Annotated in this window: 56 protein-coding genes and 1 pseudogene (1 of these 57 running past the window's edge); 12 read left to right on the top strand and 45 right to left on the bottom strand. The window is 45.3% G+C overall.

What is annotated here, in order from left to right; genetic code table 11:
* From AC50X8_RS09560 to lipA, 7 genes are all read right to left on the bottom strand, one after another.
* Nucleotides 1–2,636 carry the 5' portion of an IucA/IucC family protein gene (locus AC50X8_RS09560; RefSeq protein ID WP_494879487.1) on the bottom strand. Its footprint begins 517 nt before the window's first position, so only the first 2,636 of its 3,153 coding nucleotides appear in the window; its start codon is at nt 2,634–2,636; its stop codon lies beyond the left edge, outside the window.
* Nucleotides 2,637–2,640: 4 nt separating this feature from the next.
* Nucleotides 2,641–3,678, bottom strand: coding sequence for a 2,3-diaminopropionate biosynthesis protein SbnB (sbnB, locus tag AC50X8_RS09565; RefSeq protein ID WP_494879489.1), 1,038 nt, complete (start codon nt 3,676–3,678; stop codon nt 2,641–2,643).
* Entirely contained in the window at nt 3,675–4,670 is a 996-nt protein-coding gene (gene sbnA / locus AC50X8_RS09570; protein ID WP_494863204.1) for a 2,3-diaminopropionate biosynthesis protein SbnA, read from the bottom strand. Before sbnA ends, sbnB begins: the two co-directional genes overlap by 4 nt.
* A gap of 5 nt (nt 4,671–4,675) precedes the next feature.
* Nucleotides 4,676–6,517 carry an IucA/IucC family protein gene (locus AC50X8_RS09575; protein WP_494879492.1) on the bottom strand — a complete coding sequence of 614 codons (1,842 nt, stop codon included), beginning with the start codon at nt 6,515–6,517 and terminating at the stop codon, nt 4,676–4,678.
* Nucleotides 6,514–8,358 carry an IucA/IucC family protein gene (locus AC50X8_RS09580; protein WP_494879496.1) on the bottom strand — a complete coding sequence of 615 codons (1,845 nt, stop codon included), beginning with the start codon at nt 8,356–8,358 and terminating at the stop codon, nt 6,514–6,516. The genes AC50X8_RS09575 and AC50X8_RS09580 overlap by 4 nt, the downstream gene beginning before the upstream one ends.
* Nucleotides 8,359–8,648: 290 nt before the next feature.
* Nucleotides 8,649–9,431: a YutD family protein gene (locus AC50X8_RS09585; protein WP_494879501.1), complete on the bottom strand. Its 783-nt coding sequence runs from the start codon at nt 9,429–9,431 to the stop codon at nt 8,649–8,651.
* 36 nt (nt 9,432–9,467) lie between these two features.
* Nucleotides 9,468–10,376, bottom strand: a complete 909-nt coding sequence (gene lipA, locus AC50X8_RS09590) for a lipoyl synthase (RefSeq protein ID WP_056041212.1) — start codon at nt 10,374–10,376, stop codon at nt 9,468–9,470.
* Nucleotides 10,377–10,637: 261 nt separating this feature from the next.
* Between lipA and AC50X8_RS09595 the strand changes: the two genes are divergently transcribed.
* The 3 genes from AC50X8_RS09595 to AC50X8_RS09605 all read left to right on the top strand — a co-directional run bounded on the left by AC50X8_RS09595 (nt 10,638) and on the right by AC50X8_RS09605 (nt 13,349).
* The gene (locus AC50X8_RS09595; RefSeq protein WP_494879504.1) at nt 10,638–11,714 is read left to right on the top strand and encodes a M23 family metallopeptidase; all 1,077 of its coding nucleotides are present in this window, start codon (nt 10,638–10,640) and stop codon (nt 11,712–11,714) included.
* Nucleotides 11,715–11,887: 173 nt separating this feature from the next.
* Entirely contained in the window at nt 11,888–12,826 is a 939-nt protein-coding gene (locus AC50X8_RS09600; protein WP_063892662.1) for a helix-turn-helix transcriptional regulator, read from the top strand.
* Nucleotides 12,827–12,860: 34 nt separating this feature from the next.
* On the top strand, nt 12,861–13,349 hold the full coding sequence (locus tag AC50X8_RS09605; protein ID WP_494879507.1) for a DinB family protein: 489 nt from the start codon (nt 12,861–12,863) through the stop codon (nt 13,347–13,349).
* Between the two features lie 104 nt (nt 13,350–13,453).
* Here AC50X8_RS09605 and yunB read toward each other — a convergent pair whose 3' ends face one another.
* Nucleotides 13,454–14,698, bottom strand: a complete 1,245-nt coding sequence (gene yunB / locus AC50X8_RS09610) for a sporulation protein YunB (protein ID WP_494879509.1) — start codon at nt 14,696–14,698, stop codon at nt 13,454–13,456.
* Between the two features lie 158 nt (nt 14,699–14,856).
* On the opposite strand from yunB, the gene AC50X8_RS09615 reads away from it, so the two are divergent.
* The 4 genes from AC50X8_RS09615 to AC50X8_RS09630 all read left to right on the top strand — a co-directional run bounded on the left by AC50X8_RS09615 (nt 14,857) and on the right by AC50X8_RS09630 (nt 16,385).
* The gene (locus tag AC50X8_RS09615; protein WP_494879511.1) at nt 14,857–15,060 is read left to right on the top strand and encodes a hypothetical protein; all 204 of its coding nucleotides are present in this window, start codon (nt 14,857–14,859) and stop codon (nt 15,058–15,060) included.
* A 49-nt stretch (nt 15,061–15,109) separates the two neighbouring features.
* Complete coding sequence (locus AC50X8_RS09620) at nt 15,110–15,595, top strand: hypothetical protein (RefSeq protein ID WP_056041204.1); 486 nt, start codon at nt 15,110–15,112, stop codon at nt 15,593–15,595.
* Between the two features lie 165 nt (nt 15,596–15,760).
* Complete coding sequence (locus tag AC50X8_RS09625; RefSeq protein WP_494879512.1) at nt 15,761–16,180, top strand: hypothetical protein; 420 nt, start codon at nt 15,761–15,763, stop codon at nt 16,178–16,180.
* A 16-nt stretch (nt 16,181–16,196) separates the two neighbouring features.
* On the top strand, nt 16,197–16,385 hold the full coding sequence (locus AC50X8_RS09630; RefSeq protein ID WP_056041200.1) for a hypothetical protein: 189 nt from the start codon (nt 16,197–16,199) through the stop codon (nt 16,383–16,385).
* Between the two features lie 52 nt (nt 16,386–16,437).
* Here the strand turns inward: AC50X8_RS09630 and AC50X8_RS09635 are convergent, their stop codons facing one another.
* The 3 genes from AC50X8_RS09635 to AC50X8_RS09645 all read right to left on the bottom strand — a co-directional run bounded on the left by AC50X8_RS09635 (nt 16,438) and on the right by AC50X8_RS09645 (nt 21,352).
* Nucleotides 16,438–18,363, bottom strand: a complete 1,926-nt coding sequence (locus tag AC50X8_RS09635; protein ID WP_494879514.1) for an LTA synthase family protein — start codon at nt 18,361–18,363, stop codon at nt 16,438–16,440.
* A gap of 187 nt (nt 18,364–18,550) precedes the next feature.
* A complete protein-coding gene (locus AC50X8_RS09640; RefSeq protein ID WP_494879516.1) occupies nt 18,551–20,641 on the bottom strand; it encodes a YhgE/Pip family protein in 2,091 nt (696 codons plus the stop codon).
* 126 nt (nt 20,642–20,767) lie between these two features.
* Nucleotides 20,768–21,352 (bottom strand): TetR/AcrR family transcriptional regulator, encoded by a 585-nt coding sequence (locus tag AC50X8_RS09645; protein ID WP_056041194.1) that lies wholly within the window; start codon nt 21,350–21,352, stop codon nt 20,768–20,770.
* 363 nt (nt 21,353–21,715) lie between these two features.
* Here AC50X8_RS09645 and AC50X8_RS09650 point away from each other — a divergent pair, with 363 nt between their 5' ends.
* The gene (locus AC50X8_RS09650) at nt 21,716–22,135 is read left to right on the top strand and encodes a DUF4395 domain-containing protein (RefSeq protein WP_099521645.1); all 420 of its coding nucleotides are present in this window, start codon (nt 21,716–21,718) and stop codon (nt 22,133–22,135) included.
* Nucleotides 22,136–22,222: 87 nt separating this feature from the next.
* Here the strand turns inward: AC50X8_RS09650 and AC50X8_RS09655 are convergent, their stop codons facing one another.
* Together AC50X8_RS09655 and AC50X8_RS09660 are read right to left on the bottom strand one after the other, a co-directional pair.
* Nucleotides 22,223–27,337, bottom strand: coding sequence for an alpha-L-arabinofuranosidase family protein (locus tag AC50X8_RS09655; RefSeq protein ID WP_494879518.1), 5,115 nt, complete (start codon nt 27,335–27,337; stop codon nt 22,223–22,225).
* 280 nt (nt 27,338–27,617) lie between these two features.
* Nucleotides 27,618–28,763 (bottom strand): WD40/YVTN/BNR-like repeat-containing protein, encoded by a 1,146-nt coding sequence (locus tag AC50X8_RS09660; protein WP_494879519.1) that lies wholly within the window; start codon nt 28,761–28,763, stop codon nt 27,618–27,620.
* Nucleotides 28,764–29,041: 278 nt separating this feature from the next.
* Between AC50X8_RS09660 and AC50X8_RS09665 the strand changes: the two genes are divergently transcribed.
* Nucleotides 29,042–31,042 (top strand): acyltransferase family protein, encoded by a 2,001-nt coding sequence (locus AC50X8_RS09665; protein WP_494879520.1) that lies wholly within the window; start codon nt 29,042–29,044, stop codon nt 31,040–31,042.
* Nucleotides 31,043–31,158: 116 nt separating this feature from the next.
* Here AC50X8_RS09665 and AC50X8_RS09670 read toward each other — a convergent pair whose 3' ends face one another.
* The 3 genes from AC50X8_RS09670 to AC50X8_RS09680 all read right to left on the bottom strand — a co-directional run bounded on the left by AC50X8_RS09670 (nt 31,159) and on the right by AC50X8_RS09680 (nt 36,467).
* Entirely contained in the window at nt 31,159–32,649 is a 1,491-nt protein-coding gene (locus tag AC50X8_RS09670; protein WP_494879522.1) for an RtcB family protein, read from the bottom strand.
* Between the two features lie 139 nt (nt 32,650–32,788).
* Nucleotides 32,789–34,759, bottom strand: coding sequence for a hypothetical protein (locus AC50X8_RS09675; protein ID WP_494879523.1), 1,971 nt, complete (start codon nt 34,757–34,759; stop codon nt 32,789–32,791).
* A complete protein-coding gene (locus tag AC50X8_RS09680) occupies nt 34,734–36,467 on the bottom strand; it encodes a WD40 repeat domain-containing protein (RefSeq protein ID WP_494879525.1) in 1,734 nt (577 codons plus the stop codon). Before AC50X8_RS09680 ends, AC50X8_RS09675 begins: the two co-directional genes overlap by 26 nt.
* A gap of 237 nt (nt 36,468–36,704) precedes the next feature.
* On the opposite strand from AC50X8_RS09680, the gene AC50X8_RS09685 reads away from it, so the two are divergent.
* Nucleotides 36,705–37,733 carry a DUF3829 domain-containing protein gene (locus AC50X8_RS09685; protein WP_494879526.1) on the top strand — a complete coding sequence of 343 codons (1,029 nt, stop codon included), beginning with the start codon at nt 36,705–36,707 and terminating at the stop codon, nt 37,731–37,733.
* A gap of 91 nt (nt 37,734–37,824) precedes the next feature.
* A pseudogene (locus AC50X8_RS09690) lies at nt 37,825–38,046 on the top strand (transposase); the annotation flags it as partial.
* 166 nt (nt 38,047–38,212) lie between these two features.
* Here AC50X8_RS09690 and AC50X8_RS09695 read toward each other — a convergent pair.
* From AC50X8_RS09695 to AC50X8_RS09775, 17 genes are all read right to left on the bottom strand, one after another.
* Entirely contained in the window at nt 38,213–39,430 is a 1,218-nt protein-coding gene (locus AC50X8_RS09695; protein WP_494879527.1) for a glycoside hydrolase family 5 protein, read from the bottom strand.
* A gap of 433 nt (nt 39,431–39,863) precedes the next feature.
* Nucleotides 39,864–40,253 carry a hypothetical protein gene (locus AC50X8_RS09700; RefSeq protein ID WP_056041181.1) on the bottom strand — a complete coding sequence of 130 codons (390 nt, stop codon included), beginning with the start codon at nt 40,251–40,253 and terminating at the stop codon, nt 39,864–39,866.
* Nucleotides 40,254–40,631: 378 nt separating this feature from the next.
* Entirely contained in the window at nt 40,632–41,078 is a 447-nt protein-coding gene (locus AC50X8_RS09705; protein WP_494879529.1) for an oxidoreductase, read from the bottom strand.
* Between the two features lie 31 nt (nt 41,079–41,109).
* Nucleotides 41,110–41,565, bottom strand: a complete 456-nt coding sequence (locus tag AC50X8_RS09710) for an SRPBCC family protein (protein WP_494879530.1) — start codon at nt 41,563–41,565, stop codon at nt 41,110–41,112.
* A 31-nt stretch (nt 41,566–41,596) separates the two neighbouring features.
* Nucleotides 41,597–42,028, bottom strand: coding sequence for a DUF1801 domain-containing protein (locus AC50X8_RS09715; protein ID WP_494879532.1), 432 nt, complete (start codon nt 42,026–42,028; stop codon nt 41,597–41,599).
* 10 nt (nt 42,029–42,038) lie between these two features.
* Nucleotides 42,039–42,419, bottom strand: coding sequence for a VOC family protein (locus tag AC50X8_RS09720; RefSeq protein WP_494879533.1), 381 nt, complete (start codon nt 42,417–42,419; stop codon nt 42,039–42,041).
* 85 nt (nt 42,420–42,504) lie between these two features.
* A complete protein-coding gene (locus tag AC50X8_RS09725; RefSeq protein WP_494879535.1) occupies nt 42,505–42,870 on the bottom strand; it encodes a mycothiol transferase in 366 nt (121 codons plus the stop codon).
* A 54-nt stretch (nt 42,871–42,924) separates the two neighbouring features.
* Nucleotides 42,925–43,671 (bottom strand): sulfite exporter TauE/SafE family protein, encoded by a 747-nt coding sequence (locus AC50X8_RS09730; RefSeq protein WP_494879537.1) that lies wholly within the window; start codon nt 43,669–43,671, stop codon nt 42,925–42,927.
* 66 nt (nt 43,672–43,737) lie between these two features.
* Nucleotides 43,738–44,106 carry a hypothetical protein gene (locus AC50X8_RS09735; protein WP_494879539.1) on the bottom strand — a complete coding sequence of 123 codons (369 nt, stop codon included), beginning with the start codon at nt 44,104–44,106 and terminating at the stop codon, nt 43,738–43,740.
* Nucleotides 44,107–44,281: 175 nt separating this feature from the next.
* Nucleotides 44,282–44,659, bottom strand: coding sequence for a hypothetical protein (locus tag AC50X8_RS09740; protein WP_494879540.1), 378 nt, complete (start codon nt 44,657–44,659; stop codon nt 44,282–44,284).
* Nucleotides 44,660–44,701: 42 nt separating this feature from the next.
* Nucleotides 44,702–45,166 (bottom strand): hypothetical protein, encoded by a 465-nt coding sequence (locus AC50X8_RS09745; protein WP_494879542.1) that lies wholly within the window; start codon nt 45,164–45,166, stop codon nt 44,702–44,704.
* Between the two features lie 95 nt (nt 45,167–45,261).
* Nucleotides 45,262–45,597, bottom strand: coding sequence for a hypothetical protein (locus AC50X8_RS09750; protein WP_056041162.1), 336 nt, complete (start codon nt 45,595–45,597; stop codon nt 45,262–45,264).
* Nucleotides 45,598–45,760: 163 nt separating this feature from the next.
* A complete protein-coding gene (locus AC50X8_RS09755) occupies nt 45,761–46,255 on the bottom strand; it encodes an NUDIX domain-containing protein (protein WP_494863263.1) in 495 nt (164 codons plus the stop codon).
* A gap of 242 nt (nt 46,256–46,497) precedes the next feature.
* Nucleotides 46,498–46,908, bottom strand: coding sequence for a hypothetical protein (locus AC50X8_RS09760; RefSeq protein WP_494879544.1), 411 nt, complete (start codon nt 46,906–46,908; stop codon nt 46,498–46,500).
* A 537-nt stretch (nt 46,909–47,445) separates the two neighbouring features.
* Nucleotides 47,446–48,087: an ABC-2 transporter permease gene (locus tag AC50X8_RS09765; protein ID WP_046232804.1), complete on the bottom strand. Its 642-nt coding sequence runs from the start codon at nt 48,085–48,087 to the stop codon at nt 47,446–47,448.
* Nucleotides 48,088–48,951: an ABC transporter ATP-binding protein gene (locus AC50X8_RS09770; protein WP_494879546.1), complete on the bottom strand. Its 864-nt coding sequence runs from the start codon at nt 48,949–48,951 to the stop codon at nt 48,088–48,090. It lies immediately after the preceding gene.
* 3 nt (nt 48,952–48,954) lie between these two features.
* Nucleotides 48,955–49,329, bottom strand: a complete 375-nt coding sequence (locus AC50X8_RS09775) for a GntR family transcriptional regulator (protein WP_056041156.1) — start codon at nt 49,327–49,329, stop codon at nt 48,955–48,957.
* 251 nt (nt 49,330–49,580) lie between these two features.
* Between AC50X8_RS09775 and AC50X8_RS09780 the strand changes: the two genes are divergently transcribed.
* Nucleotides 49,581–49,736: a TetR family transcriptional regulator C-terminal domain-containing protein gene (locus tag AC50X8_RS09780; protein WP_494879547.1), complete on the top strand. Its 156-nt coding sequence runs from the start codon at nt 49,581–49,583 to the stop codon at nt 49,734–49,736.
* Here the strand turns inward: AC50X8_RS09780 and AC50X8_RS09785 are convergent.
* The 12 genes from AC50X8_RS09785 to AC50X8_RS09840 form a co-directional block, all read right to left on the bottom strand.
* Entirely contained in the window at nt 49,716–50,132 is a 417-nt protein-coding gene (locus tag AC50X8_RS09785) for a GNAT family N-acetyltransferase (RefSeq protein ID WP_494879549.1), read from the bottom strand. The genes AC50X8_RS09780 and AC50X8_RS09785 overlap by 21 nt on opposite strands.
* 234 nt (nt 50,133–50,366) lie before the next feature.
* Complete coding sequence (locus AC50X8_RS09790) at nt 50,367–50,798, bottom strand: hypothetical protein (protein WP_494879551.1); 432 nt, start codon at nt 50,796–50,798, stop codon at nt 50,367–50,369.
* 226 nt (nt 50,799–51,024) lie between these two features.
* Nucleotides 51,025–51,381, bottom strand: a complete 357-nt coding sequence (locus AC50X8_RS09795) for an SdpI family protein (RefSeq protein WP_494863278.1) — start codon at nt 51,379–51,381, stop codon at nt 51,025–51,027.
* A gap of 11 nt (nt 51,382–51,392) precedes the next feature.
* Complete coding sequence (locus AC50X8_RS09800; protein ID WP_494879552.1) at nt 51,393–51,956, bottom strand: GNAT family N-acetyltransferase; 564 nt, start codon at nt 51,954–51,956, stop codon at nt 51,393–51,395.
* Nucleotides 51,957–52,051: 95 nt separating this feature from the next.
* The gene (locus AC50X8_RS09805) at nt 52,052–52,396 is read right to left on the bottom strand and encodes a hypothetical protein (protein WP_494879554.1); all 345 of its coding nucleotides are present in this window, start codon (nt 52,394–52,396) and stop codon (nt 52,052–52,054) included.
* 94 nt (nt 52,397–52,490) lie between these two features.
* Entirely contained in the window at nt 52,491–53,231 is a 741-nt protein-coding gene (locus tag AC50X8_RS09810) for an ATP-grasp domain-containing protein (RefSeq protein WP_494879556.1), read from the bottom strand.
* 22 nt (nt 53,232–53,253) lie between these two features.
* On the bottom strand, nt 53,254–53,661 hold the full coding sequence (locus tag AC50X8_RS09815) for a DJ-1/PfpI family protein (RefSeq protein ID WP_494879557.1): 408 nt from the start codon (nt 53,659–53,661) through the stop codon (nt 53,254–53,256).
* A 443-nt stretch (nt 53,662–54,104) separates the two neighbouring features.
* Complete coding sequence (locus tag AC50X8_RS09820) at nt 54,105–54,449, bottom strand: hypothetical protein (RefSeq protein ID WP_494863284.1); 345 nt, start codon at nt 54,447–54,449, stop codon at nt 54,105–54,107.
* 149 nt (nt 54,450–54,598) lie between these two features.
* Nucleotides 54,599–55,639: a YfiT family bacillithiol transferase gene (locus AC50X8_RS09825; RefSeq protein ID WP_494879558.1), complete on the bottom strand. Its 1,041-nt coding sequence runs from the start codon at nt 55,637–55,639 to the stop codon at nt 54,599–54,601.
* 108 nt (nt 55,640–55,747) lie between these two features.
* The gene (locus tag AC50X8_RS09830; RefSeq protein WP_494879560.1) at nt 55,748–56,293 is read right to left on the bottom strand and encodes an O-acetyl-ADP-ribose deacetylase; all 546 of its coding nucleotides are present in this window, start codon (nt 56,291–56,293) and stop codon (nt 55,748–55,750) included.
* Between the two features lie 100 nt (nt 56,294–56,393).
* Nucleotides 56,394–56,849, bottom strand: coding sequence for a hypothetical protein (locus AC50X8_RS09835; protein ID WP_494879561.1), 456 nt, complete (start codon nt 56,847–56,849; stop codon nt 56,394–56,396).
* A gap of 128 nt (nt 56,850–56,977) precedes the next feature.
* Entirely contained in the window at nt 56,978–57,610 is a 633-nt protein-coding gene (locus AC50X8_RS09840; protein ID WP_494863292.1) for a hypothetical protein, read from the bottom strand.
* Between the last annotated feature and the right edge of the window lie 61 nt (nt 57,611–57,671).

Below are 57,671 nucleotides of genomic sequence, written 5' to 3' on the forward strand. Positions count from 1 at the left end.
AGGTAAGCGATGTTCAGATGAAATTGCCGCGTCCACTCCGCAGCGCGGCGGCAATAAAAGGCGAGCAGCTCCAAATGCCGATCGACGCTCAAATTATTCGATAGCGAATGGAAATGAAAACCGTCGATTTTGATATGGCTTAACGTGCGCGACAGCTCCAGCAGTTCGGGAATTTGCTGCTCGTCATTGCCGAACTGCGATTTCCGTCCCGCCATTACGAGCTTTGCATCCGGCAAAGGAATGCTCACATTTACGCGCAGCAGCACCGGCATGATTTCCCCGCGCCTAGCGGCAAGCTCATTCAATCGCAGCAGCTCATGCCTGCTTTCCACATGAATATGGCGAACCTTTCGCTCCATAGCCTCCATCAGCGCTTCATCGGTTTTGACGGGACCTCCATAAATAACTGGAATGCTAGCATCCACCTCGCGCGCTTTGCGGATTTCGCCTGCGGAAGCTGTCTCAAACCCATGAACATAAGGAGCAAGCGCTCCTATAATAGGCGCCTCGGAGTTTGCCTTCAGCGCATAAAACAGCTGGCAGAAGTCCGGCAGGCTGGCGGTCAGGCGGCTAATATGCGAGCGAAGCTCCGCCAAATTGTACAAATATGCGCAATAGGGCTGATCGGCATGCTCCTGCTTATCCGACATTACCCGCTTCAGCACGGTGGCAGCAATAGGCCCGTCCCTGCGCTCCGCCACCGCATAAAGCGGATTCGGCACCGTGACATAGGACGGATTTTCGCCGCGCTGGCTGAACCAGCTGGACAAATTCGCTTTGGCTGGCAGCTGGGGCGTTTGAAATAAATCGGTCATATACGGTTCAGCCTCACTGAGCCGTGAAGAACGGCGAAGCGTATGATGAACGGTTTGCCACAGCGCCAATTCCTCCACATCCAGCGAATAAGCAATAGCATGAATGAGATGGCCGAAATGGTTGACCAGCACATAATATTTAAATCGATCCCATGCCTGCTTGTCTGCATAAAGCGCCGGATGGCCCTGCGGCAGTGTAAAGGTAGTCTTACCAATTGAGCTGTGCCCACGTGCTGCGTAACTGGACTTCCTCCCGTAAGCTGGCTGTCCATGCCGCTCTTCGCTAAGGCTAGTCCCTTCCAAATCCCGGACGTAAAAACGTGCCGGCCAGCCCCTCTCCAATGCCACAAGCGAGTTTTGCACATGTGCTTCCATGCTGACTCCATGCTCTGCAAATAGCCAAATCAGCGGCACCAGTGATATTTCTACATACTGCTCCAGCCATTTCTGGGCAAAGGAAAGATCAGGTGCCGCCTGCCGAGACTCTGCAGCAAGCTGGATGAAGGCACCTATTGGCGCAGACTTCGGTTCTGCTCCCTCCTCAAGCAGCGCGGCGACTACTAGCGGGCTAGCCGCTTCTTCAGGCTCATCCCCCGACGTCATATAAGCCGGATTGCGGCGGAACACGACGCCGAAGCTCGCGGCCAGTTCCGCCGCTTCTGTTGCGCTTATAGCAGACTCTAGTGATTCAGATGGCACATCCTCCAGCAAATTGATCGTCTGATAGCCTTCTTCAAGGATAATATGGAACGTTTCTCCAAACGGGCTGCTTTGCTCCAGCTGCGCGAGAATTCGGCTTGCCTCAATCGTTCTTACCAACTGCTCTGTTGGATTATTTCTCACAAAATGAGTAATTCGCACTTGCAGCGGCAGCTTGATCATATAAGGGCTTTGCACATCCCAAACCGTGCGCACAGATGAGGTTGGTACCACTTCATTCCCCAGCGGGCCCAAATGCACAAGCCCGCCTTGCTCCATAAGCCGCTCGACCACAGGCAAGCGGAGCAAATACGCCGCCTGCCAAGGATGAACAGGCAGAAGAACGTAATGCTGCCGAGCAGCAGGCAGCAGCTTCAGCGCGGCAAGGCGCACCTTCTCAGGGGTAACCGAATCGCCTTTCTCGCCCAATGCTTGATCTCCAATCCACTGCTGCTGCACGAGCTCCGGCTCAGCGGCAAAATAATGCAGCGTAAACGCAGCGCCAAGCTCGGGCGCGTAGCGGACTTTATCGTCCGCCGTAAAACCCTGCGAGCTTTTCGGAGCAGGATGGAACGGATGGCCCTGCAGCATCGACTGCTCTGCCAGCCGAATTCGCCCGCTGCCATACGTCCTCGCAAGCTGGCTCCCGCCACTGCCTGACTGCTCTAGGAAATGGCTCATATTGCTCAACGAGCTGGAGATTTGCGCCAGAAACGCCTCTTCTTTGCTTGCATCTCGGCTTCCGCTCGCAAGCGAGAGCTCGGCTACCATAATGGCCGCTAGCCCAGTTGCACCATCCAGCCTGCTAAACGGGGCATGACGGGCAGCTCTTCCTGTTCCCTCCACCAGCCACAGCGAGTCGCCATATTTATGATGGCCCATCGCCGATAGCCAGCGAATAGAGCCAACAATTGCGGAACGGGAATGGGGCAGCTCCAGCATAAATGCCCCAAGCCCACCTTCACGAGCGATCGCCGCATGAAGCTCCATCGGCAGCTGCTGTTCCTCATGAAGAAGCGGGCGAAAATGTCCCGCTTCCCGCATATATGCATTGAGCAGCCGCTCCACATGCGCTTGCTCCGCTATTGAAGGCGGAGCCGCGATTGTTTTCCGCTCACTCATGGCATCACCCTGCAGATGGCGCGGCCTGCTCAGCGCCAAACAATTCCAGCTCGCTGCCAATGCCCGCCTCTCTCGCCTTCCGATAAATTTCTGCGGCGCTGGCAATGTCCTCAATGGCCATGCCCATTGGATTCAGCACGATAATTTCCTCATCATTCTCGCGCCCCGGCTTCCGGCCAGTGACCAGCTCGCCCAGCTCGCCATACAGCTGCTCGCGTGAGTAATTGCCCTCCGTGACGAGCTGATGAATAATTTTTTTCTCCCGGTTTGCCTGCTGCCAATCGTCAACGACGATTTTGTCCGCACGGAGAAAAACATCCTTTTGCAAATCCATTATCGAAATATTGCTGACGAAAGCGCCTTTTTGCAGCCATTCGAATGGAATGTACGGCTGGTCGGCTACGGTGCAGGTGACGATCACTTCGCCGCTGCGAACAGCCTCTTCCGCACTTCCCATAACTGTAATGTTCACATGGTTGAAGCGCTCGCGAAGGCGTTCGGCGAAACGCTCCGCCGCCGCTGCATTCAAATCATAAAGCTGCAGCGTCTTTATAGCTGGAAACTGCTCAAGCATCGCCTGCATCTGCATACCGGCAATCGCGCCACAGCCGATGCAGCTTAAAGCAGCAAAATGCTTTTTCGCCAAATAACGGGCGCCAATAACGGTAACGGCTGCGGTACGCATGCCGCTAATCAAGCTCGCCTCCAGTATTGCTACCGGATAATTGCTCTGTGGATCGTTCAGCACAATGACGCCGCTGGCCCGCTCAGCGCCAAGCCGTGATGGATTGTCATGCTTGCTTCCGATCCATTTAATGCCGGATACCGGCTCGTTTCCGCCCAAATGTGCTGGCATAGCGATAATCCGGTCGGCAATATGCCCGCTCTGTTCATTGACGCGCAAATAGGGTTTTAGCGGCTGTACAAAATCCCCCTCCGCATGCAGCGCAAGTGCCCGGCTGACCGCCTGCACATACAGCTCTGACGAATCGCCTCCCGCCCGGCGAATATCCTCGCGGTTCAAATACAGCATTTTATTCATACTAGTGCTCCTCCTGTTTGTTCAAGCATACTGACCCAATCGTCGTTATAAATCGTATCCATGTAACGGTCCCCGCGATCGGGGAATACGGTAACAATCGTCGAGGACGGAGAAATAGACGGCAGCAGCTTGCCTAACGCGGCTATGATCGACCCCGTAGAGCCCCCGGCAAAAATCCCCTCTTGTCCAAGCAGCTGCTGGCATCCGGCTACCGATTCCAAATCGCGCACATAGATGACCTCATCGATTTCCTCCCTGCTGAGCAGCTCCGGCACGCGGCTTGCGCCAATGCCAGGAATTTCTCTCGAGCCCGGCTGGCCGCCGAAAATAACGGAGCCTGCCGCATCCACTGCGATTACTTTCATTTGAGGATTCGTCTCGCGCAGCCGCCGGGCAAAGCCCAAAATACTGCCGGTCGTGCTGACCGCACAAACCAAATAGTCAATTTTTTCATCGATTTGCTCTAAAATTTCGCTCGCCGCAGTAGAATAGTAGGCTTTCCAGTTCCACTCATTGGCATATTGATTGATCCAGTAGGAATCTTGAATTTGGCCCAGCAGCTCATTGACCCGCTGAATCCGCGTTTTGAGATAGCCGCCCTGTTCATCCTTGACGGTAACCATATCAATGTTGGCGCCTAAGCTTTTAATAATTTGCAAATTCGTTTTTGAAATTTTCGGATCGACAACACAGGTCAGCTTCAGCCCCTTGATCTTCGCAACCATCGCCAGCCCGATACCGAGATTGCCGGAAGTGCTTTCGATTAAATGCGTATTCGGCCCGATTAAGCCGCTCTCGAAGCCCTGCTCAATCATATACAGCGCGGATCGATCCTTCATGCTGCCGCCCGGATTCATCATCTCCAGCTTGGCGAACAGCCGGACGCTTGAGTCTGGAAAAATTCTTTTTAGCCGGACGAGCGGTGTTCCGCCCACACAATCTACTACGGAGGTCACTCCTGCCTCTTGCCTGCGCACCGTATTCACATTCATCTTGTTCACACTCCTGTTTCTCTCATTTGGTATAGCGGATTGGCAACAGCATGATTGCGGATCACATGCTCGCCGAACAGCCTGCGCCTCGTTAACTGCCCGACTTCTATCGTTTCAGCAAATAGATCATAGCGCTCTGCCTTATGCAGACCGAATGCGCTCAAATAGCTATGGATCGGCGCCGCAGCGGCTTGCCAAAACTCTGTCTCCTCTAGCCCGTAATGCTCCTCCAGAACGAGACAAAGGTCAGCCAGCATAATTTGCAAAAAAGAATCCATCAGAAAATTCCGAATCTTTTGAACATTATTCGTTTCCATTGGCGATGTGCTGTAGCTGTTAGGATGCAGCGGATCGGAGTCCAGTAAATGCTCGGGTCTCGATTCCTTCTCCCCATCGCGGGTATGGAACCGCACTCCGCCGGGCAAATCCCGAAGCGCAATTCTTGAAGGCACGCCTTGCTTGTGAATGAGCACCAAATTTTGACCATGCGATTCCATTGCAATGCCGTGCTCGAACAGCAGATGAATGAGCGGCAGCATGCTGGTTGTAAGCAGCTTGTCCAGCCAGCTTCGAAGTCCTTCGCGCTGCACCCAGCTGTCGATAAACGGCTTGCCATCTGCGCCAATATGGCATAAAACGGTGAACGGAGCTGCTTCCTCTCCCTCCTCCAAGTGGACATACACACTCTCGCGCCATATTGCGCCGAGCGTGCCATAGCCGGCAGCCCGCACAGGGCCTGGCAATAAATTGTAGCGGAAGGAGACGCCCGCATGCTCCTTAAGCAGCACAAGCTTAAGCTCATCGCGCAAATAGCGGTCACTAGCCACAATGCTTTCAAGCCAATCCGATAAAATCGGGGCATTCGTTACATGATGCGTTCCGAGAAGGCGTACAGCGGATGTGTTGACGATGCTGATCGCGGTTTTGACATTATTTTTGAGCCGGTTATTGCGATTGGACAACGAGCGGATCGACTGCTGCGGAGAATAATGATCCCCTTCTTCGCCGAGCACAACCATACGTCCGCTGGCCATGAAGCGGAAATATAGTGGAGCGATTTTCTCCCGCCACTGCCAGGGGTGAACCGGGACGAACGTAAATTCCGCCGCCGCAAGCCCTCGCTGCTCCAGCTTTTGTACGAACCGGGCAACGGTCTCCTCGCCAAGCTCGCCAGCAATATGCTCTGACCATGAACGATCCTTGGATACGGCGAAAATCAGATCCTCCTTATGGACCGCCAGCCATACTAGCTGGAAGCGTCCATGAAATTCCGGTCCATACCGCGCATTATCCTCCAATTGAAAGCCGATTCGCGATTTGAAGCACGGATGATACGGATGCGCCTCGATGACGTCGCCTTCCAAATCCGCCAGCTCCCGGCTCCCGCTAACCGGATGCAGCAGGCGGTGACTGCGGGCCGCAGCTTCCTTGACCAGAGTCTGTTCGATCTCCTGCGTGAAGCGCTCTAGGTATCGCGGCGGCTCCACCATCGCAGAAACGATTTCCTGCAAAAATAATGCAATATCCTCGGCCTCCTGCCCGAGTCCATCCTGATGCTCCGCTGCCTGTCTATACAGCAGCTGGTTGGTTAAGCGAAGCTTGCCAAAGCTCAGCTTGCGCCGGAATGCACAGCGATAATAGACGGGACGCCCTTCGGCATCCGTTCCCGTGATCGTTATTTCTTCCGCTCCATCAGCAGCGATGCGGCTGTCGTAAGCAATCATCTGCTCATACAGCAGCGCCTCCAGCAGTTGGCGAAATACGCGCCGCCGCGCTGGCGGATAAGCCTCCGAATGGACAATCTCCTCTATTCCCGCCTCGGGCTGCGTCAGCTCAAGTGCCTTCATTTCTTGTTCTCCTCCTCTATGAAGTCCGATTGATCACGCCCAGCTTCGCGGTTAGCTTTACGGTTACTGTCACTGTCACGGTAGCCAGCTAATGCATTCGCAATCCAGTGGTCCCGCTCTCCGCCATCTCCTCGCAGCCTGCGGGCGGCAAGCAGCCCGACGAAGACGCGATTTTCAAACAGATTATAGGCCCCAAACTGCTCTGCAAGCTGCGGAAAATCCCGTTCATACTCGCCGATCGCATCCGCAACCGCCTGCCAAAAATGCTGCTCCGCGAATGAATAATGCTTGTTCAAAAACAACGCAAGCTCCGCCAAATTCACAAAAAACAAAGCGTTATGCACAACGTCCCGAACCTCATGCTTCACATCCGTTTCCGGCAAGGCCGCGGAGTCCGCATTTTCTCCGTTATAAAACAATACGCCGCCGGAAAAGTCCTTTACGGCTAGCCGCGACGGTACGCCGCTGCGATGCAGCAGCACAAGATTTTGCGCGTGCGCTTCAACTGCGGCTCCATGTGCAAACAACAGATGGAGCAGCGGACGCAAAACAACGTCGAGCAATTGACGGAGCCATACCTCTACTCCTGACGCTTGCACCCATGGCGCGATAAAGGGCTGCCCGTCTCGCCTAACATGGCATAGCGCCGTGAATGGTACCGCCTGCTCACCTTGATCTACATAGAGATGGACGCTGTCCCGCCATAAGGCGCAAAGGGTTCCTTCTGCCCGCCCGCGCACTGATTCTGGGAGCCGTTCATAACGGTAAGAAATGCCGAGCCGCTCCTGCAATAAAATGAGCCGCAGCGTTTCGCTCAAATAACGATCCCCCGCCACCATAGCCGCAAGACGGTTCGAGGATCTCGGACCGTTCCTTGCATGCCGCGGACTAATCGTCCGCATTGATGAAGTATTGCGGATGCTTAGCGGCAATTTAATCGACAGCCCTTTAAGCTCTGTGCGGTTAGCTAAAGTACGAATGGATTGTTGGGGCGAGTAGAGGTGGCGGCTTTCGCCTAATACGACGATTTTCCCTAAAGCGATCTCTTGGAAAAATAGTCCAGAGAGCACCTCCCGCCACTGCCATGGATGTACAGGCATATATACATAATCCTTCGGTTTGCTGCCTTTCTGCTCCAGACGCTGCTCCCACTCCGTGAGCAATTCCACGCCAGCGTCCGCACGGATAAGCTCTCGTCCATCTATCCCTTCGGATGCCGTCACTTCCACATCCTCACGCCAGACAGCGAGCCAGAGCAGCCGAAATTGCGGATGAAATTCCGGACTGTATGCCTCATTATCAGCCATCGTAAAGCCGATTCTCGACTTGAAGCATGGATGGTACGGGTGCCCTTCCAGCACATCTCCCTCTAGCTCGTCGTAGCTGCGGCTGCCGCCCCGTTTATTGCTCTCCTCCTCGCTTATCCACTGCAAAGCAGCCGCTTCCTTCAGCAGTGTCTGCTCAAGTTCAGCGGCAAAGGCGCTGATCTGGCTAGGTGCCTCAGCAAGTGAGCGAGCCATTTCCTCCAGAAAGAGGGCAATATCTTGCGCCTCTTCCTGCCTTCCATCCTGAAGGCGAGTTATGATGCTGTTCGTCAGCTTTATTTTTCCAAAACTTAGCATTTTTCTGCCTTGGCAGCTATAATGGACCGGCCGCTCTTGATCATCGCGACCGAAAATAAGTATTTCCAGCTGGCCATCCCGCTGCTCTGTGCATGTGAAAGCGGGTAGCCTTTCAAATACGAGCGCTTCAATCAGTTGGGTGAACACCCGCCTTCTCGCCCTCTGAAAAGCCTGTGAGCTTGCCAGTTCGCCTATTGCTGCCTTATTCGCGTAAGCCATTCCCGTTTGAAGCACCTCCTGGAATTTTTAATTGATTTTCATTATCAATGATATCGGCAACGACTGTGACCGTCCATGTAGCATTTTGTCCGATTTTACCAATTGCTGTTGAACCAAGGTGAAACGGCTGTCGCCGTTCTTTGGCGGCGCAGCGCGTTTCAGTCCGAGAAATATAAGTCCTATTTATAAGCTACAACTTATAAATTCTTATATTTGCAAAAAAAAAGCAGGAACCTGGATGAGCTCCAGCATTCCTGCTTTATTAAACTTAAGCCTGTACCCGAGCCTGCTTATTCTGCGGTTGGCTCGGAATGATTTGTTTTCGGCGGGCGGTTTTTACCGCGATATGGCGATTTCTGGCGCTGCGGCTGAGCCGGCGACCCTTCATTGCTTTCAGCGGAAGCGGCAATTTCCTTGCTTGCCGCAAGACCTCTCGGCGGCTTCTTGCCGCCGCTGCGATCAGCACGTTCTCCGCCCCCGCCACTGCCACCATTCGGCCGGTAGCTGCGGCGCTCACGCTGCTTGCCTCCGCTGCGCTGCGAAGAATCCTCGCTGCGATTGGCAGAGCTGCCGCGTGAATGATGACTCTGGCCTTGCTGGCTTGGCTTCTGGCCCTGATTCAGAGGGCGTGCTTCACCAGGAGACTTGGCTGCCGCAGCAGCAGACTGCACAACATGGCCGTCTTCCTCCTGCCCCACCGTCTGAAAAGCCTCCTCCAGCGCCGTGAACAGCTTGTCGTTGAGATCAGCCGTCAGCGCATCCTCCTCGTCCACTTCCTCAAGCTCGGGAGACTGCTTCACGCTTCCGGTCTTCTCCAGCACAAAGTAAGGGCAGCCGAAGTTGCAATATTCATTAATGTAATCCGATGCATAAGAGAACATCGTATCACGAGTTGACTTCATATGGTTGTCTTTAAAAAAACCTTTCAAGCGCAGCTGGCTATAGCCCCAGTCGCCCACGATATAATCATACCGCTCCAGCACCTCGCTGTAGCGGGCACGAAAGGCCTCTTGATTCCAGCCATTTCTGTTCTCATGAACAAGCTCATAAATTTTACCACCGATTTGAATCAAGACGACTTCCCACCTCTCGAAGCTTCAGTTCAAGCTTTATACGTTGCTCAGCTCGCGCTCCTCAGCGGCGACAGCGGAATCCGTCTGCTCATGCGCATGATAAGAGCTGCGAACGAGCGGGCCAGACTCGACATGCCGGAATCCGCGCTTCAATCCTTCTTCCTTCAAAGCGGCGAATTCATCTGGATGCACGTAGCGAACTAACGGCAGATGGTTTGGCGTTGGCTGCAAATATTGACCTAACGTCAAAATATTGCAATCCACAGCACGCAAATCATCCATCGTTTTCAAAATCTCTTCAAATGTTTCGCCAAGGCCTAGCATAATGCTCGACTTCGTCGGAATTTTCGGATTCATCGCCTTCGCGCGTTTGAGAAGCTCCAGTGAACGGGCATATTTGGCCCGGGCACGCACGCGGTCAGAAAGGCGCTCTACCGTTTCAATATTATGGTTCAAAATATCCGGCTTTGCATCCATGACCACTTGAAGCGCAGCTTCATTGCCAAGGAAGTCCGGAATGAGCACCTCGACGCGGCAAAACATAACGCGCTCGCGGATGGCTTGAATCGTTCCGGCAAAAATGGATGCGCCGCCGTCCTTCAAATCATCACGCGCTACGGATGTTACGACGCAGTGGCGCAGCCCCATCTGCTCAGCTGCTTCAGCAACGCGTTCCGGCTCCTGTGTATCAAGCTCCGTCGGCATACCTGTCTTCACCGCGCAGAAGCGGCAAGCCCTCGTACAAATGTCACCTAATATCATAAAGGTTGCTGTACGATTCGCCCAGCATTCATAAATATTTGGACAACGCGCTTCCTCGCATACCGTATGCAGCGTCTTGGTGCGCATCATGTCTTTTATTTCGGCGTAATTGCCGTCAGTCGTTAATTTAATGCGAAGCCAATCGGGCTTCGGCAGTTTTTCTGTTTGTTTGGTTGGTTTCATCCGGCATCCCTGCTTTCACTCCATTTAACAAGGTCGTATCTTCAAACGCTCTAATGGTCCCGTCTCAAGATAAGCCCTGGCCGTATCACTTTCGCTATTATAGCATGTTTCTTCCCTATGTAGCACGTTATCGCACATTAGATTCATTCGAATTTCAGATAAAAGCCATACAGATTTACGATGGATGACGAGTGTGCATGCTTCGCATAAAAACCAATGATTTGCAAAACCTAACCATCAAGCCATACAGCTACAGAAAGGATGGACAGCTTGAAACAGACCGTGCGATTTGCAGCAGCACTCACACTATCCGCCTGCCTATTAACCGGGCACTCCGGGCAAGTCCTTGCGGCGTCCCGACCTGCAGAGCATCAGGATGAAAGCCTTTTGCCAGTCCATTCCGCGCAGACCACGCCAAAAGCTGCCGAAGTGTTCGCTACCCGGCAAACGTTGTACGACAAATTAAGCTTGATGACGGGCATATCCTGGCCCCAGCTTGCCGCTATTGATCAATATGAGCGCACGCTGTCCAGCGCACGCCCCAAAACGCGGCCGCTTCTAGGCCAAACCGTTGGCGTCTTTATTGAAGAGGATCAATGGAGCGGCCTGCTGAATCCGAATAAAGCCGACGTATCGCCGCTTTCCATTCGCTGGTTCAACGGCATTGGCCGGGACGGCGATGGCGACGGGCAAGCGGAACGCAACAATGATTTTGATTTGCTGTATGCGATCGCTAGCAAAATTTTGCAGCATGGAACGACTGAGGACGATTTGGCTATCGGACTATGGGAATATTATCATAACAGCCGATCTGTCCAGCGCATCCAGCAGTTTACGCGCATTTATGAAACGTTTGGGCGACTAGATCTATTTGAGCATGCTTTTCCGCTCCCAGTCGGGAATAACTATTCTTATAAAAGCACTTGGGGCAACGCCCGCAGCTGGGGCGGCAGACGCAGCCACGAAGGCACCGATCTGTTCGCTGGCTACGGCCTCTCGGTCAAAAGCACCTGCTACGGCATTGTCGAGGTGAAGGGCTGGAACCCATTCGGCGGCTGGCGCATTGGCATCCGTGATCTCAACAATTATTACCATTATTACGCGCACCTATCCGGGTTCGATAAATCGCTCGCCGCCGGAACCGTCGTCAAGCCGGGGCAAGTGATCGGCTGGGTTGGAAGCTCCGGCTATGGCAAGCCGGGAACCCAGGGCAAATTCCCGCCCCATCTTCATTACGGCATTTACCGTGACCGCGGCTTGATCGAATGGTCCTTCGACCCGTATCCGCTGCTGAAAGCATGGGAGCGCGAGGAGCATCGACGCATGAAAAATGGGTAAATAGCAGCCCAGCTCCACTATGTACCGCTAATTGCTGGCCTCTGGCTGGCGACTAGCGGTTTTTTTTCATGGATAGCAGCCTTCATTTTTCGTGAGCAGCCTGATTTAATGATGACAAACATGTTGTCACTAATGGCATGCTATACTGGGTTAAAAAGGGAGGGAGGCCACGTTTGAAAAGGAATGATCGCCTCATTGCCATTATGATGGCTTTGCAGCAGCGGCCCGAGACAGCGCAGGCTTTGGCCAGCAAGCTTGAAGTATCCAAGCGAACGATTCTTCGCGATATGCAGGCGCTGGCCGAGATGGGAATACCGCTATATGCCCTATCGGGACCTGCGGGAGGCTTCCGATTAATGGAGGGCTATAAGCTGCCGCCGCTGCATTTCGATTCACAGGAAGCGCTCGCTGTGTTGTTTTCGCTGAATGCCATGACCAAAATGGCCGACACCCCTTTTAACCAAGCACGTTTTACAGCTATTGATAAAATTCGAGCCACGATGCCGGAGCATATTTTGCAGCATATAGAGCCGATCCTGGATCGTTTGGAGATTGCCATTCCCGATCGGAATTACAAAACGCCGCTGCTGGAGGAACTGCTGAAATATGCAGGAACGTCGATCTGGATTCGCGCCTTCTACCGCTCCGAGCAGCATCAAAGGTCGCTTGAGCTGCTGCCCCTTCGGCTCTACACAGCCCATGGCTTCTGGTATTGTGAAGCTTATTCCGTCGTGCATGAGGAACAGCGAACGTTCCGCGTCGACCGTTTTGTGGAATTGGAGCCCATTGAGCCGCCACTAGCGGCTTTCGCGTACTTGGATAAGGCTGCACCTGCTGAAAATAACGCCGTGAAGCTCGTACACATCGCTGCCCAATTAACGTACAGGGGAGCTTTGCTCGCTGAGCAGGACCCCCACTTTGGACAGCTGGTCAAGCAGGTCGACAGCCAGCTTTGGAAGCTTGAGATGGATTTGCCCATGTCCGAATGGGATTGGGCCGTTCAGTTTTTCACCTATATCGGCATGGATGCCGAAGTGACAGAACCGCCGGAGCTGCGGGCAGCTATCTATCAACGAGTATGCCAGCTCGCTGCCCGCTATGAGCAGCAATAAAAAAATAATCGACCAAACAAGGAGACGATACATGATGTCAGGAACATTTGCAGTTAGAGATCATTTGCTGGAGGAGCTGGAGCTGTCCGTTCGGACAAGCTGCTCCTTAATTGCCCAAATCCAGCCAACCGAGTGGGACTTTCGTCCGCAGGACAATATGCGTTCGCTGAAGGAGCTTGTTCATCATTTGGCAGCTATTCCCGCTACCGATCTTGCTATTTTGCAGGAAAAGACAGAGCAGGAAGTTGCAGAGGTTGAAAATGGAGCCGCTGGCATCACCAGCCCGGACGAGCTGATTCAGCGTTTTCAAGCTAACCTTGAATTGTTCAAGCAGTATATCCTTTCCTTAAGCGAGGATGAGCTGCTGACTAAATCTTCTAAAGCTTATTATTTGGAGCATGGCATGGTTCAGGTCAAATGGCTGATTGAGGTCACTACCCATACGTTCCATCACCGTTCGCAGCTTTACAACTACTTGAAGCAAAACGGGCATGACTTGAATTTCTTCATGCTGTACATGTAATTCAGCTACTAACTAAAAAATCATGAATGAGCCACTGAGGCGACAATTGCATCAGTGGCTTTCCTTTTTTCAGCTTCCGTATTGCAGGCTCCTTGCTTCTGCTTCTAATGCTCGCTCTCATTGTCTGCACTCGGCGCAGGCAGCACCGGTGCATCAAGCTGCTCCTCCAGCATGCTGCCGTCCGATGGCTGCGTCACTCCGCTTCCTTTTGACAGCGGCAGAGCAATATTAGGGGCTCCAGGGGCAGAGCTGCCAACTGGATTGCCTTTGTTGTCGTAATAATACATCGGGACGTCGCCAACGACGAGCAAATAGGAAATCGGAATTTCCGTCTCCACCATTTGCGGCTCCGTTTCGAACGGAATAATGATGGCAACCTCCGCGACAATATGAATGTACACCTCAATTAAAATCATATTGATGCCTGCATTTTGCTGGCGTGTGCTGAGATCTACTTTAACCGCGCCGACTGGCTCAAACTTGACGGGAACACGAGGACCATAAGACGCGATAAGCGGACTGCCCAGCGCATTGCCAATAGGGATATGCTCGGGAATTTCCTTAAGATGCTCAAGCGTCGATTGCACCGTTTCAATCGTCTGCGCCCTAATTTTCGTATGCTCGTTATAGTTCAGCATAAACCCCGATACTTTGCCATTGCTGTTCATTTTCCAATCGACCAGCTTCTCGAACTCGGACTGGCTGGACACCTGCTCCGTCGTCGCTTTATTAATTGCCTGCGTTGCTACTTGCTTAATTCGCAGCTGGGCAACCTTAGTAAGCGGCTCGCGCAAATGCCTATCTACGTATATAAAAGACTGAATGCCGCCAATGAGCAGCGTTAGCACAATGATGACCGCCCATATTTTGAGCTTTCGCATGGGCGATTTCGGCTTTGAGCCCCAGCTTCCCCCGCCGGACGACTGTGACTGCCCAGGCTGAAAGGCATCATAAGCAGTTGGCCTGGAAGCCGTACGCCCTGACGGCGATTTTGCTACAAAACCGCTAGAGCTGCTGCCTTTGCCAAACAGCGGCTTGCCCATTCCCCAGCTTTTGGGGCGACTCTTGCCGGAGCTAGGACGGCTTCCGCTGCCCCAGCTTTTGCGCCGGCCCATGCTTGCGCCAGTCAGCTTGCCGCTGCCCCAGCCTTTGGGGCGGCTAATGCCTGCGCCAGTTAGTTTGCCATTTCCCCAGCTTTTGCCGCTGCGGCTGCCTGAATTTTCGCTAACGCTTCCACGACTGCTCCAGCTCACTGTCTTCACCCGCCGCAGCGGCAGTCCAGGCCAGGATAGCTTGCGATTGCGGTTCAACAGCTGAAGCAGTCCCCATTTTCGCCCCCATCTTGCCATGCTTCTATCGCCTCCCGCCATAAGGATCGTCCCACTCCGTATTCAAGCTTATGCTTGGCTAGGCAAAAAAAGAAGAAGACCCTTCCACCAGCCTTGCCCTTGCTAAAAAGCTTGATTGTTCAGGTTATAGCTTTCATCCTGACGGTGAAGCCTATATAATGGAGGAACTTATGGTGCAATTGGATTGGAGGCTGGTACCCATGTTCACCTATCGGGAGAAGCTGTATATGCTGAAGACGCTGAAGCAAAACAAAGCCAAACGCTTATTCGGCTTGCGGAAGCTGCCGCCTGAGCATCAGGCTCTCGTCGACAAGCTGGAGCAAATGGTACGCAACGAGCAGGTCAACAAGGCGCATTTGTAGCCAGCGCCCTTTACGCTAAAGTAAAATGGATTCAACGATGGAGGAAATTATGCTAACTTTTGAACAAAAGCTTGAAATCATTACGTCCTTTCCCGAGCTGGAGCGCAGCGATGTGTCGCTCGGACGCGTTAATTTTCAATATGCAGGCAGCGTATACGACCGCAAAAATGTCGTTTACCACCTTCATCCAAACGGCAATGGCTTTGTTTACGCCGCCCTGCTGGACGGCTATGACATCGACGACAAGGGCCTTGTCAACATTCGCAGCCTGGATGAATCCGAGCTTCGCACATTGATTGCCGAAGCGATCAAATCGCTATCGTTCAAGCCTGAAGTGCCGCTTACCAGAGCACAGCGCAGAAGACAAAAGGCCAATTCCGATCAGCAATGGGCTAACGATGACGCGCAGACGCTTCAAGTGAGATTCGAGGAAGATACTTGGATGATTTACGACGGCATGAATTTGGAGATGGCCTTCGAAACCTACGAAGAGGCTGTCGAGTATTTGGAAGAGGAAGGCTTTTCGCGGGAATAGCCGCCTGCCTGTCCTGCCGTTTTCTTTTTCAAATAAGCTACAAAAAATACCTCCAGCAATGTTGGAGGTATTTTTTGTCTTATTCATTTAAAGAAATATTGCTAAACAATTCAGATAAATCCTTATGAAAATCCGGCTATTTCTGACAATTTTAGAGGTGGTTTTATGCTTTTTGAAAACGAGACAGAAGGAATGCGGCCAAACTGGACACCAGGTTTTAACTGGCGATTGTACTTTCAGATGGGTAATGTGGAAGTGTATAAAATCTGTGTCGTCGGCTCTGATCAAATAGAGGGTGCCATAGCATTAGAAAATCGTGGCGACCATGAATGGATACACTTTATTGAAAAGGCTCCTCATAATCGCGGGGTGAGAGAAAAATATAAATACGTGGCCCACCATCTCTTTGCTTATGCTGCTCAGCGACATATTGAGCAAGGTGGAGACGGATTTGTAGCTTACGAAGCAAAAAGTGGACTTATTCATCATTACGTCAATGAATATGGCGCAGTCTCTATGGGCAGCAGTCGTATGTTTATTCCTAATGTTGCTGGGCATAACCTGATTAGGTTATACTTGAATTAAAGGTGGTGGATTTCAAATGAACAGTAGCAACTATGTAAAAAGCTCTGGCAGAGGACGCACAGATGTAGCAGACACTCGTTTTAATGTTTATGAAGTCTCCCCGACTATACCCGGACCGAAAGACGAACAACGCGATAAAGAAGTTAGCGAAGCCATTGAAGAGTGGAAAAATTTGAATAGCAATCGTGAAAAGCTCCGCCAATAGGCGGAGCTTTTTTACAACAAAAAACTATATTTTTCTAACCCATATCATCTTATTAATACGCCTCAAGCTCGCGCTTTGGCAGCATTCGCACGTATTTATCAGACAAGCCCATCAGCTTCATAATATAATCATAATCGCTGCGGTATTGCTCAAAATTCGTAACCGGCTCCATCGTATCAAGCGATACGGCAGTGCCGTCCTCAAAGCCTTTGCCGGGAACGAACAAAATATCATTGTTGAAAAATGATCCGCTCGGCAAATAATAACGCATCCCGAGCACGTTCCGATCAATGTTCAGCAGATCATGGCCAAACAGCGTAGCACCCGATTCCTCCGGCTTAAGACCAAGCAAATTAGCAATCGTCGGCATCATATCCAGCTGTCCGCCGACCTGCTCGACTACCTGCCCTTTGCCGCCTTTGGCACCGCCTGGAACATGGACGATAAACGGAATATTAAAGCGGCTGAGCCGCGCATCATACGTCATGCCAAGCTCCGTCTTAAATTGCTCTGGATCGATTTTGTCAGGCTGCAGTCCGAAGTGGTCGCCGTACATAACCAGCACTGTATTATCCCACAATCCCTGCTCCTTAAGCTTGCTAATCAATGTACCGATGGCATAATCGGTATAATGAATCGCCGTCAAATAGTCGCCTAGTTGCGTTCCTGCAAGCGAATCCGGCAGCGTTAGCGTTACGCGGTCAGCTGGCACTTTAAAGGGAAAATGGCTGGAAGCTGTAACGAACTGCGCATAAAACGGCTGCTTCATTTCTGCAAGCTTTTGGACCCCGACCCGATAAAGCTCCTCATCCGACGCGCCAAAATCATTAAAATGGTCATCCGTATAATAAGGCTTATCATAATAAGCATCAAAACCAAGCGCTGGATACAGCTTATCGCGATCCCAGAACGTCACGTTATTAATATGGAAGGTAGCTGTATCATAGCCTTGCTCCTGCAACAGCTTCGGGAGGCTTGGAAACGCCCGGTCCCCGTAGCCTTTGGACATCGCTTCGCTCCCAACCGGATAAATCGACGTATTCGACATAAATTCGGCATCCGACGTATTGCCTTGACCGATTTGCTGATACACATGAGGAAAATAATAGCCCTCATCCGCCAGCTGATTGAGAGTCGGCGTAATTTCTTGGCCGTCCACCTTAAGATGAATCGGGAAGTTTTGGAAAGCTTCCATTTGCAGCACAATGAGATTTTTACCTGCTGCCGTACCAAATTGCACAGGCTGCTTCGCCGCTAGCTTGCCTTTCGCATCCTTATTTGCTCCAGCCTCAGCATAAGGATAGCTCGCTTGGAGCTGATTAATTTCAGCTATCGTTTCTGACAGACTGCCAGTTTCGGTCTCAATGGCTTCCGTGCTGGCCTGCCAAGCGGCAGATGCCTGAAAGCCGATAAAACCGAGATTTTTAGCCCGCTCTAGCTCATTAGCAATCGACTGATCCATATAAACCTGGCGGCTGAGAAACGATGTACTGCCGATCAGCACGACAAGCAGCACCGATACTCGGCCCATACGTTTGTATTCATACACTTTCCGCGTGCGAAATCGCCTCACCGCATATACCGCCAGCCAAATGGCCACATCAAGAAAATAAGTAAAATAGACAGGCTGGATTAGCGTCTGAACGCTTGCCCGTACTTGACCGACTTGATTAATCGATTTCAACACATTATACGTCGGCACCGAGCCGTAATAGTCAAAATAAACCGTCGAGGCAAACAGCAGCAGCGACAGCACCCCATTAACGAGTAAAAAAAGAGCGCCTTTGCGCTTGCCGGGGGCAATCAGCTCGAACAGTAATAATACGCCTAGCAAGCCTAGGCCGTCCATCGCCACATCTCTAATCGTAATCGTATCAAAAATAAAATAGCGAAATAAAGCCAGCTTGATCAGCAGCGCTGCATAAACAAGCAAAAAAGGCGACCGCTGCTTATTTTCCCCAAATAGCTGTTGTTGCATAAGCCTCACTCACTCTCTCGCATTCCACGTTAATATAATCAAGGTGAATATTTAAAAAAAAGAAGCCATCAACACGTGATGGCCGCTTCCTGAATGATAATTGTTAAGATTATATTAACGCATTTGCGTGTTGAATGAAAGAGGAGGTTCTTTCCGATTATTCCTCTTCATTCTTTCTGCTGCTTCATTAAGCGGTAATGGCTTGTAATTTTTCATTTTTGCCAGTCTGGCGATAAAAATACAGGAAGGTCAAGGCGAGCGCAATAATCGCAAAAATGCCTAAAATTAACATTTGCTCGCGCATAACCTCATAATCTCCGCTTGCTACAATCGCTTTGAAGCCAATAATGCTGTGTGTCATTGGCAGCCAAGGGTTCACCTTCTGCATCCAGTCAGGCAGCATCTCCAGCGGAAACGTTCCTGCGCTTGAGGTCAGCTGCAAGATCATCAGCACGATGACCGCAAAGCGGCCCGGATTGTCAAGCCATGTGACGAGCATTTGGACAATCCATGTAAAGGTTAAGCTAGTAATAATCGTGAATAGGAAAAATAATGGCTTGCTATGAACTTCGAGCTTGAGGACGTAGAGCAGAACCGTGTCGGCAATGACCGACTGCACGAGACTGACCATCGTAAACGTCATCGTCCGGCTGACAAAACGCTGCATAGGTGTAGCACTGGCAATGCCAGACTCTCTCAAAGAGAACACCGTCGTAAACACGAGCGCACCCATAAACAGCGCCAGTGATAGGAAATAAGGCGTAATGCCCAGCCCATAATGGCTTAGCTTATGATCGGTGTTTTCCGTAATTTTGACTGGAGCAGCAAACATGCTAACCGTGCTGTCTCCTGACTGTACTTCTGACGATTTACTCGCCGCTTCATTTAATTGGCTTGCAAGCTCGCCCGATCCGTCAACAAGCTTTACGGAGCCGTCGGCAAGCTGGCCTGCTCCATCGTCAAGCTTCTTCGAGCCGTCGGCCAATTCGCTAACGCCGCCGTTCAGCTTGCCAAGTCCTGTTTGCAGCTTGGCAGCTCCAGCCTGCAGACTTGAAGCACCTTCTGCTGTTTTCTGGCCGCCGGCCGCAGCTTCCTTCATCTTGGTGCTGAAGGTATGCAGCCCTTGAGCCAGCTCCTGCTGTCCGCTGCTAAGCTTAGCTGCTCCATCCAGCAGCTGCTTCTGTCCTTTAGCAAGCTCCGTGCTGCCCGCCAGCAATTGCTTCTGTCCGTCATGCAGCTGCTCGCTGCCGGACGCCACCTGGCGGCTTGCAGCCAGCAGCTGTGCCAGCTGTTCATTGCTCTGCAGCTCCGGGCTGCTCGCCACGAGCTGCTCCAAACCATCAGCGACCTGGCTTGCGCCGGCCGCAACCTGCGCGCTGGCCTTCTCCGAAGCCGTCAGGCCAGCGGACAGCTTCCCGCTTCCAACGCTTGCCGCTTGCAAGCCAGCTTCAAGCTTCGCAGCGCCATCGCCTGCGCTGCTTGCCCCAGCGCCGAGCTTGGCAGCGGCCGCAGACAGCTCACTGAGCCCGCTCGACAAAGTCGCGGTTCCCGACTTCAGCGTGCCTGCGCCTTTGGCAAGGTCGCCCGCTCCACTCGCAAGCTGCTTCACACCTGACTGAACGTCCGCTGTGCCGCTCGCCAGCTTGTTCAAATTCGTTTTCAGCGTCGTAATGCCTTCGCCCAGCTTGCCGGCCCCATCTTGCAGCTCCGTTGCACCGGAGCCTGCTTTTCCAAGCCCATCAGAAATTTTATCGATTTGCTCAAACATGCTGCGCGTATAGGCTTCCGTGATTTGCACGGACAGCTTCGACTTCAGCTCTTTCATTGCCGTGCTGCCGATTTGTGCGCCTACAAAGTTATAATCGCTATTCGGTTCAAAAATAATTTCCGCCTGCTTCGGCTCAGCCTCTGTCAGCGTCGCCGCATCCTGCGAAAACTGCTCAGGAATCGTTATCGTCATATAATAATGATTATTGCTCATGCCGGTCTTTGCCTGATCCTGCGTAACGAATGACCAGCTAAAGTCAGTATTTTTCCCCAGCTCATCGACGAAATCCTCGCCAATATGCAGCTGCTTGCCTTCATAGTCTGCCCCTTGGTCAAGATTAACAACCGCTACCGGCAGCTTGCTCGTCTGTCCGTAAGGGTCCCACGAGCCTTCTACTAGAAAGCTGCTATACAGCATTGGCAGCAGAGCAACCCCCGCTAACGTCAGCAGCACCATCGGCTTCTTGCCGAGCAGCTTGATTTCCTTCCAAAACACTTGAAATACACCCATCGCGAACACGTCCTTTTTCAATATGCTGATCTATGCTGCTTATATGTTGAACCAATGACCATTTCGGTATATTGGTCAGTTTTTTTCAAAAAAATAGGCATCGCCGTCTTGCTCTGACTTTGCCCATTACTTCACCGGATCGGCGACAATGCCATATGCGATGAAGGAAAGCATATTTTGTTTAATCTCATCCTTGCTAAGCGGCTCGCTCAGCTTATTCCAATCGGACGTCAATCCAATGTACAGCCGAAAAATCATAAACGCGGCAATCGCCGGATTGCAAGGCTTCACCTCGCCATTATCAATCGCCCGTTCAAGCTGCTGCTTCAGAAAATCCAGCGCGAACTGTTCCATTCGGCGAATGCCATCAAGCGCCTGCACCGTTCCAATGTCTCGAACCTCCTGCGAAAGCTTCACTGCCAGCTCATGGTCGGAGCGGAAATCGAGAATCGAATCAAGCACATTAAACAAATTGTCGCTAAAAGCCGCGTCCTGCTTCGTCCCCTCACACATAATGCTTTGCAGCTCTGCAAAGGCTTTGCCGAGTATTTCCTCAAACAGCTCTTCCTTCGTTTTGAAAAAGGTGTAAATCGTCCCTTTGCCTACATTTGCGATTTTCGAAACGAGATCCATCGTCGTTGCCTTATAGCCAAACTGTGCAAACGACTGCGCCGCCGCTTCCAAAATCAATGTTTTGCGATCAACCGCCATCCCCATAACCTCCCTTGCAAAAAGCGTTACAACCGTTTATTGCTCAACTTAATGATCAAAATTGACTAAAATTCATTTTTGGTCAATTGGTCATAAATTAATTTAACACACAGCGATGCAAAAGTACAATCTTTTTTTCATGCGTTTTTTCAAGCATTATTTCTTGAATCATTTCCTTGCATTTCGCCGCCATTGCACAGACCCAAGGGCGAGAAATAATAGTAGCTAAAATATAGCACCTTTATAGTCCGGTTTAAAGCTTGTTTCCTTTAGACGACGATACAAAATATTTGTGTTGCTCAAATTTCAACTACGGCATACAATAATACCAAGTAAATAAATTGGAATTAGAGGTGAACGGTGATGCGTGAAGTGCCGATGCGCTATGTAAAAGCGAACCAAGTTGGAATCGTTGCTTTTGTTCTTCTCTCCTTTTTCTTCAATCAACCTTTGTTATTGGGGATATTATGGATGATTCAAGTGGTCGGACTTGCTTCCGCGGGGAAGCTTAATCTTTTTGTACGGATCGCGAAGCTGTTTATAAAAGAGACTGGCACGGAGACGCAAGCGGCTGAGCTGCAGCGCTTCAACAATGTGCTCGCTGTGCTCTTCCTTACGTTGGCGCTCGCAACCGCAGCGTTTGGCTGGGACATTGCAGCGTATGCGTTCTCCGTTATGCTGCTGCTAGCCGCCAGCGCCGCCTTGCTAGGTTATTGCATTGGCTGCACCGTTTATTTTTGGTATAAGCAATTTCGCGCAGGCCGGAAAATAGGCGGCATTTAGCAATCGCTGCAAGCAGCAATATAAAAGCAGCAAAAAGGATCTCCATTCCAACTGCATTCCAGCAGGGAAAGGAGATCCTTTTTTTAGTTATTCGCTGTACAAGCTCAAAAGCTTATAGATCATAGCTGCTGCTTGTGCCCGTGTAGCCTCGGCCTGTGGAGCAAATTCATTTTGGCCCATGCCGCTTACGATTCCAGCCGCTTGCATGGCAGCAACACCTTTTTTGGCGTATACCGAAATAGCATTCTCGTCTGAAAATGGAGCTGCTGCTTCCTCAGCTAACTCGAGCTCCGCATATTTCGTTGCCTGATAGGCCATGACCGCCATATCTTGTCTTGTAATTTTGTCGTGCACCCCAAAACTGCCATCTGATTTTCCTTTAACGATCCCGAGTTTATAGGCTGTGGCAACGGCGTCATAATACCATGCCCCTTGCTGGACATCACTCAGCGGTGTTAGAGCATTCGCCTCCGTCAAATCCAGTCCATTCATTAGCATGGCAATAAATTCCTCTCTCGTTATGACAGCTTCCGGTTTAAATTGTCCTCCGCCCGTCCCGCTGATGATATCGCGTGCAGCTAACGCACCAATCGCTTGCTGCTGCCATGCTTTCGTTACATCCTTGAAGCCGACTTTCTTGTACACGACAGCATATTTGCTGAAATGCTTGGGCTTAAACACCACGCTCCCGCTTAACGAATCATATTTGCTATTTTTCACAGCTTCCAGCGCTCCGCTATCCGTGATATAGCAAATAATGACTTGATGCGGATTTTCACCAGGCTGCAATGAATATGGAATAGCTACAACGATATCCTCTCGCCCATCAAAATCGCTGACCTTCACCCCATCCACTTCCAACTGAAAGTCATAAACGACTGCACCAGTCAATTGCTGCTGCGTCTCGGAAGGAAGCTTGGAAATATCCGCTTTCGTTATGGTTAGGGTCAAGGTTTTTGGCGCTGTGCCTTTATTATTTTCAAGCCATTTCAAGGATAACGTTACGATGGCAAAACCCGTATCGATTTCGAGCGACTCGGCTTTCTCTGTGCTTCCAGCTTCCAATAATCGCGTGAGCGGGATTTTCACTTGCCATGCATTTGCCTCTGCATTTGATTTGATCTTCAGCTTGATTTTGCCATCGATGGCGCTTTCCAGCGCGGCCTTCACCGTTTTTTCATCCACCTCCACCAGCTGCTTGCCGCCTCCCGTCACCACAGGTGTCGCAGTTGGCTGCGATGAGCTCGAACCGCCAGACGGGCTAGTTGTCGGATTCGGTGTTGCGCTTGGCGTCGGTGTCGCACTCGCAGTTGGCTGCGGCGTCTCGCCTGGCGATGGTGTCGCACTTGGCGTCGGCTGCGGCGCTGTACTTGCAGATGGCTCAGGCGTCGGCGTTGGCGTCGGCTCCGGTGTCGGTGTCGGTGTCGGGGTTGGCGTTGGCGTAGGGGTTGGACCTTCGTCCTCTTCCGTAACAAGGACGGTTGCCTCCGCCGTCAAGTAGGTGCCGGCCACCTCGCCTTTTACTTTGAAAAGGCCTGTTTTGCTCATTTGCTCCTCATCTATTTTTCCCCATTGCACGTTTGCATGCTGCTCGCTGCCGTCGCTCTTGCTGACGGAAACGGAAGCTGGAAGCTGTGGCACCGCTCCAACAGCTGCCTTAACCTGCACAGGCTGAATCGCTGTTATGGCTGCTCCAGGCACTGTTCTCAGTCTTAATACAGTGACCGAATAGGCGGGAAAATCATAAGTAAAGGATTGGCCTAATCCGGCAACCTCCTTAACCTCAGGCATTACATTTTCCGGTGTGGCAAAAGAGTTTTCCGCCGCAGCCGATGCCGCTTTCAGCTCCAGCACGGTAGCGCTGCCGTCGATATAATCAGCATCCACATTTACGATTGAGGTTTGCTCGCTGCCGCCAATATTCACGACTTTGACGATTAGATCACCTGTCTTCTCATCCTTCGTCGTCACGCTGTAAAGCGGGCCAGGGTCACGATCCACCTCATGCACTAGCACGCCATCCAAATAACAGCGGATGAGCGAGCCCTGCAATTCGATTTTAATATCATACCAACGATTGGCTTCTACTCCGCTGTTCAAGGAATTGCTGACGTTCGACTTGGTGCCGCCAACCGCCTGCTCAATTACAGTCAACGTATTCGTCCAGCCGCCAAGATTCCACCAATAATAGTTGTCGGTATCCTTGGCGCCAAATCCGATCAGGAAGCCTTCCGAGCCCGCCGCCTTCTTCGCTTTCAATTGCAGCGTGTAATTGCTCCATTGCTGGCCTTCCTTCAATAGAAGCCGCGCATCCGTTGTACTTGTGGAGGATTGCTTCAGCACGCCGCTGTCAATGGACCATGCGCCCTTGAAGCTGCTCCACTGTGAAAGCGTCGACGGATCGCTGAAATCATTTTGCAGCAAAATCGTACCGTCGTTAGCCGTAACCGTTACATCATCAAACTCTACACCTGTGTTCCAAGCGCCCAATGCTATCGAGCCTTGGACGGTGCTGCTGCTATAGCTTTTATTTTTCTGAAGCTGGGATGGCATAAGCTGCTGGCCGACATGGCGGCTGAACAGCTGCTGCACGTAATAGTTCGGCGTCCCGTACGCCTGGCTGTTGTCAAACCAAATTAAATCGGTCGTCCACTGCGTATTGCCTTGCCTTGCAAATAAAGGCGCGAACGAAGACATCGCTACTACGTCCGAATTGCGCTCGAGCCCTGTCATAAATGCTGCTTCGGCAAGGGCGCTTTCCATATTGTTTTTTTTGCCCGTTCCGTGCGCTGCATATTCGCCTACAAAAACCTTCGGCCCGCTGCGGCTGTAATGGTCATACCGATTGACATTATTGTAAAACCACTGCGGACTCTGATACATATGCTCATCGACCAAATCCGCTTTATTGCCATTGCTTCCAAGCCAATCATAGGCATAATGGAACATCGAATCTTCTGGAAAAGCGCCCGCGCTCAGCACCAGCTGAATGTCGGGATATTTTGCTTTTATCGCATCATAAAACACTTCATACCGGTCCAAATAATCCTGGCCCCACAATTCATTGCCCACTCCAAGATATTTCATCTGAAAAGGCTCAGGATGACCGTTTGCAGCGCGTACGGCCCCCCAAGTGGAATCAACCGGCCCATTCGCGTATTCAATGAGATCAAGCGCGTCTTGAATATAAGGGTCAAGCTCGTTCATCGGCACTTTCGGCGGATTGCCGTGACAGGACACCTGACCGATAAAAATAATCGGCAAAGGCTCGGCGCCAATATCCTCAGACAGCTGGAAATATTCATGGAAGCCGAGGCCAAACGACTGATAATAATTCGCCGCCCATTGATTGCGCTGGACTTGGCGCTCCGCTACGTCGCCGATTGTATTTTTCCATCTGTAGCGGTTTTCAAGAGAACCGCCTTCGACGATGCAGCCGCCCGGAAAACGGAGAAAGCCCGGATTTAAATTGTCCAGCATTTCGGCTAGATCATAACGCAGCCCGTTTGTGCGATTTTGCCACGTCTTCTCCGGGAACAGCGACACCATATCCAGATCGATGACCGCCTGCTCCGTTCCGATAACGACGAGCTTGGCGTTCGTGCTGGCGGCATTCGATTGAATCGCACAGCCAAGCTTCTGCCAATCAGCTGTAAGGCCTGTCACCTCGCAGGAGCCATAAACCGCTTCATCTTGCCCTCTAAGCTGTACATCTAACGGTTTTGTCAAAGGACTTGCGCTCCGTGCATACACGCTGAAATGATAAGTTTCGCCGCTTGCTACAGCTAGGCCAGAATAGCCCGCATTCGCTAACCCAGCGCCTGCCCCGGCAGTACTTCCCGCATTCGTAATCGTCAGGCGTGCAAATCGCGGATTGCTGGCGTTCAGCGCTCCATCCGTTGCGGTCGTCAGCTCGCCCGAAGCGCCGCCATAAGCGGTTTTGCTCCAAGCAAACAAAGAAGTACCGAATTCGAAGGAGCGATTTTGCACCATTTCCCCATATAATCCGCCGTCCGCCGCATAGTTGATATCTTCATAAAAAATGCCGTATAACGTCGGGCTCACCTCATGAGCCGCCTCTCTTCCGTTAATATTCAAGGTGTAGGATGCCGAATCCAGCTCCCATACGACGATGGTAAAGGATTTTGTATCCTGCTCCGCCCCTTTCGCAATCGTCGCTGTCAGGATGACCGTCTTATCGCCTTGGCCCGCTTCCGGACGCGTTACCTTCCCCTGTGCACTCACCGTTGCCGGATCAGAAGAAACCCAAGTAATAGCCGTCCCCCCGGGACCTGCCGCGGGAAGTGTCAAATCCTTCGTCTGCTGCGTCGTATCGCCCAGCTCCAGCCAGTTTTTATCATAAGCAATGATTTCGATATCGCTTAGCGCCTCTCCAACTAGAGAGACAAGCTCACTTGATGATAAGGCGCGGTCATAGATGCGGAAATCGTCGATTTTGCCGTCAAAATAAGGATCAGCCGCAAATTGGGATTTGCCAATATAATTGTTCGTCGTAAAGCCAAGCTCGGAGGGATCATTTTGCATGTTGCTTACGGTGGCCACTTGAATGCCATTGATAAACATCGTATACGTGTTGCCGGAAATGACAACCGCTACATGCTGCCATGAGCTGGATGCCGGAAAAGCCGGGCCAGCCAAAGCATTTTCCCCGTTCCCTTGCGGTAGTGCCGCGAAATGCGCCACACCAGCATGATTTTTCAAAGTCAGAAACATCCAATTTGTCGTACTGGTACCAAAATCAAACACTCGCGCCCACGTTCCCAAGCTGTCCGCCTTCACCCAAGTGGCGATGGTCATATCATGGGTGGACGAAAGCAATCCATCGGGCAGCTTAACATAACCATCCGTTCCAAATAAATCAATGGCTCCATTTATTTTGCCATCTGCCGTGAAGGCCGCTCCTCCTGCCAATAAGCCGTCATGTCCGTTCAAAGAGCGGTCTTTCACCGTGCTGCCTGCTGTTTCATCAAAGTTGTAATGAAGCAGCAGACCATCTGGCACTGCCGCAGCAGTTGGGTCAGCCGTTTCTGATACAGGAGCTTCTGTTACAACAGCCTCCGCATTTGTATAAATTGTATTCTCATCCGCTGCAAACACCGGGGACACAACAGAGAAGCACAGCAACAGCACCATCGTGCTTGCTATGACATCTCGTAAAAGCTTATTGCGCAAAAAAACCATGAAAGTTGAACCTCCTTGTTTTTATTGGCATGCGTGTTCACGTTCTTCACAAATAATAAAGCGTTTTCATAAGTTGTTGAATACAGATTTATGGTGAAAATGTGTAAATTTATGTTTGAATTGGAATCCACGCACCAAGAGAAGCACAAAAAAATAACCTCTTGGCGATTTGCCAAGAGGTTTGTTTGTTCAAACGGCCGCTGCCTGATGATCCAGTTCGGCAAGCGGCTGTGTTATGAAATTCGCCATTTTGCAAATGCTAAATAGGCTCTATTGCTGCTTATGGCTTAGTCGGAATTTCAAGCTTCGTATACCAGGTTTTCCCGCCGTCCACCGTGCTATAGATCGCTGGGGAATTCAGGCTCGTGTCCGCCATAAACCCGACATAGGTGCTCGTAAACGAGATCGTATTGGCATACCCGACCGTATCTGACGGCGCAAACCAGGTTTGCCCGCCATTGGAGGAACGTCCGATTCCAATGCGCTGCGCCGCTGGAGAATAAGCGCTCAAAATCGCTGTTCCACCCACAAGCTCAAGGTCGCTCGGATGTCCGCCCGGTGATGCCGGCCCTTGAGTTACGAGTCCCTTTGCTTCGCCAGGCGCTTTGCCGCCGCCCGCTGTACTTTGGCTAATGACTTTGCGCCAGCTTGCACCGTTGTTAGCCGAAGCATACACCGAATACGATTGCTGCGACATGCCAGCTCCGCCATTAAATTGCGCCCAGACTTGAGTGCCATCAGCAACGATTTTACCGCCGCTCAGCTCGTCCGCCTTCACATGGAGCGAAGTTGTCCAGGTCACGCCTCCGTCCGTCGTTCTCGACAAGTTATAGCCGAGTCCCGGCAGGATGACTAGCGCCCAGCCTTGATTGTCATTCACAAACTCCGCATAGCGCGTGTTTGCCGGGGTTGCGATTTTCGCCCAGCTTTTCCCGCCATCCTTCGTTTTATAGGCAAAGGCATTCGTATAACCAAAGCCATTATTTTTATCTATAAAATGAATACGCTGCAGCTGAAGCTTGCCTGTAGGCAGCTTCGTAAATTTGCTTCCGCCATCCGTCGTAAATAGTAAAGCGTTCGGACCATTGCTTGCAGATTTAGCTAGCGCCCAGCCCGTCGTATTGGAGATGAAGTCGAGCTGTGCAAACTGCCACGTTCCTTTATAAATCGACTGCCAATGGGAGCCTGAATCGGATGTCCCGATTAGAAAGCCATTTCCGGCCGCCCTTCCCGTCGTTGCATTTAAAAATTGAATATCGCTAAAATGGTACGCGCTGTCGCCTGCTGGCTTGCCGCCGAACAAATCCTGACCTGCTGCCTGATCCGCAGCTTGCGCGCTCGGCAGTACCGTAGCCAAACCAATTGCAATTGCCGCTGCTGCCATCATGCTTTTCCCTTTGGAGATCGATCGTTTGGATGTTTTCATTATGAATGTCCTCCTGCTTCGTAGGTGGTGTAATAAACATTATGATTCTGTCTTCTTAATACCCTTCATCCACCAAAACGAATCTTATGTCTAAATAGTTGCATGGTAAAAGAACATAATTTCAATACCTGATTTGTAACTTTTTATCCTTTGCATTTTTTTATAATCATTATGATAATAAAGGTTACAGCCCTCATTCGATTCAAATGTTGTGCAACAAAATTAGACATAGGCAGGTAAGAGGCAAAATGGACAACCGCAGGCAGTCACAAGGACATATGGCACGAAATGTAGACGAGCAATCAGGAAACAAAACGTACAGGGCTGGGCTTGACGGAATCAGAGCAATCGCCGTAATTGCGGTTATTGTGTATCATCTTCATCCCGGATGGATGCCGGGCGGACTGCTCGGCGTAGGCATCTTTTTTGTCCTATCCGGTTATTTGATTACTAGTATATTAATGCATGAGCTAGAACGACATGGAAAAATAGATTTGAAAGCTTTTTGGACCCGCAGGGCAAAAAGACTGCTTCCCGGCATGCTGTTTATGATCGCGGTCACCGGAGCAGCGACCTTGCTGTTTGCTTATCCGCATTGGTCTCCTTTTTTAACCGATTTGCCAGGCGTACTGCTATATGTGAGCAATTGGTGGCTCATTTTACATAACGTTTCTTATTTCGAAAGCTTTGGCCCCGCCTCGCCGCTCGGCCATTTATGGTCGCTTGCTGTAGAAGAACAGTTTTATTTGGTGTGGCCGCTTATGCTCTTATTCGGTCTGCGATTTTTGAAGCGGCGCCGTGCGCTGCTGCTAGGCATACTTGCACTGGCTGCCCTTTCGGCTGCTGCTATGGCTTGGCTTTACCAGCCTGACAGCGATCCTAGCCGTGTTTATTATGGAACCGATACACGTATGTTCGGCCTGTTAATAGGGGCGGCGCTAGCTTTGATATGGCCTTTTCATAAGCTTAAACCACGCGTATCCAATGAAGCGCGGCTTACGCTGGATATCATTGGAGGAACGGCACTGCTCCTAACGCTGCTAGCTTTTTGGTATACGAACGAATATCAGCCCTTCTTATATTTGGGGGGCATGCTGCTGCTGTCCGTTGTGTCCATGCTGCTCATTATGACAGCGGCGCATCCAGCCAGCCGAATTGGCCGTTTGCTTTCGATTCCGCCGCTACGGTTTATCGGCGTTCGCTCTTACGGGCTATATTTATGGCATTATCCGGTCGTTATTTTGACGGGCCCAGCTGTTGATACGGGTGAAGTTTCGGTTATGCGCCTAAGCCTGCAAGTTGTGTTGATGCTTGTGCTTGCCACCGTATCCTATAAATATGTTGAGCAGCCCCTTCGTCACGGAAGCATTAGTAAGCTGTGCAAGCAATTCCCCAGTTGGATGGCCGCCCATTCCTATCGAAGAGCCTTTATCGCTTTCTTCAGCGTCTGCTTAGTCGTCACGATGTCGTATGCGCTCCGAATGGATGGGTTAGCGTCGATCTGGAGCAATAAACCGTTCTCACATGTTCAGGCGTCGGGTAATTATGCCGCGGGGAATGCCGATGGTTCGGAGACGGAGCCCGCTGGGCAAGGGAGCTCTGGGGCTGGTACGGGCGTTGCACCGAGCGAGCCCAGCACGGGCGCACCCGAGCAGAAGCCGTCGCCAAGCGGGGAGCCAAGTGCAGTGGCAAGCCCGGAAGGAAGCGGCGAAGCGATCACCCATGCAAGCACCGAGCCGAGCCCGTCTGTTAAACCGAGCGAGTCGGGTGAGGACGGAGTCAAGCGGGCGCCTGAGCATGAGGAGCAGCCTCCACAAGCTGAATCGAAGGTAACCGCAATTGGCGATTCCGTCATGCTCGACATTCAGAGCGCTTTGGAAAAACTCGTTCCGGGCATAGCGGTAGACGGTCAAATTGGCCGACAAATGTCCCAAGCTCCGCCTATCCTTGAGCAGCTCCAGAAAAACGGCAAGCTTGGCGACACCGTTATTATAGAGCTGGGAACGAATGGCGCTTTTGCAAGCAAGCAGCTTGCGCGAATTTCCGAGCTGCTTAAGGACCATAAAAAAATTATTTTAGTGAATACACGTGTTCCCCGTCCATGGGAGCAAATCGTCAACGATGCTCTAGCCAAAGCAACTAAAGATAATAAGAATATGGTACTTGTTGACTGGCACGCTGCCAGCTCGGGGAAAGACGACTATTTTTCACAGGATGGTGTTCATCTGACGACAAAAGGGGCAAAAGTGCTGGCTGCGCTGATTGCTCGAGCTGTTTAAAGCTTGGATTTGCAGCACATGCAACATCTTGTAACGCCTCGTAACATCTTGTAACATTAAAAAACCGCTTGTCATTGTCATAAGACATTTGACAGGCGGTTTTTTGTGACTCAAAATTAACCTTTAATCGTTAAAATCGGTTCAACCTCGGCTACGACTTGGGCCATGCCGTGTTCTTCATGGGATTCAATAATGGCATTGATATCCTTGTAGGCATAAGGAGCTTCTTTCTTTAATTCCTCTTCCCACTTCTTCAAAATATCCGGCCTCGACTTAATATCGTTGCGGTTCGGATCAATCGGCGTAACCACATTAAACTTGGCAATAAATTCACGAAATAAAGCATCATCCACCTTGATCGAGTCGCCTCGGGAAAGACTTCTGCCCGCACCGTGGCTGGCACTGAACAGACTATCCCGATTGCCGAGTCCTGCAAGGATATAGCTTTTTGCACCCATCGATCCCGGGATGAATACAGGCTCCCCCGTATATTGGAAAGGCGTATTCATCATTTGTTCTGCCGACTTTGCAGTACAGGCCCCTTTGCGGTGGATAAAACCCGCGCTGCCATCAATCGTTTCTTCCCAAACAAAATTATGCGGCGCATCGTACAGCAATTTATAATCGAACGACTTCAAGCTTTGATGCAATGCTTTTTGCAGCATGAGTCCCAAAAACAAGCGATTCGCAAAAGCAAAATTAGCCGCATTATGAAGGAGGTTCCAATAACGCTTCCATTGCAGCGCATAGCGCTCAGATTGCGGCAGCACATAGATGCCATTGCTCGGATGCTTTAATGATGCAGGATAAATGTCTTTCAGCATTTCCTTTATATTTACACCTGCATGATGTCCAATGGATACGGAGCCTGTGTGAATCATCACGACCACTTGGCCGTGCTTAATGTTCCACTCGTTAGCCAAGGCATGATTGCGAATATTTACTACCTTTTGTATCTCGACAAAATGGTTCCCGCCGCCAATGGAGCCAATCTGGCTGTCATAGGAAAGCTCTGAGCTGCCCAGAAAGCTGTCGAGTCCGTCTACTTCGCCTGCAATGAACGAGCCGGAACGATTGACTCTGGCAAGGTCTTGCTCTTGCTGCCTCGCATCATAAAAATCCCACAGTCCCTGGCGACTGCTCCCTTGCTGCGATGCCAAAACACCCACTAAGCCTTCTTTGAAAATCGCTTCGCGCTGCGATCTTGTCATCGGGATGTTACGGCCGCCTTCGAAGAAAATGTGGCGAATGTCGGCTTCAATTTTTTTGAGATTAGAACGAATGTCGTCCTCCTGAAGCGAGGTCGTATACAGCCGCATGCCGCAGTTAATATCGTTGCCTACAGCTTGGGGAATGACGAAGCCTTTGGTCAGTAGGGTTGTGCCAATTGGGATGCCGCTTCCTTTATGGAAATCCGGCGTAATCGCAACTTCTTCGATCTTGGCATCCGCATTGGAAAAATAGCCGGTCTGCTGCTGCTTCAGCATTTCGACCGATTCATTTACCGTTAGGAGCTGGTCCAGCTCTGCCAACGCATTTTTCTCAAGCTTTATATCGTCATTAATGAAAAATCGTACAGGTACATGGCTGCTATTTTTAATTTTCAATCAAGAACCATCCTTTTCATTCGTTGGTTTATTTTTATTATTGAGCATTTGAATGTTTTCGACAGAAATGCATAACATGGCTGCTCACCCTTTCGTTGTTGATTTATTTAATGTTGTATGATTGATTCTAGAGTTATTATTATAAAGAAAATTTCTCCCGTTTCAATGCTTCTACATAACTGATCATCGGTTCTTTCTCCATCAGATGGATTAAATCAATGATCTTTTTCTCCATAACGGCTAATTCATTCTCATTCCTAAACAATTCCATAAACGGATCATACAGACATGGATTTTTCATAGCTTCAGGGTTTCGATTATCTACTAAAGACGCCCACTGTAAGTAGCTTTCACAAATCCATTGTACCAGAGTACGCTCCACCCGTATCATATCCGGACACAAAGAAAATACATTTGGCGAGTAATCTATATTAAGCTCCTTTGCCTTAAACAAAAAAGCAGGTGCTGCTCCTACATTTTCAATCCACCAACTCAACGAATTCCCGTTAAAATGAGAGAGTTCCCCTTTTTTCTCACCCCAATGGATTTTGCCGATTTTCCTTACGGCATGTCCTAAATACCGTTTTTTGTAGGTACCAATCGTATTGCTGTAGACATCAATCGGATGTTTCGCAGCCATAGACTGCCACCCGGATTGATGAAAAGCATAGGTGCCAACATCAATAAAACCATGCTCTTTTCTGAAACATCCCCCTAAAATATAAAACATAAGCAGAGGCTCGTATATTGGATACACCTGTGCCGCCACTTCATTTCCCTCTTCCGCCAGCTTCATATACAATAACGTGTACTTGCAAGCCCTTTGAGCATGGGTAAGTTTCATTTGCTTCAATTGAGGATACCAATCCTCAGCCGTAAGCTCATAGCTAATTCCTGCCGCTTCGTAAGGATGAAAGTAAAGGGGATGCGATTTAATTCCCATCGTTTCACTAAACTGAACCAAACGACGAAAATATTCACTGACATACAGCATATCAACATCGCTTTCCGCTACCGTTCGTCTTCCTGTATCTTCTGCTTCCTCTAATCTCGTAAGATAGGATATGAGCTTTAATATACTTTCATCGCCCTGTTTAATGGCAAAATCCACCAAGTCTGCATCATAATCGGTAAGGGGTATAGTGAGCACAGGAAGTTTATTTAGAAAATCAGACATCGGCTGTCTTAGCATGAATTCTTTTTCGCCTAAATAGCTCAAATATATATCTTCCGGCCCCTCCACCTGTTTGATTTGGATTCGGGAGTAATCACAGGTGTTGTACAGCTGATGATTAAAATAATACCGCTCTCTTACATTATCAATTTCGGCACTTTTCGCTTCGATGTTATAATAGCAATGGAACGGAAAACCTTGAATGGACAGACAACTATTATTGTACAATCTTTGTAAATCCACTGTATTCGCCACATATGCGTTGGCATTCCCGAGCCTTTCTTTATCATATTCATGAATAAAAATGTTGCCATCGCTGCTTTTCCACCACTTGATATATGCTCCACTCGCTTCTTTTATTTCAGTAAGTCCTAATTCATTATCTAAGAGCCATCTTGAAATATCAGAATCGTATACTGTTTTTACAAGCCATTGCTTTTGCTTTTGCAATAACCCATATTTAACAGCCTCACTCTCCAAAAACTCCTGAACGCTGTCTGCTAAAATGGAATAGGTACCCTGAATATAACGATATAGCTTGCCATCCTTACCTATGAAGTCACCGCCATCACGATAATCATAATAAATACATTCCACTAAATGCTGTCCCTTATCATATAGGTGTTTGGGATACCTATTACCATTTGGTTCATTTCCTAATACATTAAATGTAGTACCTTGATACGCTATCGATCCGAAATTATATCTAAGTCCCCCATATTGCTCTTGAAAATCCAGTAAAGCCGCGAATACAGGGATACCATGCTGTTGAAGGCTCTTTGCCAGCGTCGTTCTATCGGTTATCGTTCTTCTATGATAGCACTGCGCAACAAACTCTTCGGCTAAGCCAGACAAGCGATTTAACTGATTCATACAAGGATCATCCCTTTCTTCCAGGCGCATATCCGCCTTAGACCAACCGAATTTTCGTTTCAAAGCTTATCGCTGCTCGGCTCGCCGAACCACAGATGGATACACTATTGAAAACCATAAAACGGGAATACGACCACTCATAAGGAGAAAATTTATTGATTAAGACCGCTGTGCTATACTTCCTGATTTCAACGTCAGGCGAGTTGTACACCCATACTTCATCCATTTCCATGTTTACAACGATTTCTTCTACAACAGGTCGGGAACACTCAAACATTATTTCCGCCTCGCTTTGCCCTTCTCTCCATTTCCGCAGCACAGCAGGGGTATAACTTTTATATTCGGCAAAAACAACTGTGTCTTGAGCATCTATATGCAAAGCACAACAATCCTTATTGACCTCTAGCTGCAGCGTCTCCACACGCATTCCAGCGTTAAGATGTACACGCTTAATTGAACGATGTTTTGTCGCATAAACTAATCTGCTGCTATCGGCTGTAAACGCAATTGCACGAATCATTCCCATATGAGAAGGAAGCCCCAGCCACAAAAAATCATCCTGTTTAAATATCACCTGTGCGCTAGCCAACTGCCATACGGCGATCGTTTCACCAAATACGGCAACAGCAAGCCGCTGCTCATCGGGACTAATCTGAATAGCAGCAATTTTTTGTTTTTCATAAGTATGCTGCAGCATAACCTTGCTGGTGCTTAAATCGATCACATAAAATGTTTTATAATATTCAGGGATAGGATAACCATCATCTCCTTGTGGATCGTAACTGCCGGCTGTCGGAACAATGACTAAATAGCTTCCTTTTGGACTAAAAAAGACGTGGGTGTATTCCTCATAATAGGCATTGCGCTCCAGTTGCTCCCAATCCAGACCTGGATATAAAAACTCAGTATGCAGTCTTCTCTTGGCGACATCATAAAGCTTCACAATACCGACACCCAGCCCAACCGCAAGATAACGAGAGTCCGGGCTAAAAGCAAGGCAAACCTCTTCCGCCTTCTCCTCACGGTAAAGTGGCACATTATCCTCAAACGAGACAATCTCTGCTCCATCTTCAGCATTCAGAAGCTTGAGAATACCATCTCTGTACATAACAGCAAGCATCGTGCCTTGTGAATTATGTTGGAGCTCTATAATCCAGACATTTTCCTTCTCGCCGATTTCTATAAAGACTTGATGCTCTTTGCGAGGCTCTTTGGCATGAAGCAGCATTCGCTGCTCTATTTGTTTACGTAGTTCATCTACCTTTCTTGTAAAAGATGAAGGTGCAGTTTCCGGAAGCTCCTTCAGCCTATTAAGAGCATCTACAACATTATTTTCGCGATAATGTGACTGTGCCAAATAATACAGCGCCTGCCCTTTCAAATCTGCAGGCAGAGAATTTTCATAGATCAACCAACCCAACGAACGAACAATCTCATACTGATTCTGATCAGCATCAAACGCCGGTATAATCCCCTGTATAAACTGCAGCAACTGATCCGTCTCTTTATTCAGGCCAAAACGTTCCTGTCCGTTCACTGCATGCTGCCGCAGCAAAGACGTGACTTGCTTCGCCTCAGCCACCTCCCCGGTGTGCAACAGAGCTTCTATGTATATGTATATTTTACGAAAATTCAAATACCATTCTTCCTTCGGACTTAAAAAAGCTCTGCTGAACTCAGAAGAAGGGGTAAGCAATTTTATTGCGTCCTCGTATCTGCCATCTTCATTATAAGCAGCAGCATGAGTGACGATTTCCTTTAAATGCTTCACTTATACCTTCCTTTCACGAAATAGGTTTGCAACCATATGGACCATACTTTAATATAATCGGCTTTTACGTGGGATTTTTTCACTATAATAGTTTACCATTGAAGATCAGTATTCAATTTTATTCAAATATAAATAACCCCATAAATAAATTCACTATTTTTATTATCAATGTATTAACAAATATGAGTTTATCGCCGATAAACAACAAGTAAATACACATAAAGGGAGAAATAAAGAATGAGTAGATTTATGGTTATTGGTTTGGTTATAGCAATTATGACGATGACAGCCTGCAGCCCGCTTTCTGAAGCAATAGGAACAGAAGGTACAAGCGGTTCTGCTGTGAATGCTTCAGCGGAGCAAGAACTCGAAACGAAGAAATACAATGCCTATATCGATTTGGCAAATACGATGAATGATGGATTGTTTGAAAAACTGCTGACTGTTTATGTACGCAAGTTCGGATTGGAACAAGAAATGGTTATCCCAAAAGGCTTCACTGAGTTTAACAGCAGTCCGTTTGGGCTGGATGCGGTTGACACAATGAATGAAACAATGAAATTGGCTTCAAGTGAACCTGCCTTCGGTGCGGTTGACGATTCTATAAAACAGCTGATTCCATATATGACGGACATTATGAAAACGCTAGATGAGGCTTTAGAGTATTATCAGGAGGGAACCTATAGGCAAGACGATTGGAAGCAAGGGAAGGCACTTCACGCTAAGCTATTCGAGCTGTATGGGCAATACGAAACATTGTCGGAGATATATTTCCAAGATTTAGAGAAATTAACAGAGCAGTCAAAGCTGGAGGAAATGGAAGCATTGAAAGCTTCAGACTACATGATTCGTTACTACGCAATGAGCTTATTAATGCGTGCCCAAAATATTCAAACCGCCTTCTATGAGAAAAATATTGGGGAAGATAACATTTTGGAGTTTGATGTGAAGGAATATGAGGAATTGCATCGCCTGCTGAATGAGGATATTCTTCAATTTAATGAGTATCTTAAGGATGATGAGCGTCGCAAGAAGGAAGGGTGGGCCTCGGCAGGGGGTTTCACTAGTTCGATTAAAGATGTACAGACAGCATCTGCGGATATATTGGAGACACTCAAGACAGGTGACACGACAATAAATACTTTTACGAAAGGCTCTGTCATGGCCGGAACTGGAAAAAATGATATTTTTGCAACCTATAGCAATAAGGTTTCATTTCTCGTTAGCGGCTATAATACAAGTATAAGCTTGCAGGTATACAATTAAATAGAGCTTAGATAATTAGCTGCAGATAGAAACAGGCAGAGCACGGCGTAATTAGCCGAGCTCTGCCTGTTTGTGGGTCTATAGCCTACGCCGCAGCCGTTGGGCCATTGAAACCTTTTTCAAGTGGATGAAGCAGCACTTACAGATCAAGCATTTTTATGGGACGAGTGAGCACGCCGTTACCAACCAGATTTGGATCACACTCATCGCCTTCTGTTTGCTCGTGCTGGTGAAGCTGGAAACGAAGGTGAAACACAGCTTGCTACAACTCACGCGCTGGCTGACGAAGCTACTTGTAAAGGCCGAACATTAACGCCTACAAAAATATATAATTAAACTAAATGGAAAGGCTACCTTTGAGAGCTGTTCGACCTTTTTCGTTGTCTTGTTTATATCGGCTGTGGTTGTTTCTTTTTTTAAAACGACGCGCTCCTTTTGCAAGGAACACGCCAATTTCACCGATGAAGTTCAATGAGCAGTTATTGGATGCCTTGCATAATTGCATTAATAATGCCTTGCTGTGTTACGGTGTTGTTGGAACGATTGAACAGTGCAAATCCGTGCTGGCCATTGTAGCCGTTGTCCCAGTATACAGGAACCATTTTGTATGTCTTGGCGGTTGACGTAACGGCTTTGGCGAATGCTGCGCGGTACGCATTGTTTGTGGAATCATATGCGGTTTTGTCAATCGCGCCAAATTCGCCAATTACAGCAGGGTAGCCTTGAGTCACAAACTTATTATAAACAGAATTGAACTGCGCGTTCAGGTAATCCTCCTGTCCCCAAGTAGACTTTTTGGAAGGATTCGTCGCAGTCGCTCCCCATTGCGTGATATTGCCGTTTTCCTCGCCTGCAAAATCCCAAGGGGAATAATAGTGCACCGAAATCATAATCCTTTTCTCCGAGATAGGGATTGTGGAGGATCTGTACGTGTCCGTTGGGAGGACGAAGCCATAATTGCCAACCGTATAGTCAATATTCGTATTCCAGCCTGGAATCAGCAACCATCTGGCACTGTTATTGCCCCCGGTCTTTCGGACTGTATCTACGAAAATTTGATTGTATGCATTAAGATTAGCGTAGTATGCAGAATTCGGATTCCCGTAAGTACCGTCAAACACTTCATTCATCGATTCGAAAATAAGCCGCTCGTCATAGTTGATAAACTTATTAGCAATTTGCTGCCAAACACGTTCATATTTCTCCTTGATGGCAGCCTGATTTCCGCTATTTACCAGTAACCATCCACCCTGGATGGAATTAAAGCCATCGCCATGAATATTAATAACAACATATAGACCTTCATTGTAAGCATAGTCCACGACCGTTTTCACTCGGTCCAGCCATGCGGTATTAATCGTATAGTTGGGAGCGCTTCCAATATGGTTCAAGTAGGAGACGGGGATGCGAATCGTCTTGAAGCCTGCTGCCTTCACCTTTTTGATCAGCTCCGTTGTAATGACAGGATTGCCCCAAGCTGTCTCGCTTGGTGTACCGTTCACCGTCGCCTCAAGCTGATTGCCCAAGTTCCATCCTGCTCCCATCTCGGGAACGATTTGCGAAGCCTGCAATGACCTAAAATCGGATGTAATGGGTGTTGCTGCCGATACTTGAGCACTCCATCCCGTAAAAACCATTGTAGTCAGCAAAACAAAAGCTAAACTGCAAACGCCGTATTTCTTCATTTTTGCGAGCATGTCTAAACCTCCGCTAATGTTATTTGGTTGCGCAACAAGCAGAACAGATACCATAATTACTCATAGTCAACGATATAAAAATCCCCGCCCTCCCTTCTTCATCAGTCCAGCTTGCGTTGTAAGCAAGGATCGGCTCTTACAGGCATGGCCAACCAAAGGAAACAACTGTCTCCCTTCTCATTACGTAACATATTATTGGATAATAAGGATGTGTATTCCTATTTTTTATCTATATGGTTACAAGTACGTTGATCCGAAAATGAGTCTTCAAGCAAAGTGCTCATATAAAACAAAAAAAGCAGAAACCCCTGTGTGACAAGGCTTCCTGCTTTTTTGGATTTATTATTTTGATTATATCTAAATATACGTTCTCTGACTTGGGCACGGCCAAAAGTTAGCAAGGCTTGTTTTAATTCGTTTATCAATCGTATGCTTACCTCGCCTCTATATAAGATTGCTTCATCGTTAGACGGTTTAATAACGCTTCTCCAGCGGACTTAAACACTCTATTTTTCTCCAAAAATTGTTCCACTTCGGATAACTTTGCGGGTCTATATCCTACGCTACAACCGCAAGAGTGATAAGTAAATCCATTACGATATAAAATCTCTACTTTCATCCATTGTTTAATATCATCTTTTTTAGGAGCTTGGAAATCATGCCCCATATCCTTCATGATTTCGCTGCATTGCGGACATTTATATTCTCTATTCCCTATTTCGGCTTTGCTAAGTTCTTGATCGGATGTTTGCTTGAATACTTTTCTACAGCTAAAACAAGCATAGATATCTTTATAGGGTCCATACATGGCGTATCTGCACATAATAATTACCTTCCTTCAAAATTATAATTCCCTTAGTAATAATTCATCTATTAACTGTTTACTGTCCTTTATGATTAAAGTTTGATTGGGCCGATCAGGATTCCAGCCCGCTTTCAAACCGTAATCAATTAAAACAGATCTAATTAATGGCTAGTAAAGATTTATATAATAGCATTCTTTCCAATCAAAAATGATCTCAATGAATGAATTTCGATGTTTGCCAGAGTAAGCTCGAAACACGACATCATATGATCTTTCGTTTACCATACCTATGAACAAACGATGATGTACAATAATAGAGATTAATTTTTTTCTAAATACCTTCATGTTCAACTCCAGTTAAATATATATTTTGTCCCGTATCTACTAAACAAAATATCATTGAATTCCTGCAGTCCCAAAAGTATCATTAATGGCTTTCTCATATTTATCCCACTTGAAGTAATAAGGCCCTAGTTGAATACGTTGATTGTCCGGTTCTTTTCTGAAGTCTTTCCATATAACAATATCATCTTCCCTTTCAATTCTAACAGATATAAAACCACACTCTTCATCCCCGCACCAAGGGCAGACTAGTATGGGGTATCTTGAATACATATATTCATGCTCTTTTTTCAATAGAAAATAATCAATCATTTGCCTCTGGTTCTCTTCGCTTCCCCAACCTAGAGCTGGAACCATATCATGCTTTTTGAGCATTTGGTAGAGTGATCTTCCATCAATAAGGATATCAGCAAATTTGGTGTTTTTATTTCCATCCTGATCAGGATCATATTCATCAAAGCGACTTGACGGTCTAGTTTGTAGGTCATTTATTGGTTTCATGTTTTCTCCTTGCTACTTGCACAGATTTCACCTAACGTTGTTCGATCCATATCTTTAATTGTTGATTCCGATGCTCCAAAAACTTTTGCATATACTTCTTAAGTATCAGTCTTTCAACTGCTTTTCCAAGCATTCCAAATGGGGCTTCAAAATACAGCGTATCCGTCATTATAGTCTTATTACCTAGTTGTTTGAATTCGTGCACATGCCTTAAGCTCTTAAACGCTCCCTTTTGCATGTCATCGACAAATAAAACAGGTTCTTGATATTCCGTCATTTTCGAGGTCAGCCTTTGCCTCACTAAGAAATGAGTAGCTTCAAAAGTTACGGTTTGGCCTAATCCGATCGTCTCTGAGGCAACTTCCATAATGGCTTTTTCTTTTGTGTGTTTCCAGACTGTTTTTGTGTGTACGTCTATATCTCTTGCTAAGTCAAAACAAACCTGAATAGGAGCAGAAATCTCAATCTGAGTCTTAACTATAATCAAATGATTTCCGCCCTTTCTGTTCTTTGCTTGTTCAAATATCTTTTGTCGCTTCTATCCATTTGGTTGCCACTTCTATTAATTTATTTCGTTTATCTTTAAAATCATTGGCAGATGTAATATGGATGGTTGCTCTATCACCTGTAACCCAATCCAAAAGTTCGGTTTCATCTTTAAAGAGTGGCCCATTATTCTCGTATATTGTTTTCTTGGAACCACAATGAAAGACAAGGCGAAATCCTTCTTTCACCCGGAAGTTGAAGGTTATTCTATCTTGATTGTTCATGCAAAAACTCGGTGCATTCCATTTAATACGTGCTGTTATTTGATCATTTATACCTAAAATGATTTGGCGAACCTCTTCAATCTCTGTTTTTAAAGGATGCTCCAATTGCCCAAGATATTCTGATACTTGTTCATTGTCAGAAAGCTTTTTTGAATGACTGGCTCGAATATTTTTATCCATTGCCCACCCCTTATTGTTTGTTCCCAACAGCAATCCATCTTCTATCTATATCCTCAAATACAAATTCCTTATTGTTATAATCCGTCGTTGACAAAGGTCGAACGATCTTAACTCCTAATGTTCTAAACTCATTCTCCATTTCCTCTTGGTTATTTGTTATAAAATAAGCATCATATCCATAACCATGAATTTCTCGATTAGGTGCGATAACTTCTTTAGTCGATTTAGTTAAAACGATCTCTATTTGATCCCTATATAAACAAATATGCGGTTCCTCTGAATCAAGATAACGAACGGCTCTAAATCCAATCAATTCATAAAAGGCTGTTGTTTTGTTCATATCAGAGCTTGGAAAAATTTGAAGACAGTGCGTAAAGCCCTTAGTCGACATATATTTTCATCCTCTCCTGAAACCTTTACGGTTCAATCAGTAACTTAATATTAGACTTCTGTTGATGCTGACCAAATCTTCTTCGCTATACATTCAATCTTTTTCTAATCATTCTGATTTGGCCCCTATGATTGATTTCATCTTCAAATACATGAAACCACATAAAATAATGGTTAGCTTGTTTGTTGTACCAAAATTGCTCCTCTTCATTCCCTTTTATCTTTTCTTGTCCTTCTTTACCTAAATCAAGTGCAGGACCCCAAACTCTAATTTCTTCTTCATTTAACTCTCTATTTTCAAACGTCTCTACTTGATAGGCATATTCAACAGCGGCAAAATGTAATAATAAAGCACCAATTGAATTGCTTTCAGAATCCAGTAAAAAATCAAGCTGATCCTTCGACAAATCTTTCACTGCCTCTAGTGTAGTAAATCTTGCATAATTCATCATGGAAATCAGTCGACTGATCTGAGGAGAATATCCATTCTGATGATTTCATAGGCCCTACACGAGCTTCAACGAACCCAGAATCGTCCACACCCCCGAAAGGATGATGAGCCACAAGGTCAGCTTTTTAAACAGCTGGTCATCTAACTTTTTGATCGCTATAATGCCAATGAAAACACCGATTAACACGCTTGGAACAAATAGCGATGTGTACATCATCACTTTTGGTGTCAGCAGGCCGCTATAAAAAAATGTACCTATTGTAATCATATTTAAAATAACGCCATAAACGGTTATGTTGGCTCTAAATTCATTTTTGCTGTATCCCTGATTGGACAAAAACAACGCAACCGGAGGCCCGCTGAGCGAGATGCTTCCATTTAATAAACCACTTGTCATGCCGATCGGTATAAAAGCAATTTTATCATTACGGACGGGGAAGGATTTCCCTGATAACAGTATGCCAGCAAAAGCAATAATTAATATTCCCGTAAAGCCTTTTAAAAGGTCTGCACTGAGATAAACGAGCAAGAAGGTTCCTAGCGGCGCAGCCAATAGGCTCGATAGAATTAATATCCATATTTTTCGAATGGCGACATGCCGCCAACTATTGAGGAGTACGATAATATTTGTACATAGACTGAGGATGACAACGATCGGAACGACCTCTTGCAGGGGAATCATTTTCACCAAAAAAGGCATAGTCACTAACGCGAAACCGAAGCTGGTTAATCCTTGAACAAACCCCGCTGCCAGCACAATAAATATGCCTATGATGAGAAACATATTAATTTCAATGTCCATAAAAGCTCCTTATAGCTCCATATAAAATTGTAAGAAATTCAGTTTTGCATAGATGCCTTCAAATAATCATAACTTTTTTAAGTATCCCTTGCTGATATTCATCATTTGCATAATTAGCTCTTCACTAATATTAAATTCCTTCATTTTTCTGATAATATTATTTCTTTCAGTCCATTGTCCAAAAAACTTCCCATTCTCAAACCCATCTTCTCTAGCCTCAGCAATATCTTGCGAAATGCTAATGATTTCAGTTATTAGTTTTCCATACCATCGGTCTTGCTGAGAGTCATACATTACTACTGCCTTCACTTGAATATCCTCTGTATAAAAAATGATTTCTTCATTATTTTTCAGATTAAAATATGCGGCCTCTTCCTTTGTAATTCTAAATTTACTAGGGTCCGGCTCATTAAAATCCATCGATATCTTTTTCAATTTGATCTACTCCCTCATTATGATGATTTAAAATAAGTCGTAAGCTCATAGCAAACACTTCGAAATTCTGATTATGCTTTATGATTTATTGAGAAGGCTCGCGAGTATATATAATAGAATTTTATTCCTCCACAACACTACAAGGATCATGCTGCCCGAATTGTAATAAGCATCACTAATTTCGGTGTAATATTAGATCTGAATTAGCAAGCTCTATTGCAACAGCAATCGTAAGCTGCGGATTTCTTCTAAGCCCCTTTATATAATGACGATCCAATGGCTGACTCTTTACTATAGGTTCTATGCCAGTATCGCATCGATCAAATTCTATGCTTGCGATTGTATCGTTATTAATAAGCAAAGTTACAATATCTTCTGTCTCTTCGGGCACCCAAAAAATAATATAAGCCGTCCTCATCGCAGGAAAAAAAGTTTTAATCATCTCAAGCAATCTTAATTTGCTTTCGTCATTAAATAAGGAACGATGCGTTCGCATTAATTGACTCCGAATATCTGACTCCGTTTTTGTATGCTTTAATTTGATTACCTCCAAGTTGTTCACTCCTTAAAAAGCAACAAAAAATCATCCGTAAAACTAGATAACATCATTAATGTTTGAATTCTCATGGCAGTAAATTAAATTTAACTCTTTGTAGTAATCCTGCTTCCTAAATCTCATGACGGGCATCAATTCAAGCCAATACACTTCTTTTCCAACCCTTTCTATGCTATTTGTTAGGTTCGTTACATCTATTCCAATTCGATTCCAAATGATTTCCTCACCCTCTAGCATGACTTCCGCTACAATCAACGTGCAATAGAAATCACAGTCATCTGGGCACATCAAAACCGGAAGAATTTGCATTTTAGCACTAGAGAGATAACGTGAACGAACTAATCTTTTTTCCTCTTCAAAACTTAGCCACCCTCCGATTACTGGAACTAATCCTAAAAGTTTTTCGTTAGGGTATAATTCATTTAGCTTTACATCTAAGGCAACTCCATCAATAATCAGGCAATCGTGTTCATCTGGAAGGTACTTGCTTTTTAGCTTTTCCACCTTAATCCGATTGATTATAGACCACCTCACTGTTCGTATGACTTCATTTTTCCACAAGTCTATCGCCTATTTTTTTGATTATATCCATTTCATCATCATTCTCGTAAATCCACGATCCATGAAAATTCTTTGGCTATCGCATATACGATTTCTTCAATTTCGTCTTCCATTTGCCCGGTACTGGCTTGGGGGATATCTATCTCAATTAAATTTATTTCCTTAACATCATCTAAAGTATCAAAAGCATAGTTTCCATTCTGATTGGCAGAAATACCTTTTGCAGTAACTAGCTCACCGCAAATCATTTTAGAAAATTTTAATCGACTGGTTCGTTCAAAATGTAATGTCTCAACAAAAAAAGCTTCAATAACTTCTGTTCTAATCTTTTTGCTATAATGCTGATCCGAATATACACTTACATAGTCATACATATAATCACCCTGTTATCGTTTTATCAAATTTGTGCATGAATACTCTTCCAATCGTCTAAACCTGACTTGCATAAGATGATATCCATTCTATATCTCCTCCCTATACGTTTTCTGAACGGTACGCGGCCGAAGTACGAATATATGGTTATGAGAGAATACTCGCTTATTCAAATTGCTTTCCAAACTTATGTTTTAAATAATATTTCAATCCTGCTCGATCGACATCTGAAAATTTGCGCGGGTCATTTTTCATTAATAAATAAAGATCTTCAATAGCTTCCCATCGAATATGTAAGGTTTCATCTCCAACAGATAATAATTGACCCTCCGCTCTACAAATAAAGTACATTCCTATTGAATCCACGGGTCCCTTAATGGTCTGATACACACAATAAGGCTCTAAGCATTCCACTTCAAAATCAGAATTAATGCCAACCGTGTCAATACGCTTTTCACTGCCTTCTACTTCTGTAACAGTCAAACCTGTTTCTTCCAGCACCTCTCGTTTTAATCCAGTTAATATAGATTCATAGGGTTCCAATCTTCCACCAGGCAGCTCTATGGCTTCTTCATTTTTCTTATTGCGAACCTGGACAATAATTTCTGTACCCTTATTTCGATTCCTCTCAATAAATGCTCTCGTATTTACATAGAACATATGAGGGTCACCTCCTATTAAGTTTATATATATTTTCACGCCTGTCAGAATACCAGCTCGCAATCATGATTCTCCCACACATCAAAGCCATCCCGGCACGCGGTGCTCGGTCACACGTCGGCGGTCAAGTCTGTCCGCAACCGGAGTTACATTATAGGCTATGCCTAAGATCTTCACATAAAAATGATTCCAATATACATGCCAATCACCGGGATTTTTTAATGAAACGAGTTCTAGAGTCTTTAAAAGTATCCTCCTTTAATTTCATTACCTGTTTTCGGATAAATTTCAATAAATAAATGCTTCCACTCAATCATGAAATCACTTTCAAAAGTCCTATTATAGAAATCAATATGCTCATTCCAAAAATCAATAGATTTACAATAGTACTCTCCAAGGATGAATGACGGATAGTTATGAATTGAACTTGCCATCGTACTTATTTTCTCCATCTCATTCAATCGAATTAATTCTATTAAGCTGCTTATAATGTACTGAATAGGTGCAATGCTTAAATAAACACGTTCGATATTTTTAGCTCTTGCAAAAGGTCTAAACCTCTTAAGAATAGAAACTATAGATTCTTTATAGGGATTAGCTTCTTTGGATGCTCTTAGATTGTTTATAAGTTTTTGGATTGAACGATAGTTCATTTTCATGTCCTTCTCTAACCAATCTTGATAGGTATGAAGTATTTGATTCAATACAGGATTTAATGGTTCAGACCTAATGAAGATAAAAAGATAGTGCAAGGAATTCATTACGTTTTTTGCATACATCTTTTCAAATATATGAATCAACTTCCTTCGGGTTATTATATAGTTGCAGCCATCTTTAAATTAGCGTCTATCATCTAAACCTGACTTGCATATGATGATATCCTGCTCGTTGCATTGCCAACGGTGAAGAGCCTATTTTTTTCTAATTCGTGAAACACCATATATAACAGCAAAAATTACGAAGCCTACAAATACGAATAGATTAGTTATTGGCTCATTAATTTTAGGAATTGAATCTTGAAAAATCTTTAAAAAAATGAATACTCCTACCGTTAAAATAATTACGATAATAGATATTGGCTTCATTATTTCTCCTCCCTAATTACCAACATCCGATGTAGGTTGCATTCAATAAGAATGCCTGCTTATAGCTACGATTCCGCGTGAAGTAGTGGCAGCGCTACTCTTACATTACTTAAACTCTTTCTTCCGATGAATGTGGACTGACACAAAGTAGGATATGACAAACAGGATTGTTGCCATACACGAAGAAATCATACCAACCAGCGGGTGACGAAGCTGCATGCCTCCTGTAACAGGGGCCAGTAACGCGGCAAGTACCAGCATCATCCCTATCGCAGCAAAGCCCGAGAAAAATACGACAAGTTCATTTTTTTCCGTGCCAATCTTCAACATGATCGGATACATCAAAGACACTAATGTGATCGACAACGTCAACCCGAATCCATAACTATAAATCACAATCTTCGGATCGAGTTCAAAACCCGCAACGTACACAAAACCAAGCGTGAGCAAGCTCATCATCACACCAAGGAGGATTAGTAAGGTAAATGATACATACTTCGCCCCAATAATCGTACGACGCCTGATTGGCAGCGTCAGTTCAAACTTGTTCCATTTAGAAGTTTCATCCACTCGCAGCGAGGCACCGGTATTGACAACAAACAGGAATATTTGTATGGACAAAATCATGGGAATCGCGGCCGACTCCTTAAGAACCAAAGGAACCAATGATAAAAATCCAGCCATTATTAAGGAAAGTCGGATATTGCTTGCCATGGAATAAAAATTGTTGCGGAGTAGTCCCCTCATTTATTGATCCCCCTTAACTAATAACAACATAATTTCATCAATGGTTATATCATCAATGATGATTTCACGATGCTTTTTGGCAAACTTAGCTTTGTCAGAGATCAACATTTCGATCTGCAGTCCTCTTTTCCTGTATGCGAGATACTCCAACTTGTCAATAATCTGAAACTGCTCCGATTTGCAACGAGCAATCCCGTAATTGTATAAAAGCGTATCTTTTTTCTCTGTTAAAATGATTCTTCCATTGTGAATAAATGTGATATAATCTGCAATTTTTTCCAAGTCACTGGTGATGTGGGAAGACATGAGAATAGAATGTTCTTCATCTTCCACAAACTCTAAAAATAAATCCAGCATCTCTTCTCTGACAACAGGGTCAAGTCCGGAAGTCGCCTCGTCCAACAGCAACAGTTTTGCTCCATGCGACATAGCCACTGCCGTGGCCAACTTCATCGTCATGCCACGCGACAAGTCTTTTACTTTGATGTGAGCAGGCACCTGAAGTCTGCGAATTAGATTCTGAAAGAGATCATCGTCCCATTTTTGATAAATATCTTTGAACACTGCAGCTAACTTATCGGCAGTGAGATCCCCCGGGAAATTAATGGCATCAAAAACAACCCCGATATGATTGCGGATGTCCGGTTGTTCATCTGTCATTTCCTCCCCAAAAATTTCGATCTTCCCGCTGTCTCTCCTGATTGTATTCAGAATTGAACTAAACGTCGTTGTCTTGCCTGCTCCATTCTCACCCACAAACCCCATGATACTTCCTTGAGGAACAGAAAAAGAAACATTATCCAAATGAAAATGAGATCCGGCATAGGCCGTCGACAGATTTTTAACTTCCAAACAATAATTCATCGACTAGTCCCCCTTGTAGAACATGCTTAAAAGCTCCGTAAGCTTTTCTAATTTTATCCCGCTTGTTCGTGCGGTTTCCGCAGCCAGCATTAAATACTCTTCAATTTTTTTCTGCTGTTCTTCTTGTATAAAATCCCTGTTCTGTGCAGATATAAAACTGCCTCGTCCAACTGTCGTTTCAATAAACCCATCTCGTTGCAAATCTTCATATGCCTTTTGCACTGTAATTACACTTACATGAATCGTCTTGGCGAGCGAGCGCATAGACGGAATCGGATCGCCTGTTTTTAATTCTCCTTGCATCACCATCGCTTTGATTTGTGTTGTGATTTGTTCATAGATAGGCTTACTCGAGTTGCTGCTGATAATAATTTCCAATCAAGCTCACTTCCCAACAATGTACTTATCATTGCAGTACATTATATATCACTAAAGCACAGTTTTCAATAGAACATCCTAGTGAACTTCCTGTGCACCATGTCCCTCATTTTTATTACATTGAAATTCAAGTGAAATCATAGCGTAATTGGATCGACCGGTCGGGTCTCGAGGAGGGTAAGCGATGAACAAAATGCGTTCATTTCGCGGAGAGACAAAACAATTGATTATGGAGAAGGCTGGAATAAGTATTGTTCTTTCATGTCATTGAGGGGGATGCTAAACAATGGCAGGAGAAGTGGGAAGAAGATATTAGGACAGAACAGTCAAATAAAGAACGCTTGTATATGTTGGCAGAGCAGCTTGCAAGAGACTTCCAAAGTCCCTTATCCGTGGAATCGGAATAATTTACAAGAAGTCAAGTGATCCTCCCAAATTATGCTGTGGATGTTATGCTTCCATAAAATTATATATACATTTAAATCGCTCTCCCCCAGGGTACTTCTCACTGCTGATGTCGAAAGTCTCTTTATTTCACCCAACAATTTGCTGCCAAGCCCTTTATTTCTGTGATTGGGATGTACGGCTATATGTTTTAACTCTGTTTCCAATGTATGATGGATCAAACCGATAATTCCTGTCAGTTCATTTTCAAAATAAACGCCATATAAATCTCGATTTTTTAGCGTTTTATAGTTTTTGCATTCATGAATAATTCGCTCCGGTTTCGGACTCATACAGTAAGAAAGGAATTGATATACCTCTTGATCTGAGATTTCCTTGATTCTCTGTATCTGCATCATGTAATCATTCCTTCTTGTAGCTATAATGTGTTTTAAAAAATTGATTTTCATTGCTTTCCAATGAAATTTTTGTAATGACGAACCTGAGAAGCTCAAGTGATCAACTCAAACGGGTAGCCAGACTTAGACTCGCAGCGTTTATCTAATTGATTACACTTCCGTTCCTAGAACTTCTTCCAGATCAAGGGAGATTACCCGTAACGTGAATTCAATGTTAGATGACATACTACTCTTCTATGTAGTACTAACACTAATTCTTATTTTCTTTCCATATATGACTTTAGAAATTTCATTTTGTATGTTGAGTAATCCTTCATTCACCCAAAGCCTATTAGTCGCCACTCCCCCTCCCATACCGCCAGAAACTATATCTCCGTTATTAAAGAACTCAAAATAGATACCTCTTCCATATTCATCTTTCCAATATAAATTATCTATATCTTCTAAAAGCTTACTAAGTGTTTGCCAGTTGCATCTTATTATTTTCACAGGGCATACTACATATATTTCGCCCCCATAATCACCCTCCATTATTAGATATGCATTTTCATAGTTCTTAGCCTCTTCTAGAGATTCAATAGAATGATGAGATATTCCATGTGCTTCGCTTAATATATGCCGAAGGGGACTATGATGATCTGGAATTTTATTTTCTTCATTAGACATTGATTGTCAGCCCTTCTGTTTTTAAAATGTTATATGTTCCTTTACTTAACGCTCTTGTATTCACAAACCCGAGAGTCTTACATGTAGAGAACAGATCGCAGCTCATAGTTATTGTCCAGTTGAATCCGCTTCCTGCTCCTCGATTTCGACCATACCAAGAGCCACATGACCCGCAACTAGAATACGATGTTAGATGACGTTTGCACCCTAAGAGTTACATGCAACATTAGTCTATCTTATTCAATTCCATTCCTTTAAGCCTTTTTTCTACTCTTATAAACATTAAAACGAAAAATAAAATCATTAATCCTATTAATATCATCGTTATGGATATCCCTTTAAACAATAGACTTATTACACATCCAAGTATCAAAAATATGATCCCATACTGCTTCATTATTTCCGCACTATATTTGTTTGCTTCTTTCCATAGATCAATATTTTTCAATGATCTTGATGTTCTATAACCATATGTTACATTGATTTCTTTTGGAGGATATTTCTTTAGTAAGAATCCGCTTAAATAAAAGACTAGAGCAATCACGACGCTTAATATAACATTACCGATTTGGCTTTTATCCATTTAATTCTCCTTTAATTTTTTGAGGCTTTGGAATTTCCACTCCACTCTTCCCCAATCATTCCGTAAGTTACTCGATCTAAATATTTGCCGTTTAGAAATTCGAAGCATCGAACGGTTCCCTCTTCCTTAAACCCTAGGCGCTCTGGAACAGCTCTACTTCTACTATTGCTGGTAGCCGTGCATATTTCAACTTTGTTTAATTTAAGCTCTTCAAAAGCATATTTCATAAATAATGAACACGCCTTAGTAACTAAACCAAATCCTTCAAAATCTTTAGATAACCAATATCCGATTTCCGTCTTCTTGCTATGCCAATCAAAATATAAATAGCCAATTGATCCTGCAATTCTTCCTTTATGCCAAATCCCAATCCAGTATCCATTATTAGCTGCAAATGAACTTAATGTTCGTTCAATAAATTTCCTTGTATCGTTTATTTCGTGTGTATGATTAGGAAAATCAAGCCATTCTCTAATGCTGTCTCGACTATTATCCATTAACTCAAATAATTCTTCCACATGTCTATTTTCTAAAAATGAAATGTAGGAATCCTGATCTATGACTGATTTGAACATACTTTGCCCCCTGAAAAACTGAATTTATGGATTGATACTATGCATGAATATGCTGCCATTTGATGTATTTCTTTGTATGGTTGGGTAGTCTGAATTTAATACTCGCCATTATATTCAATAAAACTTGTTCGTCTAAATCGTGCTACATGGCTTGGAATATAACTATTCCTTGTATGTGGGGATAGATTTTCTATAAAAGTGATAGCGGCTTCTACAATTTCATTAGTTTGAAAAACACTTTCATCTAAATTTCCGCTCAGCAAGGCTGCCTCCCCCTTAACTTTTAAACAAAGATACCCATACCCAGGGTCTACTATAACTAAGTTGATAATCTCTTCTTCCTCTTGTTCTCTTGAACTATCATAAAATCTTAATAAAATGTCATTCTCTTTATAAAAAACATCAACATCACATGAAAAGTTCTCAAATATAAATTTCATTTTTCACTTTCCTTTCATATAACGTTCTCCATCTAAGACATGACCCGGCCTTAGATAACTCTTATCTTAGGTCGGGTCGCATGATGTCTGAAACCTATAAGCTTCTTAAATAATCCGTAGTTCCTGTTAATTCTGACCATCTAGCTGAGAGAAATTTCGCATAGTTCAAAGGACTGATTCCATAACTCCCTAGCGAATGACCATCGTTTATTTCTACCAGCTTCATATTTCCTTTTTGATCAATACCAAAATCCATACCATATGCAGCTGGCGCATCAATAAAATCCCTAACCGCACTTTTTATTATATTTAAATCCAATTTCGAATCCCAAGCACCCTTATAATATCTGATATCAAGTATTTGTCCGTATCGTATAAAACAACGCCATTCCGTTGTAAAATCAACAACTTCAGAACACCAAATATTCGTATCCTCATTTTCTGCAATTAAACCTATAAAATCTTTATATTCCTTCACAACCGTTCCAGCAAACTTTTTCGTTATGTCTTTAGGCTTTATAAAAACGTTCCAGTTCTGTTTATTTTCAAAAAGCTCTTGAGTAGTAGTCGTCCATATTTTTCTGCCAAAATAATGAGACAAGGAATTCGGATAATCAATTTCTCCTTGACTCCTTTCAATCCCTAAAATTTCAAGACGCTTTCTCACGTTACCAATTCCGCCAACTACTAAATCTTCGGGATTTTTTTCTTTGATTTCTGCTATATCATTAAACTTAATGGTCTCCCACCCTAACGACGTGAAACCATCGTTAGCAATAAAAGCATTCACATTGTAGAACTCTCCATTTTTATCTGTCTGTATATATGCTTTCATCCAGTATACCTCTCCTTCTCTATTAGCTAACAAAATCTTGTATCTTTCTACCATTCTCTAATCGATCTTTAAATTTACCTTTAGTGTATTCACTAATGACCTTATTCCAAAACATCTGTGCCGGTTTGTTACTTTCTAATTGATAAACTTCCCAATCCCCCTTATGTAAATTAAATATTTCTTTGGCTACGGCCTTACCAATTCCTTCTCCTCTATATTTTAATGGAAATCGATTATTCGCCTCAGCTGTTATAAGGTTTCCATCTTTAACAATTCTGGATTTAATAACTTCTTTGCAATAGGGTTCTAATAATTCATAAGCATTAGGATGGGTTGTTGCTTTCTTATTCTTTAATAAACCTGCAACACCCAGTAATAGTGAGCCTGTACAAACAGACACGATGTAATTAACTTTCTCGGCTTGTCGCAACCACGAAATAAATTCATCATCAGATCTAAGCTTCTTTATCCCGATTCATCGGAAATCTCTTCTGTTAGTCCACAAATATCCCATGTTATATCTTTTGTTTCTTCAAACATTTTCAAGCGATTGATAACATCATAGAATTAAAATCTAAAAACGTGATCCCGTTAAAGAGAATAAAACCAATCTTCATATGCCCCCAATGTTTGTTATGCTCTTACAGGCATTTCATCTTACGTTCTGGTATTCACGACTTCGAAAGACTTAAGGGACTGTTCGGATCGGCAAAGCCCTCAACCATATCGGTCCGCGAAGCGAGGTTAGTCTTGCAGAGGTGTCCGACTTTTTCTGCTTCCCTGTTTCTCTACTTCTCCCGGACCAATGGTGTATGCCCGCAGTGTGAATATGCTTTTATCTGATGGGGCTTTCTTCTTGATATACATACATTTTTATAGTTTGACTTGAAGCCTTCCTAGTCTTGTTAATCTTGATTTTATTGCCCCTTCAGTCCTCTCATTTATTATTGATAAGTTCTTTATTGATTCTCCTTGATCAAAATCACTTACTAGTTTTTCATCCTCTTCTTCACTCCATGACTTCCCTGATTTTGAAGGTACAATTAATTCTTTATTCTCGCGCTTCTCTAGTAATTCAATTCCTTTTAATGCAGTATATAACGCTCTTATTACTTCCGGTTGTTGATAAGGACTGTCATTGTGATAGATTTCACCTGTGATCGGGTCAATACCATCGGAAAGCAAAGTAATAATTTCTTTTGCTCTGGCTGCATTCATTAATATCATTCCTTTAGTTTTTTCTTTTAATCCCCAAAAAATCCATGTCTGATAACGGTACTGTATTCACCAATCAGAGAGCCCTAAGCGACGACGTAGGAATGTAATGTTATCTTAGGGATTGGCATACCCTGAGAAACTCACAAATATTATTCCGATTCTAATATGTTTTTTATAAAATCAGTTTTTGCCTCTGTATAAGCTTCTCTGTCTTCTCTGTTTTCTTCCGCTAACTTTCTTTTTAGTTCGGCATATTGCTCAGCCAAATTAGGCTGTTCACGAAGTTTATTTCTGAATTTAATTTGTTTTTCCCAACGTTCTTCATCCTCTAACATCAGATGAAGATGACAATCTCTTCTATCATTTTTAACTTTGACAAAAAATCTTCTCCACTCATGCCCGTCCAGTTCCAGTGGAACATAATTCCAATTATCAGTTTTCAAACTTTCAATAATCTCTTCTAAATCATTATAGGTCTTGATTTTTGCCATCATATCAATAATTGGTTTGGCTGGAAGATTGGGAATTGACGTACTACCAATATGTTCTATATCCCTCACCCCGAAAGGATAAAGATTTTCTCTTAAACGATCAACTTCTTGTGTCCCCTTCACTAACCAAGTGGAATCAGGAATCTTAATCTCAACTGGTTCTGTGGCCCAAACTGGCCAGTTATTCACTTTAACAGAAGATTGGATTTGAGCTATGTGATGATGGTTATGCCATACAAATCTTTGAAGTGCTATATCCAATGTTATTTCTCCTAAAACTTGAGTTTTCAAAATTCGCCTGAAATCTTCCGTTTTTAAATGGTTAAGCAAGACCAGAAATCGTCTATGAAGTATTTCAATTAGTAATATAGAGTCTTCAATAGGTATATTTTTATAGTCGCTTAATTGTGCCCATAAATCTTCCCGATAAGAGTTTCCCATCGGTTCATCTTCAGTTAGCGCCCTCTTAAATCTTAAGTAAGCATTCATATCATTATCAGCAAGGTGATGAACGATTTGCTTTATTGTCCAGCCATCTTTGCGGTATGGAATGTTAATTTGAGCAGGCTCCAAATCATTCAAAATAGTCCTTAATGTCTTTGTAATTTCTGGTATTTGATTGATGAAGAAAACACGTTCTTCATTTGTTGGATTGATTACTGGTTTAAACTGACCTATAGGAAACCGAATATGATCCACTTCTTGATCAACTCCCCTTAAAAAATTTGCAGTAATTATGCTTAGAGTTCTGGTATTTGTATACGATGTTATCTGATGTTTCTACCTTCTTGAGATTGCTGTTTGAACTTACATACCCGATTCTTCAAGCATCTTCTGATAGATCTGATAGTTTTCTTCATCAAAACAAACGAATTGTATTCTATCTATAGCTGAATGCAGTTCAATATAATTTTTGACTGACTTCAGCGCGATTTGAGCTGCAACGATCTTGGGAAATCGATATATCCCTGTACTTATGTTAGGAAAAGCTATGCTTCTTATATTATGCTTACATGCAAGTTCTAAGCTATTTATATAGCAACTCTGCAGTTTTTCTTCCTCATTATTTTTTCCGTCATTCCATACCGGCCCTACAGTATGTATGACATATTTCGCACTCAACTTACCAGCAGTCGTTATAACTGCTTCTCCTACAGCACAACCACCTTGTCTGGCTCTTATTTGTTTGCATTGTTCCAGTATTTCACTTCCACCGGCTCGGTGAATGGCACCATCTACGCCCCCACCGCCAAGCAAACTAGTGTTTGCAGCATTGACAATACAATCTACTTCAGATTTTGTAATGTCCCCATTCATCAATTCGATGGTTGTCGAATTAAATTCTTTCCTCATTTTTTTCAACCTGCCTTTCGTACCTTTCAGAAAACGTTTCTGTATTTTGTGCGCCATGCCACCTTAAGCTCAATGGGCGGCTGTGGATATGATTAACTACTCACAACCGTTCTTGAGATCGTACTATTTGCTCTATTAATTCATCCTGTCCTATTAATAACTTATTCGAGGTTTCTTTATAATCATGGATTGATGTAGCATATTCTTTGGGATCTGATGGACAGACGCTCCATCCCTCCCTTAAAGAATAATCATAAGAAATTTCTATTTGCTGATTACTAACTCTTCTGATTCTAAAACATCCTATATATTGATCTGAGAAATCAATTGGTAAGTAGCGTTCTTCTTTACTACCGAGGTTAATTATGTTTTCAATCCAGTATGATAATAGACTTTTTAACGATGCAGCTATCTTACAAAAGCCATCCTTTTCAGGTTGTATCGTATCCTCTATCTCAAAATAATAGGTATCAGCAATGACTAATAAGTCCATTTCTTTAAAGCTTACGATTAAATCTTCATGAGCTGCACCATTCTCTTTAATAAATACCTCCATATGAGTTCCTCCAAAATAAGACTTCTTGTTCTTTCATCTAACGCTTTCGTATTCACGATATCCCATCGACTTAATAGAGTAAAAACAACGGACATATGCCTGCCGCGCTAATATGGTGTTCAGTGAAGTCATCTCTCTTTTCCGATTAAACTCACATACTCACGTTCAATTATCATGACTCCATTATTTATAAGTTTCACACAGTTTACATTATCCAAGGAACCCTCAATTTGTATGAAAGATTCACTATCTACTATGCAAAATGGATCTATAGATGGTTGTTCACCACTCACAATTTCCCTTGAATTAATCGGAGCGCCAAATTCCCTATAGGTCTGAATATTATTTAAATCATGTTGGTTCCATAAATCAATTGAAAGATTAATAAGAGGAGAAAGCTGCTGGCCACTAAATATCCATGTACCATCTCCAATGACTATCTCATCTTCAGGTATTATCATATGTAGTATAATTTCATTAGGTTGATACATCCAAAACAATCTAATATGACTAAACTGCTCAGAGTCTAACAATAATTGTTTATAACCATGTTTAACATGCTGATCATAAGCCAATTTGAATTTCTTAGATAATAAGTTCGTATTCCAAGAAATTATTTCATCATGTGTATTGTTTTCTGACTCCCAATAGCCCGATTTAAAAGGGAAGTAATTATAAAATGAATTATAAACTTCTTCTACAAAATCAATTGAAAAAGATGAATAAGGAAAAGAATAATACACCGAAAAATATGCAGGCACAAAGTCACTTCCTAGGTGATAGATTTATATATAATTTTCTTTTATTCATGAACTTGATAAC

The organism is Paenibacillus sp. JT22N15, from assembly GCF_059383755.1.

Coding starts and splice junctions, on each gene's coding strand:
- lipA (WP_056041212.1), bottom strand. CDS start 10,376: ATGAAACCAACCAAACAAACAGAAAAACTGCCGAAGCCCGATTGGCTT.
- AC50X8_RS09790 (WP_494879551.1), bottom strand. CDS start 50,798: ATGTCTAATGAAGAAAATAAAATTCCAGATCATCATAGTCCCCTTCGG.
- AC50X8_RS09575 (WP_494879492.1), bottom strand. CDS start 6,517: ATGAAGGCACTTGAGCTGACGCAGCCCGAGGCGGGAATAGAGGAGATT.
- AC50X8_RS09655 (WP_494879518.1), bottom strand. CDS start 27,337: ATGGTTTTTTTGCGCAATAAGCTTTTACGAGATGTCATAGCAAGCACG.
- AC50X8_RS09795 (WP_494863278.1), bottom strand. CDS start 51,381: ATGGATAAAAGCCAAATCGGTAATGTTATATTAAGCGTCGTGATTGCT.
- AC50X8_RS09660 (WP_494879519.1), bottom strand. CDS start 28,763: ATGAAAACATCCAAACGATCGATCTCCAAAGGGAAAAGCATGATGGCA.
- AC50X8_RS09620 (WP_056041204.1), top strand. CDS start 15,110: ATGCTAACTTTTGAACAAAAGCTTGAAATCATTACGTCCTTTCCCGAG.
- sbnB (WP_494879489.1), bottom strand. CDS start 3,678: ATGAATAAAATGCTGTATTTGAACCGCGAGGATATTCGCCGGGCGGGA.
- AC50X8_RS09695 (WP_494879527.1), bottom strand. CDS start 39,430: ATGCTCGCAAAAATGAAGAAATACGGCGTTTGCAGTTTAGCTTTTGTT.
- AC50X8_RS09750 (WP_056041162.1), bottom strand. CDS start 45,597: ATGTATGACTATGTAAGTGTATATTCGGATCAGCATTATAGCAAAAAG.
- AC50X8_RS09785 (WP_494879549.1), bottom strand. CDS start 50,132: ATGATGCAGATACAGAGAATCAAGGAAATCTCAGATCAAGAGGTATAT.
- AC50X8_RS09765 (WP_046232804.1), bottom strand. CDS start 48,087: ATGAGGGGACTACTCCGCAACAATTTTTATTCCATGGCAAGCAATATC.
- AC50X8_RS09635 (WP_494879514.1), bottom strand. CDS start 18,363: ATGCAACAACAGCTATTTGGGGAAAATAAGCAGCGGTCGCCTTTTTTG.
- AC50X8_RS09755 (WP_494863263.1), bottom strand. CDS start 46,255: ATGTTCTATGTAAATACGAGAGCATTTATTGAGAGGAATCGAAATAAG.
- AC50X8_RS09630 (WP_056041200.1), top strand. CDS start 16,197: ATGAACAGTAGCAACTATGTAAAAAGCTCTGGCAGAGGACGCACAGAT.
- yunB (WP_494879509.1), bottom strand. CDS start 14,698: ATGGCAAGATGGGGGCGAAAATGGGGACTGCTTCAGCTGTTGAACCGC.
- AC50X8_RS09730 (WP_494879537.1), bottom strand. CDS start 43,671: ATGGACATTGAAATTAATATGTTTCTCATCATAGGCATATTTATTGTG.
- AC50X8_RS09800 (WP_494879552.1), bottom strand. CDS start 51,956: ATGTTCAAATCAGTCATAGATCAGGATTCCTACATTTCATTTTTAGAA.
- AC50X8_RS09770 (WP_494879546.1), bottom strand. CDS start 48,951: ATGAATTATTGTTTGGAAGTTAAAAATCTGTCGACGGCCTATGCCGGA.
- AC50X8_RS09625 (WP_494879512.1), top strand. CDS start 15,761: ATGCTTTTTGAAAACGAGACAGAAGGAATGCGGCCAAACTGGACACCA.
- AC50X8_RS09645 (WP_056041194.1), bottom strand. CDS start 21,352: ATGGCGGTTGATCGCAAAACATTGATTTTGGAAGCGGCGGCGCAGTCG.
- AC50X8_RS09715 (WP_494879532.1), bottom strand. CDS start 42,028: ATGGATAAAAATATTCGAGCCAGTCATTCAAAAAAGCTTTCTGACAAT.
- AC50X8_RS09810 (WP_494879556.1), bottom strand. CDS start 53,231: ATGAAAGCATATATACAGACAGATAAAAATGGAGAGTTCTACAATGTG.
- AC50X8_RS09580 (WP_494879496.1), bottom strand. CDS start 8,358: ATGGCTTACGCGAATAAGGCAGCAATAGGCGAACTGGCAAGCTCACAG.
- AC50X8_RS09720 (WP_494879533.1), bottom strand. CDS start 42,419: ATGTCGACTAAGGGCTTTACGCACTGTCTTCAAATTTTTCCAAGCTCT.
- AC50X8_RS09835 (WP_494879561.1), bottom strand. CDS start 56,849: ATGGAGGTATTTATTAAAGAGAATGGTGCAGCTCATGAAGATTTAATC.
- AC50X8_RS09805 (WP_494879554.1), bottom strand. CDS start 52,396: ATGAAATTTATATTTGAGAACTTTTCATGTGATGTTGATGTTTTTTAT.
- AC50X8_RS09640 (WP_494879516.1), bottom strand. CDS start 20,641: ATGGGTGTATTTCAAGTGTTTTGGAAGGAAATCAAGCTGCTCGGCAAG.
- AC50X8_RS09760 (WP_494879544.1), bottom strand. CDS start 46,908: ATGAACTATCGTTCAATCCAAAAACTTATAAACAATCTAAGAGCATCC.
- AC50X8_RS09725 (WP_494879535.1), bottom strand. CDS start 42,870: ATGATGAATTATGCAAGATTTACTACACTAGAGGCAGTGAAAGATTTG.
- AC50X8_RS09665 (WP_494879520.1), top strand. CDS start 29,042: ATGGCACGAAATGTAGACGAGCAATCAGGAAACAAAACGTACAGGGCT.
- sbnA (WP_494863204.1), bottom strand. CDS start 4,670: ATGAATGTGAATACGGTGCGCAGGCAAGAGGCAGGAGTGACCTCCGTA.
- AC50X8_RS09615 (WP_494879511.1), top strand. CDS start 14,857: ATGGAGGAACTTATGGTGCAATTGGATTGGAGGCTGGTACCCATGTTC.
- AC50X8_RS09820 (WP_494863284.1), bottom strand. CDS start 54,449: ATGAATGCAGCCAGAGCAAAAGAAATTATTACTTTGCTTTCCGATGGT.
- AC50X8_RS09700 (WP_056041181.1), bottom strand. CDS start 40,253: ATGTGCAGATACGCCATGTATGGACCCTATAAAGATATCTATGCTTGT.
- AC50X8_RS09685 (WP_494879526.1), top strand. CDS start 36,705: ATGAGTAGATTTATGGTTATTGGTTTGGTTATAGCAATTATGACGATG.
- AC50X8_RS09595 (WP_494879504.1), top strand. CDS start 10,638: ATGGACAGCTTGAAACAGACCGTGCGATTTGCAGCAGCACTCACACTA.
- AC50X8_RS09650 (WP_099521645.1), top strand. CDS start 21,716: ATGCGTGAAGTGCCGATGCGCTATGTAAAAGCGAACCAAGTTGGAATC.
- AC50X8_RS09605 (WP_494879507.1), top strand. CDS start 12,861: ATGTCAGGAACATTTGCAGTTAGAGATCATTTGCTGGAGGAGCTGGAG.
- AC50X8_RS09830 (WP_494879560.1), bottom strand. CDS start 56,293: ATGAGGAAAGAATTTAATTCGACAACCATCGAATTGATGAATGGGGAC.
- AC50X8_RS09705 (WP_494879529.1), bottom strand. CDS start 41,078: ATGAAACCAATAAATGACCTACAAACTAGACCGTCAAGTCGCTTTGAT.